The sequence below is a fragment of the Arthrobacter sp. Z1-9 genome (assembly GCF_054792695.1).
The window spans coordinates 2,620,254-2,676,865 of sequence record NZ_CP096456.1; the positions used below are offsets into that span (position 1 = coordinate 2,620,254).

At 63.1% G+C, this 56,612-nt stretch carries 55 protein-coding genes, 1 other RNA gene and 1 riboswitch (2 of these 57 cut by a window edge); of the genes, 28 read left to right on the top strand and 28 right to left on the bottom strand.

Annotation, left to right across the window (positions count from 1 at the left end):
• A protein-coding gene (locus tag M1D93_RS12135; protein ID WP_461171784.1) for a GlxA family transcriptional regulator crosses the window boundary here: on the bottom strand, positions 1-840 show its 5' portion. 129 nt of this gene lie to the left of the window's left edge; the window shows 840 of its 969 coding nt (coding positions 1-840); its start codon is at positions 838-840; its stop codon lies beyond the left edge, outside the window.
• Between the two features lie 80 nt (positions 841-920).
• Between M1D93_RS12135 and M1D93_RS12140 the strand changes: the two genes are divergently transcribed.
• Both M1D93_RS12140 and hrpA read left to right on the top strand, forming a co-directional pair.
• A complete protein-coding gene (locus M1D93_RS12140; RefSeq protein WP_461171785.1) occupies positions 921-1,088 on the top strand; it encodes a hypothetical protein in 168 nt (55 codons plus the stop codon).
• Between the two features lie 82 nt (positions 1,089-1,170).
• Positions 1,171-5,136: an ATP-dependent RNA helicase HrpA gene (gene hrpA / locus M1D93_RS12145; protein ID WP_461171786.1), complete on the top strand. Its 3,966-nt coding sequence runs from the start codon at positions 1,171-1,173 to the stop codon at positions 5,134-5,136.
• A gap of 67 nt (positions 5,137-5,203) precedes the next feature.
• Here hrpA and M1D93_RS12150 read toward each other — a convergent pair whose 3' ends face one another.
• From M1D93_RS12150 to M1D93_RS12160, 3 genes are read right to left on the bottom strand one after another with little or no spacing between them, the layout of a single operon-like run.
• A complete protein-coding gene (locus tag M1D93_RS12150; RefSeq protein ID WP_461171787.1) occupies positions 5,204-5,629 on the bottom strand; it encodes an HIT family protein in 426 nt (141 codons plus the stop codon).
• Entirely contained in the window at positions 5,626-6,804 is a 1,179-nt protein-coding gene (locus tag M1D93_RS12155) for an NAD(P)-dependent alcohol dehydrogenase (protein WP_461171788.1), read from the bottom strand. Before M1D93_RS12155 ends, M1D93_RS12150 begins: the two co-directional genes overlap by 4 nt.
• Before the next feature lie 9 nt (positions 6,805-6,813).
• Positions 6,814-7,725: a sulfurtransferase gene (locus M1D93_RS12160; RefSeq protein WP_461171789.1), complete on the bottom strand. Its 912-nt coding sequence runs from the start codon at positions 7,723-7,725 to the stop codon at positions 6,814-6,816.
• A 73-nt stretch (positions 7,726-7,798) separates the two neighbouring features.
• Between M1D93_RS12160 and M1D93_RS12165 the strand changes: the two genes are divergently transcribed.
• Positions 7,799-8,890, top strand: coding sequence for a PLP-dependent cysteine synthase family protein (locus tag M1D93_RS12165; protein ID WP_461171790.1), 1,092 nt, complete (start codon positions 7,799-7,801; stop codon positions 8,888-8,890).
• Here the strand turns inward: M1D93_RS12165 and M1D93_RS12170 are convergent.
• Positions 8,887-9,543 (bottom strand): MBL fold metallo-hydrolase, encoded by a 657-nt coding sequence (locus M1D93_RS12170; protein WP_461171791.1) that lies wholly within the window; start codon positions 9,541-9,543, stop codon positions 8,887-8,889. The genes M1D93_RS12165 and M1D93_RS12170 overlap by 4 nt on opposite strands.
• A gap of 95 nt (positions 9,544-9,638) precedes the next feature.
• Between M1D93_RS12170 and M1D93_RS12175 the strand changes: the two genes are divergently transcribed.
• A complete protein-coding gene (locus tag M1D93_RS12175) occupies positions 9,639-10,157 on the top strand; it encodes a Fur family transcriptional regulator (RefSeq protein WP_461171792.1) in 519 nt (172 codons plus the stop codon).
• Positions 10,158-10,266: 109 nt separating this feature from the next.
• Here M1D93_RS12175 and M1D93_RS12180 read toward each other — a convergent pair whose 3' ends face one another.
• From M1D93_RS12180 to M1D93_RS12200, 5 genes are all read right to left on the bottom strand, one after another.
• Positions 10,267-11,142, bottom strand: coding sequence for a metal ABC transporter permease (locus M1D93_RS12180; protein WP_461171793.1), 876 nt, complete (start codon positions 11,140-11,142; stop codon positions 10,267-10,269).
• The gene (locus M1D93_RS12185; RefSeq protein WP_461171794.1) at positions 11,142-11,957 is read right to left on the bottom strand and encodes a metal ABC transporter ATP-binding protein; all 816 of its coding nucleotides are present in this window, start codon (positions 11,955-11,957) and stop codon (positions 11,142-11,144) included. Before M1D93_RS12185 ends, M1D93_RS12180 begins: the two co-directional genes overlap by 1 nt.
• Positions 11,954-12,940, bottom strand: a complete 987-nt coding sequence (locus M1D93_RS12190; protein ID WP_461171795.1) for a metal ABC transporter solute-binding protein, Zn/Mn family — start codon at positions 12,938-12,940, stop codon at positions 11,954-11,956. Before M1D93_RS12190 ends, M1D93_RS12185 begins: the two co-directional genes overlap by 4 nt.
• 118 nt (positions 12,941-13,058) lie before the next feature.
• A complete protein-coding gene (locus M1D93_RS12195; protein ID WP_461171796.1) occupies positions 13,059-14,129 on the bottom strand; it encodes a hemolysin family protein in 1,071 nt (356 codons plus the stop codon).
• Positions 14,126-15,463: a hemolysin family protein gene (locus M1D93_RS12200; protein WP_461171797.1), complete on the bottom strand. Its 1,338-nt coding sequence runs from the start codon at positions 15,461-15,463 to the stop codon at positions 14,126-14,128. The genes M1D93_RS12195 and M1D93_RS12200 overlap by 4 nt, the downstream gene beginning before the upstream one ends.
• Before the next feature lie 538 nt (positions 15,464-16,001).
• On the opposite strand from M1D93_RS12200, the gene M1D93_RS12205 reads away from it, so the two are divergent.
• The 5 genes from M1D93_RS12205 to M1D93_RS12225 all read left to right on the top strand — a co-directional run bounded on the left by M1D93_RS12205 (position 16,002) and on the right by M1D93_RS12225 (position 22,283).
• Complete coding sequence (locus M1D93_RS12205) at positions 16,002-19,817, top strand: multifunctional oxoglutarate decarboxylase/oxoglutarate dehydrogenase thiamine pyrophosphate-binding subunit/dihydrolipoyllysine-residue succinyltransferase subunit (protein ID WP_461171798.1); 3,816 nt, start codon at positions 16,002-16,004, stop codon at positions 19,815-19,817.
• A 140-nt stretch (positions 19,818-19,957) separates the two neighbouring features.
• A complete protein-coding gene (locus M1D93_RS12210; RefSeq protein WP_461171799.1) occupies positions 19,958-20,557 on the top strand; it encodes a GDSL-type esterase/lipase family protein in 600 nt (199 codons plus the stop codon).
• Between the two features lie 83 nt (positions 20,558-20,640).
• On the top strand, positions 20,641-21,468 hold the full coding sequence (locus tag M1D93_RS12215; protein WP_461171800.1) for a DUF4097 family beta strand repeat-containing protein: 828 nt from the start codon (positions 20,641-20,643) through the stop codon (positions 21,466-21,468).
• The gene (locus M1D93_RS12220) at positions 21,468-22,085 is read left to right on the top strand and encodes a PadR family transcriptional regulator (RefSeq protein ID WP_461171801.1); all 618 of its coding nucleotides are present in this window, start codon (positions 21,468-21,470) and stop codon (positions 22,083-22,085) included. Before M1D93_RS12215 ends, M1D93_RS12220 begins: the two co-directional genes overlap by 1 nt.
• Before the next feature lie 123 nt (positions 22,086-22,208).
• On the top strand, positions 22,209-22,283 hold the full coding sequence (locus tag M1D93_RS12225) for a 50S ribosomal protein bL37 (RefSeq protein WP_369299106.1): 75 nt from the start codon (positions 22,209-22,211) through the stop codon (positions 22,281-22,283).
• 120 nt (positions 22,284-22,403) lie between these two features.
• On the opposite strand, the gene rsrA is transcribed toward M1D93_RS12225, so the two are convergent.
• Positions 22,404-22,664 (bottom strand): mycothiol system anti-sigma-R factor, encoded by a 261-nt coding sequence (gene rsrA, locus M1D93_RS12230; protein WP_163162425.1) that lies wholly within the window; start codon positions 22,662-22,664, stop codon positions 22,404-22,406.
• Positions 22,661-23,506 carry a sigma-70 family RNA polymerase sigma factor gene (locus tag M1D93_RS12235; protein WP_461175005.1) on the bottom strand — a complete coding sequence of 282 codons (846 nt, stop codon included), beginning with the start codon at positions 23,504-23,506 and terminating at the stop codon, positions 22,661-22,663. Before M1D93_RS12235 ends, rsrA begins: the two co-directional genes overlap by 4 nt.
• Positions 23,507-23,712: 206 nt before the next feature.
• On the opposite strand from M1D93_RS12235, the gene M1D93_RS12240 reads away from it, so the two are divergent.
• The 10 genes from M1D93_RS12240 to M1D93_RS12285 all read left to right on the top strand — a co-directional run bounded on the left by M1D93_RS12240 (position 23,713) and on the right by M1D93_RS12285 (position 32,261).
• Positions 23,713-24,261 carry a DoxX family protein gene (locus M1D93_RS12240; protein ID WP_461171802.1) on the top strand — a complete coding sequence of 183 codons (549 nt, stop codon included), beginning with the start codon at positions 23,713-23,715 and terminating at the stop codon, positions 24,259-24,261.
• Between the two features lie 7 nt (positions 24,262-24,268).
• Complete coding sequence (gene aroA, locus M1D93_RS12245) at positions 24,269-25,657, top strand: 3-phosphoshikimate 1-carboxyvinyltransferase (RefSeq protein ID WP_461171803.1); 1,389 nt, start codon at positions 24,269-24,271, stop codon at positions 25,655-25,657.
• On the top strand, positions 25,641-26,756 hold the full coding sequence (gene rsgA / locus M1D93_RS12250; RefSeq protein ID WP_461171804.1) for a ribosome small subunit-dependent GTPase A: 1,116 nt from the start codon (positions 25,641-25,643) through the stop codon (positions 26,754-26,756). Before aroA ends, rsgA begins: the two co-directional genes overlap by 17 nt.
• A 48-nt stretch (positions 26,757-26,804) precedes the next feature.
• Positions 26,805-27,617 (top strand): histidinol-phosphatase, encoded by an 813-nt coding sequence (gene hisN, locus M1D93_RS12255; RefSeq protein WP_461171805.1) that lies wholly within the window; start codon positions 26,805-26,807, stop codon positions 27,615-27,617.
• 157 nt (positions 27,618-27,774) lie between these two features.
• A riboswitch (SAM riboswitch) is annotated at positions 27,775-27,888 on the top strand.
• 36 nt (positions 27,889-27,924) lie between these two features.
• Entirely contained in the window at positions 27,925-29,364 is a 1,440-nt protein-coding gene (locus M1D93_RS12260) for an aminotransferase class V-fold PLP-dependent enzyme (protein ID WP_461171806.1), read from the top strand.
• Positions 29,365-29,475: 111 nt separating this feature from the next.
• Positions 29,476-30,234 (top strand): class I SAM-dependent methyltransferase, encoded by a 759-nt coding sequence (locus M1D93_RS12265; protein WP_461171807.1) that lies wholly within the window; start codon positions 29,476-29,478, stop codon positions 30,232-30,234.
• Positions 30,235-30,265: 31 nt separating this feature from the next.
• On the top strand, positions 30,266-30,979 hold the full coding sequence (locus tag M1D93_RS12270; protein WP_461171808.1) for a metal-dependent transcriptional regulator: 714 nt from the start codon (positions 30,266-30,268) through the stop codon (positions 30,977-30,979).
• Positions 30,980-31,411 carry a fluoride efflux transporter FluC gene (locus M1D93_RS12275; protein ID WP_461171809.1) on the top strand — a complete coding sequence of 144 codons (432 nt, stop codon included), beginning with the start codon at positions 30,980-30,982 and terminating at the stop codon, positions 31,409-31,411. It begins immediately after the preceding gene.
• Positions 31,411-31,848 (top strand): FluC/FEX family fluoride channel, encoded by a 438-nt coding sequence (locus M1D93_RS12280; protein WP_461175006.1) that lies wholly within the window; start codon positions 31,411-31,413, stop codon positions 31,846-31,848. The genes M1D93_RS12275 and M1D93_RS12280 overlap by 1 nt, the downstream gene beginning before the upstream one ends.
• A gap of 44 nt (positions 31,849-31,892) precedes the next feature.
• Positions 31,893-32,261 (top strand): hypothetical protein, encoded by a 369-nt coding sequence (locus tag M1D93_RS12285; protein WP_461171810.1) that lies wholly within the window; start codon positions 31,893-31,895, stop codon positions 32,259-32,261.
• 43 nt (positions 32,262-32,304) lie between these two features.
• On the opposite strand, the gene M1D93_RS12290 is transcribed toward M1D93_RS12285, so the two are convergent.
• From M1D93_RS12290 to M1D93_RS12355, 14 genes are all read right to left on the bottom strand, one after another.
• A complete protein-coding gene (locus M1D93_RS12290) occupies positions 32,305-33,288 on the bottom strand; it encodes a S1C family serine protease (RefSeq protein WP_461171811.1) in 984 nt (327 codons plus the stop codon).
• A gap of 287 nt (positions 33,289-33,575) precedes the next feature.
• Positions 33,576-33,944, bottom strand: a transfer-messenger RNA (tmRNA) gene (ssrA, locus tag M1D93_RS12295).
• A gap of 78 nt (positions 33,945-34,022) precedes the next feature.
• Positions 34,023-34,496, bottom strand: a complete 474-nt coding sequence (smpB, locus tag M1D93_RS12300; RefSeq protein ID WP_461171812.1) for an SsrA-binding protein SmpB — start codon at positions 34,494-34,496, stop codon at positions 34,023-34,025.
• Positions 34,497-34,580: 84 nt separating this feature from the next.
• Complete coding sequence (locus tag M1D93_RS12305; protein ID WP_461171813.1) at positions 34,581-36,059, bottom strand: peptidoglycan DD-metalloendopeptidase family protein; 1,479 nt, start codon at positions 36,057-36,059, stop codon at positions 34,581-34,583.
• 26 nt (positions 36,060-36,085) lie between these two features.
• On the bottom strand, positions 36,086-37,000 hold the full coding sequence (ftsX, locus tag M1D93_RS12310; protein WP_461171814.1) for a permease-like cell division protein FtsX: 915 nt from the start codon (positions 36,998-37,000) through the stop codon (positions 36,086-36,088).
• Positions 36,997-37,776, bottom strand: a complete 780-nt coding sequence (gene ftsE / locus M1D93_RS12315) for a cell division ATP-binding protein FtsE (protein ID WP_461171815.1) — start codon at positions 37,774-37,776, stop codon at positions 36,997-36,999. The genes ftsX and ftsE overlap by 4 nt, the downstream gene beginning before the upstream one ends.
• 193 nt (positions 37,777-37,969) lie before the next feature.
• Positions 37,970-39,085 (bottom strand): peptide chain release factor 2, encoded by a 1,116-nt coding sequence (gene prfB, locus M1D93_RS12320; RefSeq protein ID WP_461171816.1) that lies wholly within the window; start codon positions 39,083-39,085, stop codon positions 37,970-37,972.
• A gap of 124 nt (positions 39,086-39,209) precedes the next feature.
• Positions 39,210-39,623, bottom strand: a complete 414-nt coding sequence (locus M1D93_RS12325) for a pilus assembly protein TadG-related protein (RefSeq protein ID WP_461171817.1) — start codon at positions 39,621-39,623, stop codon at positions 39,210-39,212.
• A 29-nt stretch (positions 39,624-39,652) separates the two neighbouring features.
• Positions 39,653-40,249: a hypothetical protein gene (locus M1D93_RS12330; RefSeq protein ID WP_461171818.1), complete on the bottom strand. Its 597-nt coding sequence runs from the start codon at positions 40,247-40,249 to the stop codon at positions 39,653-39,655.
• On the bottom strand, positions 40,230-40,709 hold the full coding sequence (locus tag M1D93_RS12335; RefSeq protein WP_461171819.1) for a TadE/TadG family type IV pilus assembly protein: 480 nt from the start codon (positions 40,707-40,709) through the stop codon (positions 40,230-40,232). The genes M1D93_RS12330 and M1D93_RS12335 overlap by 20 nt, the downstream gene beginning before the upstream one ends.
• A gap of 3 nt (positions 40,710-40,712) precedes the next feature.
• Positions 40,713-40,967 (bottom strand): hypothetical protein, encoded by a 255-nt coding sequence (locus M1D93_RS12340; RefSeq protein WP_461171820.1) that lies wholly within the window; start codon positions 40,965-40,967, stop codon positions 40,713-40,715.
• A gap of 63 nt (positions 40,968-41,030) precedes the next feature.
• A complete protein-coding gene (locus M1D93_RS12345; RefSeq protein ID WP_461171821.1) occupies positions 41,031-41,969 on the bottom strand; it encodes a type II secretion system F family protein in 939 nt (312 codons plus the stop codon).
• Positions 41,969-42,826, bottom strand: coding sequence for a type II secretion system F family protein (locus M1D93_RS12350; protein ID WP_461171822.1), 858 nt, complete (start codon positions 42,824-42,826; stop codon positions 41,969-41,971). The genes M1D93_RS12345 and M1D93_RS12350 overlap by 1 nt, the downstream gene beginning before the upstream one ends.
• On the bottom strand, positions 42,823-44,046 hold the full coding sequence (locus M1D93_RS12355; RefSeq protein ID WP_461171823.1) for a CpaF family protein: 1,224 nt from the start codon (positions 44,044-44,046) through the stop codon (positions 42,823-42,825). Before M1D93_RS12355 ends, M1D93_RS12350 begins: the two co-directional genes overlap by 4 nt.
• Before the next feature lie 718 nt (positions 44,047-44,764).
• On the opposite strand from M1D93_RS12355, the gene M1D93_RS12360 reads away from it, so the two are divergent.
• Together M1D93_RS12360 and M1D93_RS12365 are read left to right on the top strand one after the other, a co-directional pair.
• The gene (locus M1D93_RS12360; RefSeq protein WP_461171824.1) at positions 44,765-47,038 is read left to right on the top strand and encodes a GH25 family lysozyme; all 2,274 of its coding nucleotides are present in this window, start codon (positions 44,765-44,767) and stop codon (positions 47,036-47,038) included.
• Between the two features lie 132 nt (positions 47,039-47,170).
• Positions 47,171-48,799: a DUF2142 domain-containing protein gene (locus M1D93_RS12365; RefSeq protein ID WP_461171825.1), complete on the top strand. Its 1,629-nt coding sequence runs from the start codon at positions 47,171-47,173 to the stop codon at positions 48,797-48,799.
• A gap of 99 nt (positions 48,800-48,898) precedes the next feature.
• On the opposite strand, the gene rfbA is transcribed toward M1D93_RS12365, so the two are convergent.
• A complete protein-coding gene (gene rfbA, locus M1D93_RS12370) occupies positions 48,899-49,768 on the bottom strand; it encodes a glucose-1-phosphate thymidylyltransferase RfbA (protein ID WP_461171826.1) in 870 nt (289 codons plus the stop codon).
• A gap of 56 nt (positions 49,769-49,824) precedes the next feature.
• Here rfbA and rfbB point away from each other — a divergent pair, with 56 nt between their 5' ends.
• The 4 genes from rfbB to M1D93_RS12390 are packed head-to-tail and all read left to right on the top strand — an operon-like array spanning position 49,825 to position 53,360.
• Positions 49,825-50,823 (top strand): dTDP-glucose 4,6-dehydratase, encoded by a 999-nt coding sequence (rfbB, locus tag M1D93_RS12375; protein WP_461171827.1) that lies wholly within the window; start codon positions 49,825-49,827, stop codon positions 50,821-50,823.
• 3 nt (positions 50,824-50,826) lie between these two features.
• Positions 50,827-52,251: a sugar nucleotide-binding protein gene (locus M1D93_RS12380; protein ID WP_461171828.1), complete on the top strand. Its 1,425-nt coding sequence runs from the start codon at positions 50,827-50,829 to the stop codon at positions 52,249-52,251.
• Positions 52,252-52,286: 35 nt separating this feature from the next.
• On the top strand, positions 52,287-52,979 hold the full coding sequence (locus tag M1D93_RS12385) for a glycosyltransferase family 2 protein (protein ID WP_461171829.1): 693 nt from the start codon (positions 52,287-52,289) through the stop codon (positions 52,977-52,979).
• Positions 52,980-52,988: 9 nt separating this feature from the next.
• The gene (locus M1D93_RS12390; protein WP_461171830.1) at positions 52,989-53,360 is read left to right on the top strand and encodes a DUF2304 domain-containing protein; all 372 of its coding nucleotides are present in this window, start codon (positions 52,989-52,991) and stop codon (positions 53,358-53,360) included.
• Between the two features lie 90 nt (positions 53,361-53,450).
• Here M1D93_RS12390 and M1D93_RS12395 read toward each other — a convergent pair whose 3' ends face one another.
• Positions 53,451-54,332, bottom strand: coding sequence for a glycosyltransferase family 2 protein (locus tag M1D93_RS12395; RefSeq protein ID WP_461171831.1), 882 nt, complete (start codon positions 54,330-54,332; stop codon positions 53,451-53,453).
• A 166-nt stretch (positions 54,333-54,498) separates the two neighbouring features.
• Here M1D93_RS12395 and M1D93_RS12400 point away from each other — a divergent pair, with 166 nt between their 5' ends.
• The 3 genes in view from M1D93_RS12400 to M1D93_RS12410 are tightly spaced (at most 58 nt apart) and all read left to right on the top strand, a layout consistent with a single transcriptional unit that may run on beyond the window.
• Positions 54,499-55,254, top strand: a complete 756-nt coding sequence (locus M1D93_RS12400) for a glycosyltransferase (protein WP_461171832.1) — start codon at positions 54,499-54,501, stop codon at positions 55,252-55,254.
• Positions 55,254-56,189 (top strand): glycosyltransferase, encoded by a 936-nt coding sequence (locus tag M1D93_RS12405; protein ID WP_461171833.1) that lies wholly within the window; start codon positions 55,254-55,256, stop codon positions 56,187-56,189. The genes M1D93_RS12400 and M1D93_RS12405 overlap by 1 nt, the downstream gene beginning before the upstream one ends.
• Positions 56,190-56,247: 58 nt before the next feature.
• On the top strand, positions 56,248-56,612 hold the 5' portion of the coding sequence (locus M1D93_RS12410) for a hypothetical protein (RefSeq protein ID WP_461171834.1). It continues 679 nt past the right edge of the window; 365 of the gene's 1,044 nt are visible here — the first part of the coding sequence; it begins with the start codon at positions 56,248-56,250; its stop codon lies off the right edge, out of view.

A 56,612-nucleotide genomic window follows, 5' to 3' on the forward strand; every position in this document is an offset into this window, starting at 1 on the left:
GATGTTCAGGTCGGTGGACTCCAGAAGTTCCTGGGCGCGAAGCACCCGTTGGGAATTGAGCCAGGCCGCCGGCGTCGCACCCGTTTCCGACCGGAACTTCCGGGCGAAGGTCCTCGCGGACATGTGCACCCGCGCCGCCAGTTCGGCCACCGTGTGCTCATGGTCCAGGTGCTCCACCATCCAGCGGAGGAGTTCCTCCATCGGAGCCGAGCCGCAAGTGGGCATGGGCCGGTCAATAAACTGTGCCTGGCCGCCGTCACGGTGCGGGGGAACCACCATGTCGCGGGCTATCGCGGCGGCCACCTGCGCTCCCAGTTCCACGCGCACCAGGTGCAGGCATGCATCGATCCCGGCGGCCGTACCGGCAGAGGAAATGATGGTGCCGTCCTGCACATACAGGACATTTTCATCCACCTGCACGCCGGGGTATTTGGCTGCCAGTTCCCCGGAATAGTGCCAGTGCGTGGTGCAGCGGCGGCCATCAAAGAGGCCGGCCCGTGCCAGGGCAAAGGCTCCTGAACAGATGGACATGACCCACGCTCCCCTTGCATCCGCCGCCCGAAGCGCGTCAAGGACGGACTCAGGCACGTCATCATCCCTGCCGTAGGGAGCCATGATCACCAGGTCGGCATCGGCGGTGGCCTCGAGTCCCAGGGCCACATTCATGGACAGGCCGGATTTGAGTGGAACCTCGCCCGGAACCGGCGTGCAGACGCGGAAGTCGAAAGCCGGAACGCCACTCCCCCGCCCGGACCGGTCGATGCCGAACACCTCGAAGGCAGTCCCAAATTCGAACATCGAGAAGTTGGAAACCACGATGACGGCTACTGATTTCAGCATGCTTCCATTGTGGCAGGAATTTTAGCTTTTGGGCATTTCTGCCACTTCTTCTTGGCCACGAAGAGGACAAGCATGGAGGCATGGAAATCCTCACAACCGCCCTGATCGTCCTGCTTCTCCTCGTATTTGCCGCCACTGTGTCGGCTCTCCTGCGTGATGGCAGGGGGCACACGCCTCCTGTCGAGTCGCACGAATCATGGTCAGCCCTTGACCTTCCCAGCACCAACTACACGCTCCGCATTTTCTAGCCCCAACCACCCAAGCAGCGGGTAGGGCTGCAACCAGTCGAAAGCGGGAAGCCCGGGCTCCCGCAGTAGACTGTCAGCAGCCATGACACTTCACATTTCCTATCCTGCCGAGCTCCCAGTCTCCGAGCGCCGCGAAGACCTGATGGCCGCCATCGCAGCGAACCAGGTGACCATCATCGCCGGCGAGACCGGCTCCGGTAAGACCACCCAAATTCCCAAGATGTGCCTTGAGCTCGGCCTGGGCGAAAACGGCCTGATCGGCCACACCCAGCCGCGCCGGCTCGCCGCCCGCACGGTCGCGGAGCGCATCGCAGAGGAACTGGGCGTTGACCTCGGCCAGGAGGTCGGCTTCCAGGTCCGATTCACCGGCGAGGTCAGCCGGAACACCAAGGTCAAGCTGATGACCGACGGCATCCTGCTGGCGGAGATCCAGCGCGACAAGCTGCTGCGCAAGTACAACGCGATCATCATCGATGAAGCCCATGAACGCAGCCTCAACATCGATTTCATCCTTGGCTACCTCAAGCGAATCCTGCCGCAGCGGCCCGATTTGAAGGTGATCATCACCTCCGCCACCATCGATCCTGAACGTTTCGCCAACCACTTCGGCACGCCGGACCTCCCAGCCCCCATCATTGAGGTCTCCGGGCGGACGTACCCGGTGGAAATACGGTACCGCCCGCTGTCGCAGCCGCCTGCCGGGGCAGATGAAGAGAACGCTTCAGACGACGAGCTCGAGGAGGACCGCGACCCGCTGGACGCCGTCTGTGACGCCGTCGACGAACTCGCGGCCGAAGCCCCGGGCGACATCCTCGTCTTCTTTTCCGGCGAACGCGAGATCCGGGATGCCGCCGACGCCCTCCAGGCCCGGATCCAGTCCAATAGAAGACTGGTCGGAACGGAAATCCTCCCCCTGTTCGCACGCCTGAGCCTGCAGGAACAGCACAAGGTATTCCATCCGGGCAACAAACGCCGGATCGTGCTCGCCACCAACGTGGCAGAGACGTCGCTGACAGTCCCGGGCATCAAATACGTGATCGACACCGGAACAGCGCGTATCTCCCGGTACTCGCACCGCACCAAGGTCCAGCGGCTCCCCATCGAACGCGTCTCGCAGGCATCCGCCAACCAGCGTTCCGGCCGGTGCGGCCGCGTGTCCGAGGGCATTGCCATCCGCCTGTACTCGGAGGAGGACTTCGAGTCCCGGCCCCGCTTCACCGATCCCGAAATCCTGCGCACGAACCTCGCCGCCGTCATCCTTCAAATGACAGCCATGGGAGTGGCGCGGGGGCCGAAGGACGTCGAAAACTTCCCCTTCGTGGAGCCTCCCGAAACGAGGGCAATCAACGACGGCGTCACGCTGCTCCGCGAGCTCGGCGCCCTGGCTGCCGCCCAGCCCCAGAACGGCACGGGCGGCGCGAAAAGCGGCGGCGGGCTCACCGCCGTCGGGCAAAAGCTGGCCCAGTTGCCCGTGGATCCCCGGCTGGGCCGGATGATCGTGGAAGCCGGAAAACGCGGCTGTGTCCGGGAGGTCATGATCCTGGCGGCAGCCCTCACCATCCAGGACCCCCGCGAGCGCCCTACAGACAAGCAACAGCTCGCCGCCGAAAAGCACAACAGGTTCAAGGACGAGAACTCGGACTTCACGGGCTTCCTGAACCTGTGGAACTATATCCAGGAGAAGCAGCAGGAGCTGTCGTCGTCGGCCTTCCGCCGCCTGTGCCGGGCCGAATTCATCAACTACCTCAGGGTGCGCGAGTGGCAGGATCTGTTTGCCCAGCTGCGCCAGCTCGCGCGGCCCCTGGGCATCAGCCTGGACAATAAACGCCTCGCCGATCCCGTTGGCAACCATGACGGCATCCACATCAGCCTCCTGTCCGGGCTCCTGAGCCACATCGGAATCCTGGATGAGCGCAAGCGTGAGTACGCCGGGGCCCGGGGCAGCCGCTTCGCGATCTTCCCCGGTTCTGCGCTGTTCAAGAAGTCGCCCACCTTCGTGATGGCGGCCGAACTGGTGGAAACAAGCCGGCTCTGGGCCAGGGTTGCAGCGAAATTCGATCCCGTCTGGGCAGAGCAGGTGGCGCCGGACCTCGTCAAGCGCAGCTACAGCGAGCCCCACTGGTCCACCCGCCAGGGCGCTGTCATGGCCTACGAAAAGGTCACTCTTTACGGCGTGCCCATCATCGCGCAGCGCAGGATCAACTACGGCAGGGTGGACCCGATTGTCGCCCGGGAACTCTTCATCAGGCATGCACTGGTGGAGGGCGACTGGAAAACGCACCACAAGTTCTTCCACCGCAACCGGGCCCTCCTGCAGGAAGTTGAGGAACTCGAAGCCCGGATGCGGCGCCGGGACCTCCTCGTGGACGACGAGACGCTGTTTGAGTTCTACGACGCGCGGGTGGGGCCGGACGTCGTGTCCGAACGGCACTTTGATAAGTGGTGGAAGGACGCCCGGCAGCAGAACCCGGACCTGCTGGACTATGACAAGTCATTCCTCCTCAGCGATGACGCCGATGACCTCGACGTATCCGCCTACCCGAAGACCTGGCTGCACAAGGGCTTTGAACTCCCGCTGACCTACGAGTTCCACCCGGTGGCCCCCGGCTCGCCGCCCAACCCGAACGACGGCGTCACCGCCGAAGTGCCGGTCCTTTTCCTGAACCAGCTGGACGACAAGGCATTCCGCTGGCTGATACCCGGCCAGCGCGTGGAACTGGTCACCGCCCTGATCAAGTCCCTGCCCAAGCAGATCCGCAAGAACTTTGTTCCTGCCCCGGACGTCGCCCGGCAGGCAGTGGCGGTGCTGGAGTCCGATTTCGACCCGGCCTCCGACGAACTGGAACCGTCCCTCGAACTTGCGCTCCGCCGCATCCGCGGCAGCATCATCCCGCCCGGTTCGTGGAACTGGGACGCGGTGCCCCCGCACCTTCGCGTGACCTTCAAGGTGGTGGACAGCAAGGGCACGGTCCTGGACGAGGGCAAGGACCTCGCGGCCCTGCAGGAACAGCTTGCGCCGGCCACCCGGCGGGCCATTGCCGAATCACTCGGTGCCACGCCCGCCTCCACAGCCCCGCGCGGCAAGGCGGCGCGTACCGGGGGCAAGGCCGACGACGGCGGGAATCCGCGGGTGCAGGCCTCCGCCCCTGCACAGGCTGGGTCCGGTCCCGCCGGCTTCCGGGAGCAGGAGGGCCTGACCGAGTGGAGCTTTGGAGCCATCCAGCGCCAGGTCAGCAATGTGGTCAAGGGCCACACAGTGACGGGTTATCCCGCGTTGGTTGACCAGGGCAAGTCGGTGGCACTCCGGGTTTTCCAGACCCCGGACGAGCAGCAGGACGCCATGCGCGGCGGCGTGATCAGGTTGCTGGCGCTGCGTGTTCCGGCTCCGGACCGGTACGTGCTGGAGCACCTGAGCAACACTGAGAAGCTGACGTTCAGCCAGAACCCGCACGGCTCAGTCGCAGCCCTGATCGCTGACTGCGCGCTGGCCGCCATCGACAAACTCACCCCGGCGGAATTGCCGTGGGACCGGCAGTCCTTCGATGCGCTCTATGAAGTGGTCCGGGCCGAGCTGATCGATACCGTGTTCAGCGTGACCGCCGTGGTGGAGCGCATTCTTGCCAGTACCCGGCGGATTGAAAAACAGCTCAAGGGCACGACGAGCCTCGCGCTCATCAGCGCGCTCAATGACATCAAGAGCCAACTGGAGCACTTGGTGTACCCGGGGTTTGTGGCACGCACCGGCTATGCCCAGCTCAGCCAGCTCCCCCGGTACCTTGCCGCCATTGAAAAGCGGCTGGAGCGCCTCCCGGGCAACGTCCAGCGCGACGCCCTCAGCATGGCGGTGGTGCAGCGGCTCGAGGATGACTACGACGACGCCGCTTCCGCCCTGCTTCCGGGACGGCGGGCCGGCGGCGAGCTGGCCCAGGTCCGCTGGATGATCGAAGAGCTCCGGGTGAGCCTCTTCGCCGTCGAACTCGGAACAGCCTATTCGGTATCCGAGAAGCGGATCCGTGCCGTGCTCAACAAGGCGCTGGCCCCGGCCTAGGCAGCATGCCTGGGCCGGGAACAGAAGCCGGCATCAATACGGGAGGGAAACGGCCAAGCGGGAACTGTCAGGCGGGGACGAACGCCCGATACCCGGCAGCCCTGAGGCCTTCCCGCAGTTTCTCGGCGTTGGCATCCAGCACCTTCGGATCCGGATTCTGGTCTGCCGAGGCGAAATTGAAGTCCGCCATGCTCCTCGACGGCCACACATGCACGTGGAGGTGGTTGATCTCGTAACCTGCCACGATCAGCCCGGCCCGCGCCGCGCCGAAGATGTCCACCTGCACGGCACCGATCCGCCGCGCCACCTCCATGACCCTCGCCAGGGTCTCCGGGGAAGCATCGGTCCAGCGGTCCACTTCCTCTGTGGGGACCACCAGGGTGTGTCCGTCGGCCAGCGGTCCAGTCGTGAGGAACGCGGCGACGTCGTCTTCCCGCCAAACAAAGCGGCCGGGAATCTCGCCGTTCAAAATCCTGGTGAAAAGGGTGCTCATGCGTCTGCCTCCTTGGCGGCTGCCTGCAGGGTACTGGTGTCCAGCACAAACCGGTATTTCACATCGCCGGCCACCATCCGGTCGTAGGCGTCATTCAGCTGGTCGGCCCGGACCACTTCAACGTCGGCAACAACGCCGTGCTCCGCGCAGAAGTCCAGCATTTCCTGGGTTTCGGCAATGCCCCCGATCAAGGAACCGGCATAGGCTATCCGGCGCCGGATCAGCGCCCGCGGGTTGACCGGCGGCATGGGTTCGGACGGAAGGCCGAGCTGGAAGAGCGCACCGTTCACGCGCAGGGTGCGGAACAGCGGGTTCAGGTCGTGCGGGGCTGCGACGGTGTCGATGATCAGGTCGATGGTGCGGTTGGCGGCGTCCATCGCTGCGTCATCGCGGGACAAAACTACCTCGTCGGCGCCAAGTTCAAGGGCGGCGGGCACCTTGGACTCGGACGTGGTGAACACCACCACCTTGGCTCCCATGGCTTTGGCGAGCTTGACGGCCATATGGCCCAGTCCGCCCAGCCCGACAACGCCCACCACATCGCCTTCTTCGACGTCGAAATGACGCAGGGGCGAGTAGGTGGTGACACCGGCACACAGCAAGGGTGCGACGGCGGCGGGGTCCAGGGACTCCGGCACGCGAAGGACGTAGCGGCGGTCCACCACCACTGAGGAGGAATAACCGCCCTGCGTCACGGACCCGCCGTTCCGCCGGTCCACGGCACCGTATGTGGCGGTCATCCCGTTTTCGCAGTACTGTTCCAGCCCGTCCAGGCAGCTTTCGCACTCGCGGCAGGAGTCCACCATGCAGCCCACCCCCACGCGGTCCCCGGGCGCGAAGTCGGTGACGGCTGACCCGATGCGGCTGACAGTACCCACGATTTCGTGGCCGGGCACGAGCGGCCAGCTTTGGCCACCCCACTCACCGCGCACCGCGTGGACATCCGAATGGCACAACCCGCAAAACTCAATGGCAATTTCGACGTCGTCCGCCCCCGGAGCGCGCCGGGCAAGGGTCAGTGGCACCAGGCCGCTGTCCGGTGACGTCGCGCCGTACGCGGCGGCCAGGACGCCGTCGTCGGAGGCAATAACGCCAGAGCCAGCCGGCTCATGAGCGGCAGGGCTGGGGGTGACAGGTTTTGCAAGGGGCGGCGGCACGGGACGTCCAGGAGTCATAGTGCGACGCTACCCTTCAGCGCCGCCATGTTTCCACTCAGCCGGCCCGCCGCCGCCGGGTTCCGGCCCCGTCACCACAGGCAGGTTGGCATTGCTGGACCACTCCGAGAATGACCCGGGATAGAGGGCAGCATGGAATCCGGCGAGTTCAAGGGCGGCCACCTGGTGCGCTGCCGTGACCCCGGACCCGCAGTAGACGCCCACCCGGACATCCTCGGTGATGCCCAGCGACTCGAAGCGCCGGCGCAGCTCGGCGGGAGGCAGGAACCGGCCCGCCGGGTCCACGTTCTCCGAGGTCGGAGCACTGACAGCACCGGGGATGTGGCCTGCCCGGGGATCAACAGGCTCAAGTTCGCCTCGGTACCGCTCTCCGGCCCGCGCGTCGAGAAGGATCCTGTCCGGAGCGGGACCGCCCGCAAGGAGTCCGCTCTCCATCCAACCGCTGACGTCGGCCGCGTCCAGCGTTGGCATCTCCCCGTCCGCCAGGGTGACGTCGCCCGGACTGGCTTTGACCTCTCCTTGTTCGATCGGCAAGCCCGCTGCACGCCAGGCTGCCAGACCGCCGTCGAGCAGGTAGACGTCCGGAACACCGGCATTCCGCAGCATCCACCAGACGCGGGCGGCGGCCATGTTGGCGCTGTCATCATAGGCCACCACAACATCTCCGCTGTTGATGCCCCAGCGCCTCGCCGCATCCTGAAAGACGGCGGGCGAAGGCAGCGGGTGCCTGCCCCGCTCCGGAGCTGCAGGGTCTGCAAGTTCGGCGGCCAGGTCGACGAAGACGGCACCCGGCAGGTGCCCCTTCAAATAGTGGTCGTGGCCGTCCGGGTCGCCCAGCGCCCAGCGCACGTCCAGCAGCACCACACGCTGGCCGGCGGCACGGCGCTGTTCCAGCCCGGCAACATCCATCAGGGGGTACATCGTGCTCCTTCCGGCGGGCAGCCAACGCTCCCACTCTAACGGCAGCTCCGGCGGCCGCGTATAGGCTGGTGCGGTGAAGATCGAGCGCACCGCGGGCCGGGACTGGGCCGACGCAGCCATCCGGAAAATCACGGCAGAAAACAACCGCTCCGCCGACACGCACCTCTACTCCGTACCCCTCCCGGAACACTGGGGCGTCCAGCTCTATTTAAAGGATGAGTCCACACACCGTACCGGGTCCCTCAAGCACCGGCTGGCGCGCTCCCTGTTCCTGTTCGGGCTGGCCAACGGCTGGATCAGGGAGGACACCACGATTGTTGAGGCCTCCAGCGGCAGCACCGCGGTGTCCGAGGCGTATTTTGCCCAGCTCCTGGGGCTGCCGTTCATCGCTGTCATGGCACGCACCACCAGCGCGGAGAAAATCGCCCTGATTGAGCAGTTCGGCGGCGCCTGCCTCCTGGTGGACCATGCCTCCGAGGTCTACGCGGCGGCAGAGGAAGTCGCTGCCACCTGCGGCGGGCACTATATGGACCAGTTCACCTACGCCGAGCGGGCAACCGACTGGCGCGGAAACAACAACATCGCGGAGTCCATCTTCGGCCAGCTCGCACTGGAGGAACATCCCGTCCCGGACTGGATTGTGGTGGGTGCAGGGACCGGCGGCACCAGCGCAACCATCGGCAGGTACCTCCGCTACCACAGCCATCCCACCCGGCTGCTGGTGGTGGATCCGGAGAACTCGGCCTTCTACCCGGGCTGGCGCGGCAACACGTCCGGCCCTGCTACCGGCCTGCCGTCCCGGATCGAGGGCATCGGCCGGGCCAGGATGGAGCCCAGCTTTGTGCCATCCGTGATCGACCACATGATCCAGGTTCCGGACGCTGCATCGGTCGCCGCCATGCGTCACCTGCAGACGCTGGCCGGACTCCACGCCGGTCCCTCAACCGGCACCAATCTCTGGGGCGTCTGGCAGCTGATCGCCGGAATGATCGCGGAAGGCCGGAAGGGCAGCATCGTCTCGCTGATCTGCGACGGCGGCGAACGCTATGCAGGGAACTACTACAACCCGGACTGGCTGACCTCACACGGCTTGGACCCCCACCCGTATGAAGCGGTGATCGGGCGGTTCTTCGACACCGGCAGCTGGAACGGCGAAGAGGTTTAGACCTCCACGGACTCCCGCGCGGCCAGGTGCTGATACTCCGTGCCGTACTTGGCTCCGAGCCTCTTGACATGGCCCTCCACAATTTTCAGGCCGGCATCATTGAGCAATCCGTCGTGGATCTGAAAGGCGCGTGGTGCGCGGACGCCGATCACGAAGTCCACCACCTCAGCGGCCTTGCTCCATGGCGCATGAAGGGGCACCAGCAGTGTTTGCACGTCAATGCCATCGGGAATAACAAATGAATCACCCGGGTGGTACACGTTCCCGTCCAGGAGGTAGCCGACGTTGGCCACCACGGGGATCTGCGGATGGATCAAGGCATGCTGTCCGCCGAAGCTGCGGACCCCGAAGCCTGCCGCCTCAAACGATGACCCCGGCTCCACGGTGTTGATGCGGGCTGCGGCTTCGGGAGCCTCCTTGCGCAGGTTCTCCGCGACGCCCGCAGGGGCGAAAACCGCCAGGTCCCCGTTGTCCTTCAAGGCAGCCACTACTGCAGGAACGTCGATGTGGTCGCCATGTTCGTGCGTGACCAGCACTGCTTCAGCGTCCGCCAGCGCCTCAGCCGTTTCCGAGAAGGTTCCGGGATCCAGGACGAGAATCCGGTTGCCCTTCTCAAGGCGGATGCAGGCATGGGTGTATTTGGTCAGCTTCATAGCGTCAGCCTAGGGTCCGGTGGGAACCCCTGTCCACGAAGCACCGGCTGGTAATCTTGATCTTTGCCACCATCCTGAGGGAAGCGAGTTCATCCATGCCGTTCGGCACGAAGGCTGATTCCACCAAGCCCGCTTCGGCCCCGGCCCCGGGCGGCAGCACACGGACCGTAGCCGGTCCTGCCGGTACCGCCGGTCCTGCTGCCGGCAAGGAACAGCGTGTCACCAAGCAGAGGCTGGCAGTGAGCGCCGCCCTTGATGAACTGGACGACTTTGTGAGCACGCAGGAGCTCTACCGCATCCTGCAGAACCAGGGCGTCTCGGTGTCCCTCGCCACCGCCTACCGGATTCTTCAGTCGCTTGCCGACGAGGGACTGGTGGACGTGCTGCGCAATGGCGACGGCGAAGCGGTATACCGCCGGTGTGCCGTCACCGGTCACCACCACCACCTTCTGTGCCGGAACTGCGGCAAAGCCGTGGAGGTGGAAGCGCCGGCCGTGGAAACGTGGGCTGCCCGTACGGCCAGCGAACATGGCTACACCGAGGTAGCGCACACGGTGGAAATCTTTGGGCTGTGCCCTGACTGCACGGCACTCAGGGCAGCCGGCAAACTCTAGGAAGGCCCGGCGTCGGGAGCTGTCCGTGCCCGGGCCGCGGTGAGCTGGCCGGGCCGCGGCGAGCTGCAGCGGGCCGATGCGAGTTGCTGCGAGGCCGTGCCGCTGCACGTTAGTGCGCCTGCAGTACCCGCCCATTGATGCCCCGGGACGACCGGACGGATCCGATGATGCGGCACACTACGTAGATCAGGAACGACAACGTGGTGACGTAGGGGCTGATGGGGATGCGGCCGCCCAGGGCCAGCAGGATTCCGCCGACGGTCGCCGTCATGGCGAAGGCGACGCTGAGCACCACCACAGCCACCGGAGAAGAAGTCACCCGGAGGGCGGCGGCAGCAGGCGTGATCAGGAGTGCGAGCACCAGGAGGGCTCCCACCACCTGGATGGACAGGGCAACACTGATTCCCAGCAGGACCATAAAAACGATGGCCAGCGTCCGGACCGGAACCCCGCGGGCCTCGGCGAGTTCGGGATCCACGCTGGCAAAGTTCAGTGGCCGCCAGATGCCGGCAAGGACCACCATCACCACCACGGCGGTCCCGGCCAGGGCCTGGAGCTGTACGGTATCGACTGACACGATCTGTCCGGTCAACAAACCGAACTTGTTCGCAGCGCGGCCCTCATACAGGGACAGGAACAGGATTCCGAGGCCCAGCCCGAACGGCATGATCACGCCGATGATCGAGTTTTTGTCCCTGGCCCGCACTCCCATCAGGCCCAGGAGAAGCGCAGCTGCTACTGAGCCGATCAGCGAACCGAAAACGATGTCGGCCCCGATCAGCAGGGCGAAGGCGGCACCGGCGAAGGACAGTTCCGAAATTCCATGGACTGCGAACGCCAGGTCGCGCTTCATAACAAAAGTGCCCACCAGCCCGCCGAGCAGGCCCAGGACCGCTCCCGCCCAAATCGAGTTCTGCACCAGGACCAGCAATTCGCCGTAATTCTCGAAGCTGAAGATGGCACCTAGGATGCTGTCCGCGTCCATCAGGCCACCTCTCCTGCAAGGGCGTGGGCCTCCGCGTGATGATGCGTGGTGGCATCCGGCAGGCCCACCACCACGATGCGCCCGTTGGCGTGAATCACTTCGACGTGGCTGCCATAGAGATCCGAGAGGACTTCGGTGGTCATTACTTCCTGCGGGGTGCCAACCTTGAAGCGTCCGCCGGCCAGGTAGAGCACCCGGTCCACGTAGTCGATCACGGGGTTGATCTCGTGGGTTACAAACACCACGGCACTGTTTTGCTCGTGGCATTGTTTATTGATCAGCGCGCTGACTGCCTGCTGGTGGTGCAGGTCGAGGGAGAGCAATGGTTCATCGCACAGCAGGACCTTGGGGTCGGTGGCGAGTGCCTGCGCCACGCGTAGCCGCTGCTGCTCGCCGCCGGAGAGCTGGCCTACCGGGACCTTGGCATACTCGGTTGCCCCCACCAGTTCAAGGAGCTCATCAATCCTGCGGTTCGCCTTGGCCGAGGACAGCCGGAGCCCCCAGCGGTGGCCGTCAACGCCCAGGCCCACCAGGTCCCGGGCCCGCATCGGCGTATCGCGGGCGAAGGACTTTTGCTGCGGGATGTAACCGATCAGGCTGCTGCCGCGCTCAACCGGGTGTCCACCGAGCGTGGCCTTGCCCCGGTGCAGATCCTGGAGACCCAGCAGGACCTTTAGAAAGCTGGTTTTGCCACTGCCGTTGGGGCCGAGCACAGCAAAAAACTCGCCGGGCCTGATGTCCAGGTCCAGATCCTCCCAAAGCGTCCGCTTACCGAATGCGAGGGACGCCCCGGTGAGGCTGACAACGGGTTTCAACTATTTTTCTCCAGAACTGTGCTGATGTTGTTCACATTGTCCGTCATCCACTGCACGTAGGTCTTGCCCTCGGGGAGCGTTTCACTGAAATCGACTACCGGCACACCTGCCGCTTCGGCGGCCTTCTTCAGCGCTTCGGTCTGAGGACCTTCTGTCTGCCCGTTGTAGGCGAGGAACCGGACAGACTTGGAGGACACCAGGTCGGTTGCGGCTTTGAGGACGGCCGGCGGAACGTCGGAGCCTTCCTCAATCGCGGCAGTGTAGTCCTCAGGCGTGGCGTTCTCCAGGCCTGCAGCTTCGAGCAGGTACACGGGCACCGGCTCGGTGACAGCCACCTGGGCGCCGTCTGCGCCGGCCTTCAGCCCTTCGAGCTTTCCAGCCAGTTCCTCCAGCCCCGACTTGAAGGCAACAGCGTTTGATTCGAAGGTTGCGGCAGAGGCAGGTTCCAGCTCACCAAGCTTGGCGGCCAGGCCATCAGCCAGGTGTTTCATAGCTGGGAGGCTGTACCAGACATGCTCGTTCAGCTCACCGTGATCGTGGGCGTCGCCATCCCCTGCCGGCGATTCCGTTGGGGTTGCCCCGCCCGAAGCCTCTTCCTCAGGGTGTGCGAGTCCGGAAAGTTCGACGGCGTTCAGCACGTTGCCTGCGTCAACGCCGCCGTCCTCCGCGAGGGTGTGGAGAAAGCCGTCGTATCCGCCGCCATTTTTGATGACGAGGTCCGCTTTGGACACTGCCAACCGGTCCTGGGCGGTGGCTTCGTAGGAGTGCGGGTCCTGGCTCGTCTTGGTGATGATGGCGGTGACGCTGACCTTGTCCCCGCCGATTGTCCTGGCTATGTCCCCGTAGACGCTGGTGGACGCCACCACATCGATGCCGACCGCATTTTCGGGCGACGCTTCCGGCTGCGGGCTGCACGCGGTGAGCAGCAGGCCCAGCCCGGCAACGGCTGCTAAAGACATTCGGGCAACGGCGAAACGGCGCACGGAAACCTCGGTTCGAAGTGGGAGCGGAAAGAACCACTCAAGCTTATACCTAGATAGGAATGATTCCTATTTAGGTAAGCAAGCCATACTGATCTGTAGGCACACTGGCACAGGCGCGTTATCCCCCGTTTGGCTGGCCCAGCCTGCGGACACCGGTGGCCTGGGTGGCGTCCCGGATCTCCCCCACGAGCTGCTCGATGACGTCTTCCAGGAACAGGACGCCCTTCGTCTTGCCGTCCGTGCCGATGACCCGTGCGAGGTGCGAGCCGCTGCGCTGCATCACCGACATCGCCTTTTCAATCTCGTCATCCAGGGCCAGGTTCGCAAGGGACCTGATCCGGCTCTCGGCGATGGGGCGCTCGTAGGCTGCCTCCGGGATGGACAGGACGTCCTTCACGTGGAGGTAGCCGTACAGCATGTCGTCATCGTCGAGCATGGGGAAGCGGGAAAATCCGGTGCGGCTCACGGCTTTCTCAAACTCCACCGGGGTGGTGGCTGCCCTGAGCATGACCAGCTTTTCCAGCGGAACCATAATGTCCGCTGCACTGTACTCCGAAAACTCGAGTGCGCCGGTGATGAGCCCGGCATCGTCGTCCACCAGGCCGTGGCGGGTGGACTCCTGCACGATCGACTGCACCTCCTCGAGGGTAAAGGAGGAGTTCACCTCATCCTTGGGCTCGATGCGGAGCAGCTTGAGGATGTGGTTCGCGGACCAGTTAAGAACGGAGATGACGGGGTGGACCAGCCGGGCAATGAACATCAGCGGCGGCGCGAGCAAGAGTGCCGCCTTGTCGGCCACGCTCACGGAGATGTTCTTCGGCACCATCTCGCCGAAGGTCACATGCAGGAACGTCACCAGCATCAGCGCCACCGCGAAGGCTGCCACATCGGCGACTTCCATCGGCAGGCCCAACGTTTCCAGCGGCACAGCCAACAGGTGGTGGATGGCCGGCTCTGCCACCAGCAGGATCAGGAGGGAACAGACCGTAATCCCAAGCTGGGCACACGCCAGCATCAGCGAAACGTTCTCCATCGCACGGAGGGTGGTTTGCGCCCGCTTTGATCCGGCGTCGGCCAGCGGCTCGATCTGGCTGCGCCGGGCAGACATCACCGCAAACTCGGCGGCAACAAAAAAGGCATTGCCGAACAGCAGGACAACCAGCCACATAATTCCGGCCCAGTCGCTCATGGTGCAGTCCCGTCGTTGTGGTTCCCGGACTCGGGTTCAGGCTCGGCCGGCCGGAAACAGATCCGGTCAATCCGCCTGCCGTCCATTCTGGTGACGCTCAGGGTTCCGCCGCCAACGGGGACGGTGTCACCCACCGTGGCGATCCGGCCGAGCTTGCTCATGACATAGCCGCCCACTGTTTCGTAGGCTGCCTCATCGGGAACGGTCAGGCCGGAAATCTGTTCAGACAGTTCATCCGGGCGGAGCAGTCCGGGAAAATACCAGTCGCCGGACGCACTCTGCAGCAGCCCCGGACGGACCCTGTCGTGCTCGTCCGACACCTCTCCCACGATTTCCTCCACGAGGTCCTCAAGGGTGGCGATGCCGGCGGTTCCGCCATACTCGTCCAGGACAACAGCCAGCTGCAGGTTCCCCTCGCGGAGTTCCGCCAGCAGGGCGTCGAGGTGGATGGTCTCCGGAACCCGCAGCACGTCGGTCATGATGGCCCCGGCTTCCAGGTTTTGCCGGCGGTCCCAGGGAACGGCCACCGCTTTTTTGACGTGAACCAGTCCCCTGATGTCATCGGCAGATTCACCGATGATCGGGAAACGCGAGTACCCGGTCCTGCGTGCGGCAGCAAGGATGTCGGAAATCGGCTGGTCCGCCTCGATGGTTTCCACCCGGATGCGCGGAGTCATGACATCGGCAGCCGTACGGGTGGAGAAGTTCAAGGTGCGTGCAACGAAGTTGGCCGTGCCCGGGTCCAGCGTTCCCATCTCCGCCGACCGCCGAACCAGCGACGACAGCTCGGCAGGGGTCCTGGCGCCGGAAATCTCTTCCTTCGCCTCCAGCCCAAAGACGTTCAGGACCTTGTTGGAAAAGCCGTTGAGCACCACGATGGCGGGTTTGAACACGGCGGTGAACATCAGCTGCGGCCGCGCCAGGGCGCGGCCCATGGGGAAGGACAGCGCAATGGCCATGTTCTTGGGGACCAGTTCGCCCAGGAGCATCGACAGCAGGGTAGCGATGACCATCGCCAGGACAAGCGAGATGGAGGCCACCGCCACGTCAGGGAGTCCGACGGCGGCCAGCGGGCCTTCCAGAAGCCGGCCCACCGATGGCTCCATCACGTAACCGGTCAGCAAGGTGGTCAGCGTGATGCCCAGCTGGCAGCTGGAGAGCTGGGTTGACAGGGACTTCAGGCACGCGAGCAAAGGAACGGCGCCGGCGTCGCCGTCGTCGATGGCTCTTTGGACGGTGGCCCGGTCAAGGGCAATAAGCGAAAATTCGACGGCGACAAAAAAGCCCGTGCCGGCGATCAGCAGCAAACCCGCTGCGAGGAGAAGCCATTCCATTCAGCATCCCGTCCCGACAGCGGAGGCCGCAGGGCAGGGCGTTGAAATGGGGAAGCGCCGACAGGAAGATCGGTCCGGCGGAGGATGGTCGGCCGATGCCGACGCAGTTTCCTTTGCAGCTGCTGCCGGCTTTGCCAGCGAATGGTGATGGGCGCGTGTTCGGGGTTTGCCGGCTCTGCGGGTGGACTGCGCGGCGCTCTTTACGCTCCGCTGACAGCCCCCAGGCCGGCACCTAGATTTACTGTCCATAAGAATTTCAGTCTACAGGAGCCCGCTTCTCCGGCCGCGACTCCCGCCACGCCGAACGGGCAGACTCTCGCCTGCCGCCAAAACCCCTATTTCCGCGCACTACATTCCGCCATATTCCGGCCTTTTCGCGTCACTTCATGATTTGGGTCACCCTTATTGGCAGTTACCACAGGATGCTTACTAGACTGGCATTGGTCTGGGTTCAGAGGACGCAGAGACCGGTTAAAACGTAGTGCTGAAGCACCGTGGGCCGGAGAGAAATCAAACTCATGGAAGAGGCGTATTTCAAGTGCCAGAGCAGCCTAGCCACCGTCTACCAGAGGAATTTGGCGGAAACGAGTGGCTCGTTGACGAACTGTACGAGCAGTACCAAAAGGACAAGAACTCAGTCGACGCCAAATGGTGGCCGCTGTTTGAATCCTTCGGCTCGGCCGGCAGTTCTTCTTCCAACGGAAACTCGGGGCATGCCGCTGCCCACCCTGCAACGAGGGAAATGCCGGTTGTGAATGCAGCTCCTGCGGCACCGGCAGCGCCGCCGGCAGCAGCGCCTCCCGTCCCGTCGGCACCGCCGGCCTCGGCGGCACCTGCCGCTCCTGCGCCGGCGCCTGTGAAGAAGGCTCCTGCCACTGTGGCCCGCGACGGTTCGAAGAAGACCGAGTCCGGCACAGGCTCGCAGCCCATCCCTGCGCAGCTGCCCAAGAACGTCAAGGCACCCACGGCTCCGGAAGAGGACGTTGTTTCCGTCCTTCGCGGACCGGCGAAGGCCATTGCAACCAACATGGTCACCAGCCTCCAGGTGCCCACCGCCACCAGCGTCCGGGCCATCCCCGCCAAGCTGCTGATCGACAACCGCGTTGTCATCAACTCCAACCTCGCCCGCGCACGCGGCGGCAAGGTCTCCTTCACGCACCTGATCGGCTACGCGGTCATCCGCGCGCTCTCCCAGTTCCCTTCCATGAACGTGTACTACGACGAAGTGGACGGCAAGCCAGTTGCCGTCCAGCCAGCACACGTCAACTTCGGTATCGCCATCGACATGCCGAAGCCCGACGGAACCCGCCTGCTGATGGTGCCGAACATCAAGAAGGCTGAGACCCTCAACTTCTCCGAGTTCTGGCACACCTACGAGGACCTCATCAAGCGCGCCCGCAACGGCAAGCTGACGGCTGAGGACCACCAGGGCACCACCGTCTCCCTGACCAACCCGGGCGGCATCGGTACCGTGCACTCCGTGCCGCGCCTTTCCAAGGGCCAGGCAGCCATCATCGGCGTTGGCGCACTGGACTATCCTGCGGAATTCCAGGGTGCCAGCGAGAAGATCATCGCCCAGAACGCCATCAGCAAGGTCCTCACCCTGACCTCCACCTACGATCACCGGGTGATTCAGGGTGCCGGCAGCGGTGAGTTCCTGAAGCTGGTCCACCAGCTCCTGCTCGGTGCGCAGAACTTCTACGACGAGATCTTCGAGTCCCTGCGCATTCCGTACGAGCCCGTACGCTGGAGCGCCGACAAGCAGGTGGACCCGGCTGACGAAATCAACAAGGTTGCCCGGATCCAGCAGCTGATCCACTCCTACCGCGTCCGCGGACACCTGATGGCGGACACTGATCCCCTCGAATACGTCCAGCGCAAGCACCCGGACCTCGATGTCCTCACCTACGGCCTGACGCTCTGGGACCTGGACCGCGAATGGCCCACCGGCGGCTTCGGCGGCAAGCCCATGCTCAAGTTCCGCGACATCCTGGGCGTCCTGCGCGACGCCTACTGCCGCACCACGGGCATCGAATACATGCACATCCAGGAGCCTGCCGAGCGCAAGTGGTTCCAGGACCAGCTGGAGCACCCCTACTCGAAGCCGAGCCGTGAAGAGCAGCTGCGCATCGTCTCGAAGCTGAACGCCGCGGAGGCGTTCGAGACCTTCCTGCAGACCAAGTTCGTTGGCCAGAAGCGCTTCTCGCTTGAAGGCGGCGAGTCCCTGATTCCGCTGCTGGACGCCATCATGTCCGATGCCGCCGATGACGGCCTGGACGAAGTAGCCATCGGCATGGCCCACCGCGGCCGCCTGAACGTGCTCACCAACATCGCCGGCAAGACCTACGCACAGGTTTTCCGCGAATTCGAGGGCACCCAGGATCCCCGCTCGGTACAGGGATCCGGCGACGTCAAGTACCACCTGGGCACCGAGGGAACCTTCACCTCGGACAACGGCAAGGAGACCAAGGTCTACCTGGCCGCCAACCCGTCCCACCTCGAAGCAGTGGACCCTGTCCTGGAGGGCATCGTCCGCGCCAAGCAGGACCGGCTGGACCAGGGCGAGTCGTTCCCGGTCCTGCCCATCATGGTCCACGGCGACGCCGCGTTCGCCGGCCAGGGCGTGGTTGCCGAAACCCTGAACCTGTCCCAGCTCCGCGGCTACCGCACCGGCGGAACCATCCACGTGGTGGTCAACAACCAGGTGGGCTTCACCACCGCCCCGTCCTCGTCCCGGTCCTCTACGTACTCCACTGATGTTGCCAAGATGATCCAGGCACCGGTGTTCCACGTGAACGGCGACGATCCCGAGGCTGTGGTCCGCATCGGCCAGCTCGCCTACGAGTTCCGCCAGCGGTTCCACAAGGACGTTGTCATCGACATGGTGTGCTACCGCCGCCGCGGGCACAACGAGGGCGATGACCCCTCGATGACCCAGCCGTTGATGTACAACCTGATCGAAGCCAAGCGTTCAGTGCGCAAGCTGTACACCGAGTCGCTGATCGGCCGTGGTGACATTACCGAGGAAGAAGCAGAGCAGCTGCTCCGCGACTACCAGGAACGCCTGGAACGGGTCTTTGCCGAGACCCATGCTGCGCAGACCTCCCCGATTCCGATCGTGACCGCGGATTCCGCAGCGGTGTCCGACATTGAGCGGCCTATCGCCCAGCAGTCCGACTCCAGCACCAACTCCCCCGTGTCCACTGCCATTTCGGCAGACACCCTGGCGCGGATCGGCAAGGCCCACCTGGAGATCCCTGACGGCTTCACCGTCCACGCCAAGCTCAAGCAGCTGCTGGAGAAGCGTGAACAGATGTCCCGCGAAGGCGGCATCGACTGGGGCTTCGGCGAGATCGCAGCCTTCGGCTCCCTCATCATGGAAGGCGTACCGGTGCGCCTGGCCGGCCAGGACTCACGCCGCGGCACGTTCGTCCAGCGCCACGCCGTCTTCCACGACCGTGCCAACGGTAAGGAATGGCTGCCGCTGGGCAACCTCTCCGACGACCAGGCCAAGCTGTGGATCTACGATTCGCTGCTGTCCGAATACGCGGCCATGGGCTTCGAATACGGCTACTCCGTGGAACGCCCCGACGCCCTCGTCCTGTGGGAAGCGCAGTTCGGCGACTTCGTCAACGGCGCCCAGATCGTCATCGACGAATTCATTTCCTCCGCGGAGCAGAAATGGGGCCAGCGCTCGTCGCTGGTGCTGATGCTTCCGCACGGCTACGAGGGCCAGGGACCGGACCACTCCTCGGCAAGGATCGAACGCTTCCTGCAGATGTGCGCCGAAGAGAACATGATCGTGGCCAACCCCACCACGGCGGCCTCGCACTTCCACCTGCTCCGCCGCCAGGCGTACAGCCGGCCGAGGAAGCCGCTGATCATCTTCACGCCGAAGCAGCTGCTGCGCCTCAAAGCCGCCGCGTCGTCCGTGGAGGACTTCACCACCGGCGGGTTCCGGCCTGTCATCGGTGAGCATGAGCAGTTGGCCGCCGACGCCGTCGAACGCGTGCTGCTGGTCTCCGGCCGCCTCTACTACGATCTCCTGTCCACCCGGCAGAAGACCGATGACAAAACGACGGCGATTGTTCGGGTGGAGCAGCTTTACCCGCTGCCGCACGCGGAGATCGCGGCCGAGCTGGCCAAGTACCCCAACGCCGAGGTTGTCTGGGCCCAGGACGAGCCCGCCAACCAGGGACCGTGGCCGTTTATCGGCCTGAACCTCCCGGATGCCCTTGACCGGAGGGTCCGCCTGGTGTCGCGTCCGGCCTCGGCCTCCACGGCCGCCGGCTCCATGAAGCGCCACGCCGCAGAGCAGGATGCCCTGCTGAAGCAGGCATTTGCGCGGAAGTAACCAGTAAGGCTGCCCGGCCGGAGTCGAAATACCAGACTCCGGCCGGGCAGTTCTGTTTAATGGGATGGACAGCGCCGGCCCGATCCCCCTATATGGTCCGAATGGCGACGGGCAGCCAGCACCGAGGTTAAGAGGAACGTGTGGAAGACAGGAAGCTGCGTATCGCAGCTGTAGGAGATGAATTGCTGGCCGGTCTGGGTGACCCCCGGGCGCTCGGCTGGCTGGGCCGCGTGTTGGCCCGGACTCCCCAGGATGGCGTGCTCCTGGAAAGCTACGCCCTCCCCTGTCCGCAGGAAGGAACGGAAGGCCTGGCCGCCCGCTGGATGGACGAGGCCGGCAGGCGGTTCAGCGACCATGCCGAGAACCGCCTGGTCATAGGCCTGTCCGGCCGGGATATCGAGTTCGGACTATCAACAGCCCGCAGCCGGCTCAACCTGGCCAACATCCTGGACTCGGCGTCCCAGAACCGCCTGGGGGTTTTTGTGGTGGGACCGCCACCCACTCTGGACCCTGCCCAAAACCGCCGGCTGGACGAGCTGAACACTGCCTTCGCTGATGTCACCACACGCCGCAAGCACCTCTATGTGGATACTTTTTCTCCCCTCCTGAACCACGAACAGTGGCGGCAGGACCTGGCTGCGAACGGCGGCACGCCCGGGCAGGCCGGATATGGGCTGATGGCCTGGCTGGTACTGCACCGTGGCTGGTTCCAGTGGCTGGGGATGGCCGTCCCCGAGTAGGCCGAGTTCGCGATATATCTTGACCGCCGCCCGCGCCGGCAGTAGGTTGGGTGCATCACGCGATATAACGTCTTGGAGGACCAATGGCTCAGCAAAACTGGGATGTCACGAGCGCGCAGACCATCGACGTCGACTCGGTGACGTCACTGAAGCTGGGCATGGTGCGTGGCCGCTTCGACGTGGTGGCGCACCACGAGCCGGTGACCCGGATAGAGATTTCCGAGGTCCAGGGCGACCCCGTGGCAGTTTCCTTGGAGGACGGCCGGCTTGAGGTCCGTCACCAGCTGCACGGGCCCCAGGGCTGGTTCAAGAACCTCATGGGAACGGTCAACCACAACAGCGAGAACTACGCGGTCATCAGCATTGCGGTTCCGGCGACGGTTGAGGTTGAGGCAGGCACCGTCAGCGGTGACGGCCTCGTGTCCGGAATGGCGGCCCGAACGCGCCTGAACACCGTCTCCGGTTCCGTGATGGCCGACGGCACGGACGGTGAACTGCACGTTAACACCGTCAGCGGCGAGGTGAGCGCCCGCCACCACACGGGCGTCCTTACTGCCAAGACCGTCTCGGGCGAGGTGACCGCGTCCGGCAACTTCAGCCACATCCGGGCCAACACGGTCAGCGGCGCCATGAGTTTCGACCTGCTGGGCTACACCGAGGATTTCGGGGCAAACTCAGTATCGGGAGACCTCACCATCCGCATACCGCACGACGTCGGCGTGGACATTGTGGCCAAATCGGCCAGCGGAACAGTGGTGATCGACCACCAGAAGTACCACGTACCCGGGGGCAAGGTGGAAACGATCGCCGGCCCGGACACGAAACTCATGCTGGTCAGGACCAATTCTGTGTCCGGCACAACATCCATCGTCCACAGCGGACTGTCCGGGAACGCGGAAGAACGGCCCTGATGCCGGCCGTCTTCGCCCACGGCGCCCTGCGGCTCTACCTTTTGTCCCTGCTGGAGTCCGGCCCGAAGCATGGCTACGAACTCATCAAGGCGCTGAAGGAACGGTTTGGCGGCACGTACTCCCCCAGCGCGGGAACCATCTACCCGCGGTTGGGGAAACTCGAGGAGGAGGGGTTGGTGGCCACGGAAACGGCCGGGCGCCGCACCAACTACCGCATTACGCCTGCCGGACTCGCGGAGCTGAACCTGCGCCGTGAAGAACTGGCGGCCGTGGAAAACGAGATTTCCGCCTCGGTGCGGCGCCTGGCAGACAACCTCCGCGAAGACATCCGCAGCAATATGCGCGGGCTGCGGGCTGACCTTGCAGCGACGGCGGAGGCGGCCCGGGCCGCCGCCGGTTCGGTCGATGCCACCGCCTCCAGCGGCAGGGCGTCACCCGGGGGCAGGCGTTCCCTGAAGGAAGCCGAGACGATGCTCCAGGCGTTCCGGGATGACCTCCGCAGCGAGCTGCGGCTGCAGGCGGGCAAGCAGCCGCTGAGTCCAGTGGTCCTGGAAACGCTGAGGACGGTGCTGGAACAGGCCCGCATCGCCGTCCGGAATTCCCTCCTCGAAAAGTAGCCTCCGCGCTAATGCCCCACATCGAGCCGCAGGTCACGAGGTGGTCGCCGGTTCGCGGGGTGCCGGATGATGTGGGAGACTTGAGGGCAGCTCTTTTGAGTACCAACAGTAAGGAGGCCAGCTATGAGCAAGCGTGCACGCAAGCGTCGTGACCGTAAGCGTGGCGGCGCGAACCACGGGAAGCGCCCCAACACCTAGGCAAAACGCCAGGTACTACGGTTCACAGCAAAGGACCCCGGAAGCTATTCGGCTTCCGGGGTCCTTTGTATGTGTTGATGAAATCGTCGCCTTGCCTGGCTGCTGGACAGCTGTCCCGGGCTAGGCGTCCACCGGGCGGATCGAATGGATCCGGTCCAGGATGGCGTTCTTGAGGTTCTCGGGAGCAGCCTCAGTGCAGGAACGCTTGACCATGTTGCGGATGACGCACTCAAGGTCGTACTGCTCCGTGCATTCGGGGCAGTCATCAAGGTGGGTCTTTATTTCCGTGATGTCCTCACGGGTCAAGGCACCGTCCAGATACTCATAGATGCGTTGCATCCGGGTGTCGTCGCAGTCGCCCAATCCCTGGCAGTCGCTCATTTCCTGTTCTCCTGTTGTGTGCTTTCCGCCGCGTCCTGCGGACCTGCGGCCGTTTTGAATCCCCGCTCGGCGGCGTACTCCCCGAGCATGTCCCGCAACATTCTCCGGCCGCGGTGGAGCCGGGACATCACAGTGCCAATGGGCGTGTTCATGATGTCTGAAATTTCCTTGTACGCGAAGCCCTCGACGTCCGCGAAGTAGACCGCCAGGCGGAACTCTTCGGGGATGTCCTGGAGCGCGCGCTTGACGTCTGAATCGGGCAGGTGATCCAGCGCCTCTGCCTCAGCGGAGCGGAGCCCGCTGGAGGTGTGTGACTCAGCCCGCGCCAACTGCCAGTCCTCGATGGTGTCCGAGTTGGACTGGAGCGGCTCGCGCTGCCGTTTGCGGTACAGATTGATATAGGTGTTCGTCAGGATCCGGTAGAGCCAGGCCTTGAGGTTGGTTCCCGGCTTGTACTGGTGAAACGCGGAGAAGGCCTTGGTGTAGGCCTCCTGGACGAGGTCCTCCGCGTCAGCAGGGTTCCGGGCCATGCGCATCGCGGCCGAATACAGCTGGTCGACATACTGCATTGCGTCACGCTCAAACCGGGCGCGGCGCTCTTCCGCAGATTCCGTGGAAAGCTCCACCACCTCTTCGGTGGTTTCCGCGTCGGGCCGCGGGGAATCTGCCGATGGCTCCGCGGCCTCGGGCTGTGCGTCAGCGCTGCTCTTGGCTTCGCTTTGGGAAGCCTCATACATGGCCGAAACGGCCGGATCCAAGGTGCTCATTGCCTTCAAGTCTACTGTCAGGCTCCGCGCACGCGGCGTGCCGTACCCGGGGGGTTCGTCCTCGAACGAGTCCATTGCCACCGGGCCTGCCGCTTCAATTCCGTCCAACACCCGCCTCAAGGGCCAACTCCGCTCTGTTGTCCGGTGCTTTGTGGTTCGGGTCCAGCTCTCGCGGACCCAGCATCCATAACCCCGGGCCTTGGGCAAATATTCCCCAAAAGTGCAAGACTAGAACCGACTTCGCCGCAGCCGACGCGGTTCGTCCAGCCAGGAGGAAACTCATGACCTTTGTCCGCACACTCGCCCGGCCCATGCTGGCTTCCAGTTTTGTTTTTGCCGGAATGGATAAGCTCAAGAACGCCGACGACACCGCCCAGCAGTTGTCACCCCTGCTGAGCAAGGCAACGGCGGCGCTGCCGTTCCGTACTGACGAGAAGACGCTGGCACGGGTTATCGGTGGCACGCAGGTGGGCGCGGGCGTCCTCTTTGGACTCGGGAAATTTTCCCGGCTTTCAGCCACTGTACTGACCGTCATTTCCCTTCTGAATACCTTTGTCGAGTGGCGCAGCGCGGACATCAGCAGCAAGGAAGGCCGCGGAAACCGCCGCAACCAGCTGCTCAAGAACCTTTCACTGAGCGGCGGAGCCCTGCTTGCTTCCGTTGACACGGCAGGCAAGCCCGGACTCGCCTGGCGCGCAGAGCACTTCGCCGCAGACGCGCGGAAGGGTGCCACCCACCTTGCCGCAGACGCCAGGAAGACCACCAACAAGAAGCTCTCCAAGGCCGATAAGGCTGTACGCCGCGCTGTTGAACAGGCCAAAGGGGCATAAGCAGGACATGACCGCCGCAGCCGCCGCCACCTTCGACAACTCCGGAGCATCCCTCCCCCACTGGCCCGCACCTTTCGCGTCCCGCCCGGTGGATGCCACCGTCACGGTGCCCGGTTCGAAGTCCCTGACCAACCGGTACCTGGTCCTTGCCGCCCTGGCTGACGGCCCGTCACGTTTGCGCGCGCCGCTGCACTCCAGGGATTCGGCTCTGATGATTGACGCGCTCCGCCAGCTTGGCGCCACCATCACCGAGGTGCCGGGGGACGGGGCCTTCGGGCCGGACCTGGAGGTCCTGCCGCTGCCGGCGGCTGCTGCGCCGACCTCCACCATGATCGACTGCGGCCTGGCCGGCACGGTGATGCGATTTGTTCCGCCACTTGCGGTGCTCCGGAACGGCGCCAGCTTGTTCGACGGCGACCCCCACGCCCGGAAGCGGCCCATGGGAACCATCATCGAGGCGCTCAAGGCGCTGGGAGTGGCCGTTTCCGCTGAAGGCGGCGGCACGCCGTCGTCACTGCCGTTTGCAGTGGAAGGCACCGGAGAAGTACGCGGCGGCCACCTGGTCATCGATGCCAGCGCCTCCTCACAGTTCGTCTCGGCACTTCTCCTGGTGGGGGCACGGTTCACTGAGGGCCTGCACCTCGAGCACGTAGGGAAACCCGTACCGAGCCTGGACCACATCAACATGACCGTCGCCGTCCTGCGGGGCGCCGGGGTTGTTGTTGACGATTCGGTTCCCAACCACTGGGTTGTTGCACCCGGTCCCATTCGGGCCTTCGACCAGCGGATTGAGCAGGACCTGTCCAACGCCGGTCCGTTCCTTGCCGCGGCCCTGGCTTCGGGCGGTACCGTACGGGTTCCCGGCTGGCCCGAACAGACGCAACAGGTAGGGGATCTTTGGCGGACCATTCTTGCCGAGATGGGCGCGGAGGTTAGCCTGCGCGACGGCGTCCTCACCGTCACGGGCGGTCCGGAGATCAAGGGCGCGGATTTCGCGGACACGAGCGAGCTGGCCCCGACCGTCGCTGCGCTGTGCGCCTTGGCAAGCGGGCCCTCGCGGCTGAGCGGCATTGCCCATCTGCGCGGGCACGAAACCGACAGGCTTGCCGCACTGGTGACCGAGATCAACCGCCTTGGCGGTGATGCCGAGGAGACCATCGACGGCCTGGTGATCCGGCCTGCCAAGCTGCACGCCGGCGTCGTCCGCAGTTATGCCGACCACCGCATGGCCACCGCCGGCGCAATCCTTGGCCTGGCAGTGGAGGGTGTGCAGGTGGAGGACATCGCCACTACCGCCAAAACCATGCCGGACTTTCCCCGGCTGTGGGCGGACATGCTTGGCCAGGCAGGCCCCGCTACGGGCGCGGAAGGTTCAACCGGTGGCGCGGAGCACTGATTCCTGGGACGAATCGGATGTCCGCATCCGGCCCAGCAAGAAGGGTTCGCGCCCCCGCACCAAGGACCGGCCCAGCCACGACGACGCCGTGACGGGACGGATCATCACCGTTGACCGCGGCAGGTACACGGCCGTGGTGGGCGAGGACTCCGGCAACGAACGAGTGGTCATCGCAGCGAGGGCGCGGGAGCTGCGCCGCAACCCGGTCGTGGCGGGCGATTTCGTCTCCCTCGTGGGCGACGTTTCCGGCGAACCGGACACCCTGGCCCGGTTGGTCAAGATCCAGGACCGCAGGACGCTGCTGCGCCGCAGCGCGGACGACACCGATCCCGTGGAACGCGCCGTGGTGGCCAACGCGGACCAACTGGTGGTTGTGGTGGCTGCCGCCAACCCCGAGCCGCGCACCGGCTTCATCGACCGCGCCCTGGTGGCGGCGTACGACGCCGGGATCGAGCCAATCCTGTTGGTCACCAAGGCTGACGTCAAGGATCCGGCCGAGCTGCTGTCCAACTACACGCACCTCGACCTCCCCGTGATCATCAGCCGGACGGCCGACTCCAGCGCTTCGGGGATCGATGCCCGCTCGGACGACGGCCTGTCCGCGCGCCTGGACAGCAGGGCCGTCGCGGAGCTCCGCGCTTACCTGGACGGAAAAGTGACAGTCATGCTGGGGCACTCCGGCGTGGGCAAGTCAACCATGGTCAACGCGCTGACCGGGGCCGAACGTGCCACCGGCGGGGTCAATGCGGTGACGGGCCGGGGCCGCCACACGTCGTCGTCCGCGCTGGCGTTGAGGCTTGCAGACGCACCCGCCGGCAGCTGGATCATCGACACCCCTGGCATCCGCTCCTTCGGCCTGGCGCACGTGGACCCGGACCGGATCCTGCGCTCCTTCCCGGACCTCTCCCCCGGCATCGAGGACTGCGAACGCGGCTGCAAACACACCGCCACGGCCGTGAACTGCGGGCTGGACGCTTGGGTGGGCGGTGGGCATGCCGGAGCCACCGGAGAAGCCCGGCTGGCATCCCTGCGGCGCCTCCTGGGCACCGACCCGCGGCAGGAGGCGCAGGAGGCCAAGGAGCTCGGCAGCGTCAACTGACAAAGCCGATCTCCCAGCAGAACCGCGCGCAGACGGTAGTTTGGAACCATGATCCAACCCGCTTCAAGCTACAACGATGACCTGCGCCTGGCGCACGTCCTGGCAGACTCTGTGGATGACCAGACCATGAGCCGCTTCAAGGCCCAGGACCTCCAGGTGGAGACCAAGCCCGACCTGACGCCGGTCACCGACGCGGACAAAGCTGCGGAAGAAGCCATCCGCGGCCAGTTGTCCCGCTCCCGTCCGCGCGACGCCGTGCTCGGTGAAGAGTTCGGCAGTACCGGCCACGGATCCCGCCGCTGGATCATCGATCCCATCGACGGCACCAAGAACTTCGTCCGCGGGGTCCCGGTGTGGGCGACCCTGATCGCCCTGGTTGATGAGGGCGAGCCTGTTGTTGGTGTGGTCAGCGCCCCGGCCCTGGGCAAGCGCTGGTGGGCGGCCAAGGGCATGGGCGCCTACATGGGACGGTCCCTGGCTGCTGCCACCCGCCTCCGCGTCTCCAACGTCGCCAACCTCTCCGACGCATCCCTGTCCTACTCCAGCCTGGGCGGCTGGAAGGAACGCGGGAGCTTGGACAACTTCCTGGGCCTCACCGAGGACGTGTGGCGGACCCGGGCATTTGGCGATTTCTGGTCCTACTGCATGGTGGCGGAAGGCTCTGTGGACATCGCCTGCGAACCCGAACTGAACCTGTACGACATGGCGGCGCTCGTGCCGATCGTGGTCGAAGCGGGCGGCCGCTTCACCTCCCTGGAAGGAGAGGACGGGCCATTCGGCGGCAACGCTCTGGCCACAAACTCCATCCTGCACTCCGAGGTACTCCGCAGGCTGAACCCTGACCTGGACGATCTTCTCTAGGGAACTACTCCGAAGAATCAGCGGCGGGCGCCTCCAAAAGGAGGCGCCCGCCGTCGTTTCTTCGGTCAAAGCAGCACTTTCAGCGTCCGCGTAACAAAGCGCTTAACATTCGAGCCGGCTTCAAACCTTCCTGCCGCATGTCCTACGCTCTTAACCAGGTCACGAGTGCCAGCGCGAAACCCCGGTTTGCTGGCCGGCAACCCTCCAACCGCGGTGGGGTGCCCCGGGTGACGACCAGGCCGGTCCGGAACGGATGCGGCAAGCGCGGATTCCCGGAGCAGGGAGTCCTTTCCGAAGTGAGGTCTCTGTGACAACTGCCACCGTCTCCCCCAACGCCCCCGCCCAGCCTGACAGCATCGAGGCTGAAGCCGCTGCCCTTTTTGATGCCCGCCGCGATGTTGCCGGCCGTCCCCTTGCCGCCGTCACCGGCGCGGAAATCCAGGCACCCCTGATTTCCGGCGGGCATGTCCGGTACGCCAACCTCGACTATGGCGCCTCCGCTCCCGCCCTCTCGGTGGTCTCGGCGTACCTCAACGAGATCCTGCCCTTCTACGCCAGCGTCCACCGCGGCGCCGGCTACGCCTCCCAGATCAGCACGTCCGTCTACGAGAACGCACGCAGCATCGTCCGGGACTTCGTGGGCGGCCGCCCTGATGACTCAGTAATTTTCACCCGCAACACCACAGACTCCCTCAACCTGCTGGCAGGCTGCCTCCCCGCCACCGATGGACATCCGGACGGCGACGTCCTGTACCTGGACATCGAACACCACGCGAACCTGCTGCCGTGGCAGGGCGTCCCCCACCGGAGCATCGTTGCCGCTGACACCATCGCAGGGACTATCGAGTCCGTCCGCGCTGAGCTGGAACAGGGCGGCGTGAGCCTGCTCGCCGTCACCGGCGCCTCCAACGTCACCGGTGAAATTCTTCCCGTCCGGGCCCTCGCCGCACTTGCCCACGAACACGGCGCAAGGATCGTGGTGGACGCGGCCCAGCTCGCACCGCACCGCCGCGTGAACATTGCCGCGGACGGCGTCGACTATCTGGCCTTCTCCGGCCACAAGCTCTACGCGCCGTTTGGTACCGGCGTGCTGGTGGGCCGGCCGGACTGGCTCGACGCCGGAACGCCCCATCTGGCCGGCGGCGGCGCCGTGAAGGAAGCAAGGCTCGACGGCGTCAGCTGGGCCACGGGCCCGGCCCGCCATGAGGGCGGCTCGCCGAACGTCCTTGGCGCAGCAACCCTGGCCCGCGCCACCCAGGTGATCGCCGGGCTGGACCAGGCACAGTGGCACGCCCACGAATCGGCCATCCGCTCCTTCCTGGTGGAAGGCCTGCAGACGATCGACGGCGTGACCGTGCACCAGATCTTCAAGGACACCAACCCGGACACGGACACGATCGGCGTGGTCAACTTCTCCGTGGAAGGCTATGACGCCGGCCTTGTGGCCGCCTACCTTTCCGCTGAGCACGGCGTAGGCCTGCGGGACGGCCGCTTCTGCGCGCACCCGCTGCTGAAGCGGCTCGGGCTTCCCTCCGGTTCCCTTCGTGCAAGTTTCGGCGTCGGCTCACGTCTTGAGGATGCCGAACGCCTCCTGGCCGGCATCGAGTCGCTGCGCCGCAACGGCCTCGGGTGGGACTACGTGGTGGATGCGGGGCGCTGGGTTCCTGCCAACGACACGCGGACCTACCCGCACTGGGCACCCAACACGCCGGGAACCGCCGGCGCTGCCCCCTGCATCGACGACTGAACCCTCGTGCCTGCTACGGGTTCGCGCTGACTCTGCTTCCTGATCTTGCCTCTACGGCGATTGCGGTACATTCGAAGGATACCCAAGGGCATCGGACGAAGGAGGCCACGCGTGGTACGGGGTGGCCCCAGGCTTGATCACGGACGGCGGCGGGAGCTTGGCCAGAGCTTCCAGGACGGCGGCCGGCACTACCAGCAGGTCCGTCCGGGCTACCCGGAAGAATCAGCCCGCTGGCTGGTGCCCCCGGGCGCCCGCGAGGCGCTCGATGCCGGTGCCGGCACCGGCAAGTTCACCGAACTGCTGCTGGACATGGGCCTGGCCGTCACGGCCGTGGACCCCTCTGCTGACATGCTCGAGCAGTTACGGGCGCACTATCCCGCTGCCACGGCAGTCCAAGCCACCGCGGAGGCGACGGGCCTGCCTGCCGCAGCCTTCGACGTCGTCAGTGTTGCCCAGGCATGGCACTGGTGCGACGCCCTGGCCGCCAGCTCCGAACTGGCCCGCGTCCTCCGCCCGCACGGGACGCTGGGCCTGGTCTGGAACCAGCTGGACACATCCGTGCCCTGGGTCCACCGGCTCTCCCGGATCATGCACGCCGGCGATGTGTACAAACCGGACTTCCGGCCTAACGTGGGGCCCGAGTTCAAGGGGCTCGAGGGTCACGTGACCCACTGGCAGGACCGGGTCAGCACCTCGGACCTGGTTGAGCTGACGAAGTCCAGAAGCTACTACCTGCGCGCCGGCGAAACCACCCGCGCCAAGGTGCTGGCCAACCTGGACTGGTACCTCCACGAGCACCTTGGCCACAGCCTGGATGACGAGCTTGAACTGCCGTATCTGACGCTCGCCTGGCGGGCCTTCAAGGCATGACGGCCAACCGGCAACGGGTAGGCTTGGAGCTGTGAAGACCAGCGCGCCCTCCTCCTCCATCGAGGATTACGTCAAGGTCATCTACTCGTTCACGGAATGGCAGGACAAGGCCATCACGTCCTCCCAGCTGGCCCAGCGCCTCGGCGTCGCGAATTCCTCGGTGTCCGAGATGGTCCGCAAGCTGAAGGACCAGGGCCTTGTTGACCACAAGCCCTATAGCGCCATCACCCTGACGGACGCCGGCGTCCGGCTGGCCCTTTCCATGGTGCGCCGCCACCGCCTGATCGAAACCTACCTTGTCCAGCAGCTGGGCTACAGCTGGGACGAGGTCCACGACGAAGCCGAGCTGCTGGAACACGCCGTCTCTGACACCTTCATTGAGCGGGTTTCAGCGAAACTCGGGAACCCCCAGCGGGATCCGCACGGTGACCCCATTCCCACCCCCGACGGGAAAGTGCTGATGCCGCGCGCCCACCTGATGGGTGAGCTGGACCAGGGGCACACCGGCAGGATCACCCGGATCAGCGATGAGAACCCGGACCTTCTCCGCTATCTTGCCGCCGAGGAAATAGACCTCGACGCCGAAGTGGAGGTTCTGGGCCGCAAACCGTTCGGCGGCGCCCTCGTGGTGCGGATCAGGAACTCGGGCAGGACCCGGGACTATGACCTGGCCGATGAAATCACGTCAGCCCTGTGGGTCCACAGCGATCATCCCCACACGGGCTGCCTGCTGGGAGACAGCTGAATGGAGCCGGCCGGCAAACCGGCGGGCCGCGCCTGGCTCGCCGTCGCCGCCGGTGGCCTCATCGGCACTGAACTGCGCTATGGACTGGGGCTGGCGTTTCCCGATCTTCCCGGTGCGGTTCCCTGGACCACGTTGTTGATCAACGTCGGCGGCAGCTTCATCCTGGCTGCATTGACCACTGCCTGGATGGCCCGCCCGCAGACCGCGTTCTGGTTACGGGCCGGGTTGGGGCCGGGCTTGCTGGGGTCCTTCACCACCTTCTCGGCCGTAGTCTTTTCCGTGGACCAGCTGGTCCGCGCCGGCGATCACCCGGTATGGGCCGCCTACCTGGCCCTGTCAGTGCTTCTGGGACTGGCGGCGGCGGGCCTCGGCTGGCGGTTTGGCGCGTTGCTGGCCGGGCGCTTTAACGCCGGCGCGGGCCGCCCGGCGTGATGACTGCTGCCCTGGTGGGCCTGTTCGGCGTCGCCGGGACGCTTCTGCGTTTCGGCGTTGACAGCTGGTTCGCGCAGCATGCGTCCATCCGTACCGCCCGTCCCGCCCGTTCCGCCCGTTCCGCCGGGCATTCCCCGCATGGTTGGGGGCACCAGGCGCGGCTGCACTGGCCCTGGGCCACACTGCTGGTGAATGTGACGGGATGTTTCATCATTGGGGTCTCGCACGCCATGACCATGAAGCTGGGGCTGGCCCCGGAATGGGAGGCCGCACTGGCCACAGGGCTGGCAGGCGGACTCACCACGTTCAGTTCATGGACCACGGCAACGGTGCGGTTGTTGACTGAAATGCGGTTCGGCTCCGCCGTACTGAATGTGGCGGCTAACCTTGGCCTGGGCTTTGCGGCTGCTGCGGCCGGGATTGCCCTCGCTTCCTAGCGCTGCTGCAGGCGATTTGGCCGGCTCGCGTATCGTGGATGGTGATGATTAGCAGACGCGACGCGGCCATTGCCCTTGATGTACCGATGGAAATGGCCCAGCGCCACGGCCTACCAAAGTGGATGTCCGAAGCTGAACTGGGTGAGATCCTGGACAACCCGCCACCCTGGCTGGTCCAGTCCCGCGCCAACCGCACCGGAAAACGGCCCGTCTGGGTCCACCTCGAGTGCGCCGTCTGCGGCTACGAGGAAGCAGCGCGCCCCAAAAAGTGGTGGCCCGACTTTACCTACGTGGTGTGCGGCCATCACAGCCCCGAGGACGTTCCGCGCGTCCGCGCAGGGTACGTCCGCAGCGAGTTCGACGGCGTCGGCACGCGTTTCGTAGGCATCGCAGACGTGCCGGGGCAGGACTAAGCCCGCAGCTTTTTGCGGCTGGGACGGCAGTGCTGCCTCCTGCTTACTTACCGTTGCTGACCATCTCTTCGGGGACTGCCGTCAAGTGGATTTCCGTACCGTCCCGCAGTACCGCCAGCGGGAGCGGTTCGCCGATGGCGTCTGCGAAGAGCAGTCGCTGGAGGCTTTCGGCGTCGCTGACGGGGCGGCCGCCAGCGGCGAGGAGGATGTCCCCCGCTGCCAGGCTGGCTTTGTCTGCGGGAGAGCCGGGGAGTACTTCCACCACGCGCAGGGCATCCCGCTGGCCGGTTCGAATGACGGCGCTGGGACTGAGGCGGGTCGGCGTGCTGACCAGGCCAAGGTAGGCCCGCCGCACCCGTCCGTCCGCCAGCAGCGCGGAGATGATCCGCTGCGTGGTGGCATTGATGGGGATGGCCAGGCCGAGTCCGGCGCCAGCCACGGCGGTGTTGATTCCGACGATCCGGCTGTGCGTATCGGCCAGCGCTCCGCCCGAATTGCCAGGATTGAGGGCCGCGTCCGTCTGGATGACGTCCTCGATGACGCGGCGGTTGCCTCCGGACCAGACCGGGATGGCGCGTCCCAGGCCGCTGACAACGCCCGCCGTGACTGAGCCCGCGAGACCCAGCGGGTTCCCGACGGCGACCACCAGCTGGCCCACCCGCAAAGACTCCGCAGCACCGAACTGCGCCGGCGCCACCCGCGGCGGCCTGCCGTGGACCACGGCAAGGTCGGACAGCGGGTCCGCGCCCACAAGTTCCAACTCCATCCGGTTGCCGTCAGCGAACACTGCGTGCCCCCGTTGGGTGCCAGCCACGACGTGGGCGTTCGTCAGGAGGTAGCCGTCCTCGGTGAAGAGCACCGCGGAACCGGCACCGACACGGACGCGTCCGTTGCGGCGGGCCGCGGACATTTCCAAGGCAGCAACGTGCGGCGTGACTGTGGCAGCCACGCGCATCACTGTCTGTGAATACGAGTCCAGGGCGTCGACGTCGGACACCTGTGAAGCTGGCTCGCTCCCCTGGTTCATGGGGCACCTCCTGGCGTAGAAGGATCCCGATGTCCACTGCGGTGCGGGGTCCTACCCGAGTCAACCACCAGGGGCCTGCCGCTAGTCCCGGCAGCGCTACGCCTTGGGTGAACGAAGCCACGGAGGGGCCTGGGTCAGTTTTGGGGGCGGCTCGCCGGTGGCACGCGGCTGGTGCCCCCGGGGAAGGGGGCACGGGAAGGGGGCAAAGAAAAACACCCCGGTCGGAGGACCGGGGTGTTATCCCGATGAGCCAACCCTTCCATCAAGGAAGGGTTGGCTCATCATAAATGTGGAGATGGGGGGAATTGAACCCCCGTCCGATGTCGTGTTGTCAGGGCTTCTCCGGGCGCAGTTTGCGTCGGATTTTCTCGGCCCCAGCCATGCTGCAAACAGCTGGCTGATCCGGGCCCAGTCATCTAAGAGTCCCGTCCACCCCGATGACGGAGGTGAACAGCAGTGGCTATCTAAATTACGCCAGGATCCGGGGCGATAGCAACCTCGGGCTGACGGACTGTCTTACTGGTTAAGCAGCAAGAGCGAAGTCAGTGCGCTTAGATTCGGCACTTATTGGTTTGCAGAAAGCGTTTACGAGATAATTCTGCATCCTCGGCCCGCTTCACCTGTCGCGACTAACATCGTCGAAACCGATCATCCCCATATTCTTTTATCAAACCGGCGGATCAAGCCCACCGGACTACCCATCATAACGCATCAGTCAGGGAATTCATTCCAGCCTAGCGGCGGCGGTTTCGTTCCCGCATTTCCCGCTGGGCTTCGCGGTTGTCCTGCTGTTCGCGGAGGGTCTGGCGCTTGTCGTACTCGCGCTTGCCGCGGGCAACCCCGATTTCGACCTTGGCCCGCCCGTCTACGAAGTACAGCTGCAGCGGAACGATGGTGAAGCCCGATTCACGCACCTTGTGCGAAATCTTGACCAGTTCCTCGCGGTGCAGCAGCAGCTTGCGGCGGCGCCTGGCGGCGTGGTTGGTCCAGCTGCCCTGGTTGTACTCCGGGATATGGATGGCTTCCATCCACAGCTCGTCGTTGTAGAAGGTGCAGAATCCGTCCACCATGGAGGCGTGGCCCTCACGCAGGGACTTTACTTCGGTTCCCATGAGCGCGATTCCAGCCTCGTAGGTATCCAGCACATGGTAATCGTGCCGGGCCTTCCGGTTGGTGGCCACCACTTTACGGCCACTTTCTTTAGGCAAGGGAAAGCTCCTCAGTTCAAGAATCGGATGTCCTCCGAGCCAGCCAGCGCGGAGTCATACCAGTGTACGGCAGGGTTATGCGCCCTACAGCAGCCCCATCGGGTCCACCGGGTTGCCGTTGAGCCAGGTTTCGAAGTGGGCATGGCAGCCGGTGGAGTTGCCGGTGTTGCCGGAGTAGGCGATCAGCTGGCCTTGCGAGACGCGCTGGCCGTTCGACACCACGATGCTCGCGTTGTGGTAGTAGATGGTATTCAGCGTGTTGCCTTGCATCAGGCCGTGCGAGATCTTGACCCGCCAGCCGCCTCCGTCCGCAGAGCTCCAACCGGAGCCGAAGACCTCCCCTGCCGCTGAAGCGTAGACAGGTGTGCCGCAGGCTGCTCCGAAGTCCAGCCCCGTGTGCATGTAGCCGCCCTGCCCGTAGAAGTCGATGGTGCCTGGCGGGGTGGCCCGCCACCCGAACCCGGACGTGATCGGCACGCTTCCGCCAAAGGGATGCCGCAGGCCAAAGGCCGACGGCGACCCGACTGAGGGCGCGGGCCGCGCGGGCGGCACATATGGTTGCACGGGCGGTGGCGGCTGGTTGCGTGCTGCTGCCGCCGCCGCAGCAGCAGCGGCTGCGGCCTCCGCCTGCCTGCGGTGCTCAGCTGCGGCGGCTTCCGCCAGCCTCCGCTGCTCGGCTTCCCAGGCTTCCCGCAGCTTCCGGTCGCGTTCCTGAATTTCAGCTGCTACGGCGTTCTGGCTGGCCTGGACACCGGCCAACTGCGTCTGGATGCCGGGCTTTGCCGCCTGCAGTTCAGCGTCGAGGCGGTTAGTGTCAGCGATCAGCTGATCGACCTGTTCCTTCTTCGCTGCGGCCTCATCGCGGGCAGCCTTTTCGCGCTCCAGGGCGGCGTCGGCTTTGGCCTTTAAATCTTTGATCTCCGCCTCGACTGCCTGAAGCCGGGCCTGGGAGTTCACGTTCGTGGCGTTCTGCTGCGAAAGCTTGTCCATGGCTGCGTTCTGACTGCGCATCGCCTGGTCTGCCAGATCCATGGTCTCGGTCAGGCTTCCGCCGTTGTTGGAGCCGAAGAACAGGGACAGGTTGGATGGCACACCCCCGGACTTGTACGCCTGGGTGGCGATCTGGCCGATCAGCTTCTTGGTGTCGGCAATCTTCTGTTTGTCCGTTTCCATCTGCTGCGTGATTTTGGCCTTGTTTTGCTGGGCCATGTCCACGCGGGCGGAGAGTGCTTCGACTTCCTTGACGGCCCCGGCCACGCGGCCCTGGGCTTCCAAGAGGGCTTGCTGGGCGCCGGGCAGCTGGCCCTGGTAGATGACCAGGTCACTGGCCGCTTTGGCGATGCGGGAATCGACGAATTCCAGGGACTGCTGGACCCTGGCTGCCTCTGCTTCAAGCGCTTTTTGCTTGTCTTCAAGCTCGCCGGCGAAAGCCACCGGCGTGGAGGAAGCCAGCCCTGCGGCGAGGACGACTGCGAGCACAGCGCTGATGACGCCGGTGCGCTGGGGCGCCCTGGCCCGGCTGTTCTGCCGGTGCCGCGGGGAATTTTGGTCCGTTAAGTTCATGAGCATTCCTTGTTCGGTTTGCATACCTAGACGCGAAGGTATCGGCGCAAGGTCAAGAGAGACGAAATTCCCGCCAAGGATCCGCCAAGGATTATCAGCGCGGGTGCGAGGATCAGCGTTTGGCCGGACGATATGAAGGCGGTATCCGGGTACTGCTGGGACATGAACTCGCCGAGGAAGAAGTGCGCAACCGCCCACAGGGTGGCGGAGGCCAGTGCAGCGCCGACGACCGCGGCGATGACGCCTTCGAGGATGAAGGGCAGCTGGATCACTGTCTTGGAAGCACCCACCAAGCGCATGATGCCCGTCTCGCGGCGGCGGCTGAAGGCCGAAAGCCTGATGGTGGTTGCGATCAGCAGGATGGCGCACACGATCATGACACCGGCGATGCTGACCGCCACGAGGGAGGCTCCGTTCATTACCGAGAAGAGTCGCTCAAGCAGCTGGCGCTGATCGATGACCGTTTCCACGCCGGGCTGGGAGGAAAACGTCTCGCTGATGATCTGGTACTTTTCCGGATCCTTCATGTTGATCCGGAAGGAGGCCGGCAGCTGGTCCGGGGTAACGGAGTCCACGATGGGCGAATTGGAGAACTGGTCCTTGAAGTGCTTGTACGCCTCTTCCTTGGACTCAAACTGGAAGTCGTTAATGTATTGGGCAACCGCAGGAGATTCCAGCAGTGCGTTGAGGCTTTCCTGTTGCTCAGAGGTGACCGACCCGCCGGCGCAACCAGCCGCCGTCGACCCTTCACTGCACAGGAAGATGGCCACCTGGACTTTGTCGTACCAGTAGCCCTTCATCTGGTTGATCTGCATCTGCAGCATTCCTGCAGCGCCAACGAAGGTGAGTGAGACGAAGGTGACCAGGATGACGGAGACCACCATGGAAAGGTTGCGGCGGAGGCCGCTGCCGATCTCGCTGAGGATGAACGCAAGCCTCATCGCTGCCCCTCATCTTCCCGCGGCTGTCCCGTCTCCGGGTCTTCCCTGCCGCTGGCGTCCTTCAGCCTGCGTGACTGTCCCACGACCGGAATCATGGACGTGTACAGTGCCTTTGCCTCGTCGCGGATAACAACGCCGTTTTTGAGTTCGACTACGCGCTTGCGCATCTCGTTGACGATGTCGTCGTCGTGGGTGGCCATCACCACGGTGGTTCCGTTTTGGTTGATTTTGTCGAGGATGCCCATGATGCCCATCGAAGTGGTGGGATCCAGGTTTCCGGTGGGCTCGTCCGCGAGGAGGATACCGGGCCGGTTCACGACGGCGCGGGCGATGGCGACGCGTTGCTGCTCACCGCCGGAGAGTTCATGCGGCATGCGGTGCTCTTTGCCCTCCAGGCCCACGGTCTTGAGGACCTCGGGAACGGTGTCCCGGATAACGCTGCGGCTCTTGCCGATGACCTGCATGGCGAACGCTACGTTTGCGAAGACGTTTTTTTGAGGCAGGAGCCGGAAGTCCTGGAAGACGACGCCGATGCCGCGGCGAAGCCGCGGGACGCGCCAACTGGAGATCTTGGCGACGTTTTGGCCGGCAACGTAGACAGCGCCGGACGTTGCCCGGTCTTCTTTGAGGACCAAGCGGAGGAAGGTTGATTTGCCGGAGCCGGACGCGCCGACCAGGAAGGCGAATTCGCCGCGGTCAATCTCAAGGTTGACCGAGTCCAGCGCAGGCCGGGCTTTCTGGTCGTAGACCTTGGTGACATTTTCGAATCGGATCATGGCCCTAAGTACCCTGCAGGCATGGCTGATTCTGATGCAGCCCAGTTCTGCAGCCGGCGCACGGGTTTCGTTTGGGGAAAGTAGGGCCCCGGCCCCTTGACTATACTCAGGAACTCCGGCGCGTCACGCAGGTTTCAGGTGGCGTGTCGCCGGATCCTGGTTTGCCCCGTGGCGCGGGCGGTGGTGTTGTGCCCTACTTCTCGGCGTTGCGGTTGTCCGTGCGCCACCGGATGCCGGCGTCGATGAAGTCGTCGATTTCACCGTCGAACACAGCCGAGGTGTTTCCGACTTCGTGCTCGGTCCTCAGGTCTTTGACCATTTGGTAAGGGTTGAGGACGTAGGAGCGCATCTGGTCGCCCCAGGACGCCTTGACATCGCCGGCGAAAGCCTTCTTTTCGGCATCCTCCTGCTCTTTTTTCAGGAGCAGAAGCCTGGATTGCAGGACGCGCATGGCTGCCGCGCGGTTTTGCAGCTGCGACTTTTCGTTCTGCATGGAAACCACGGTTCCGGTGGGGATGTGGGTCAGGCGGACCGCGGAGTCCGTGGTGTTAACAGACTGCCCGCCCGGGCCTGAGGAGCGGAAAACGTCGACACGGATCTCGTTGTCCGGGATGTCGATGGAGTCGGTTTGCTCGATCAGCGGGATGACCTCGACGGCGGCGAAGGAAGTCTGGCGCCGGCCCTGGTTGTCAAAGGGGCTGATCCTCACGAGCCGATGGGTGCCGGCTTCAACACTGAGTGTCCCGAAGGCGTAAGGAGCCTTCACCTCAAAGGTTGCAGACTTCAGCCCCGCTTCTTCAGCGTACGAGGTGTCCATAACAGTGGTGGGGTAGCCATGCCGTTCGGCCCAGCGGAGGTACATGCGCATCAGCATCTCGGCAAAGTCGGCAGCATCCACGCCGCCGGCGCCTGCCCGGATGGAGACGACAGCCTCGCGCTCGTCATACTCACCTGAGAGCAGGGTGACGACTTCAAGTTCCTTCAAGGCTTTCTTGATGGACTCCAGTTCAGCGGCAGCCTCGCCCATGGAAGCGGCGTCGTCCTCGTCCTGCCCGAGCTCCACCAGGACCTCAAGGTCATCGATTCTTGAGGCCAGATTGTTGAGGCGTTCCAGCTCCGACTGGCGGTGGGAAAGCCGCGACGTGATTTTCTGCGCCGCTGCGGGGTCGTCCCACAAGTCCGGTTCTCCGGCCCGCTCACTGAGTTCGGCGATGTCTTCCTTCAGCGCTTCTACATCCGAGACCCGCTCAATCGACTCGTAGGTGGCGCGAAGGGCGCGGATTTCAGCGGAAAAATCAATATTGGCCATGGTTGTTTAAGCCTACGCCATCCCTGCTGGGGCCCCGGACCTTGCGACGTATGGTTGCAGGCGGGGAGCCTCTGGGCTGTTGGCGCGCGAAACCCGGGCGGCTAGTCCGGCACACCTGACGGCATCAGCGGGTAAGCCGCGAGCGGGCTGTTGACGTCGCCTCGATCCTGATGCCATCAGGCATCAGGAAGTTCACCACTGGCGGGTGTACAGCAGCCGTCAATACAACGACGGCGGTAGAACCGTCGGGACTCCCCGTTGCCCCCGCAACGGCGAGCCCATCGAAGCGCTGTGACGCGGGGCTCCGGGAGACAAAGTCCGCTGCCACGTTCCGAACTCTCGCGGGATTCAGAACCGCGGAGGGGCTGCCGCCCTGTGTCGCCACCTCCCCGAGGGTGTAGCTGTCGGCGGCAGCAAGGGAGGCGCCGTCGGCCAAGGAGAGCAGGCGCTTATGTTCGAGGTAGACGGACGAAATGCCGATGACCACCGTTGTGACAAGCAGGGCTATAACGACGTAACCAAGGATCATCACCATCATTTGCCCGTTTTCATCCCGGGCCACTTCTCTCACCGGAACCTGCCGACGAGTTGGGTGGATGACGCTTCCACCTCGCTGGCGCTGAGCCGGAAGTCATCGTTGAACGGCACGAAGGGCAGCGGCACCGTCAGGCTCACTGTCACCGTGACGGTGCTTCCGGCGGCCTGGCAATCTTCCGGATTGCAGGATGTTGCTACCCGTGCCCCTTCGGGCTGGTGTCCGAAGTCGGCGAGCGCGATTGCCACCGCCTGTTCGGCTGCTGCCCGGGCAGTGGCTGGGTCAGGCTGCGCTACGTATACCTTGGCGGCCTGATCAGCCGCCCCCACAACAGCGAAGGAACCGCCCTGGATCTGGCTTACGGTGATGATGAAGTACACGAGCGGCACCATCAGCAGCAGCGCCAGGAACGTGAACTCGACGACCGCGCTCCCCCGTTCATGCTGGTTGGCGGGCGATAGCAGCGGTGAATGGTCCCGCCAGTGAACACCGGCCCGCCCGCTTCGCCGGCGGCGCAGGGACTCGGGCACGGCCAAGTGCTCCTGCCCTGCAGTGTTCGGTGCGATGCAGAGGGCTGCCATCAGCCGGCGAAGAGATGCAAGGTTCGGGTCACGGCTGAATAGCGGCATGGCCTTTCACCTCCAACAGGTCCCGGGGCCCGATGAGACCCACCACAGGCATGGGAGCCCGTACGGTCACTTCCAGGGTCCGCAAGCCTTGATACGTCACCTCACTGGTGCTTACTTGCTGAGCAAAGCCGGCATTCAGGGCGGACTGGATGAGGCTCCGCGTCCTTTCCTCCGCGTCGGCTGCACCCCGGTCAGCGAGGGTTCCGTACCTGGCACCCGATGCCGCTGCGTCGATCAAAGTGTTCCTTACGTGCAGAACCAGTGCCAGCTGAATGATCGCAAGGAAGAACAATGTGAGGAGGATGCCGACCAGGACGAAATCGACCACTGCAGAGCCGCGCTCCCGGGATCCGGCTTCCCGTGCAGCTGGGTGATGGGAGACAGATTTGCCCGGGCGTCCCGCTTTGCGGCCCATGTCCAGAGCGCGGTCCGGGTTTTGACCGCGGGTGGACGTTGTCATGTGTTAGCTTCCGACCTTGTCCATCGCCTGGTTGAACATGGATTCGAGTGCCGGGCCGGCGAGTGCCAGCAGCGCAGCCACGAGGACGGCCGACATAAGGGTAATCATCACCCAGCCGGGGACGTCACCGCGTTCAGGGTGATCCGTCGCTGAGCCTCTTTGCGAGCGTGTGTTCCCGTTTCCGACGACCACGACTGCCAGCAGTGCTGCGGCAAGGGACAGGAACAGCACCATCGAGCGGATCCCCAAATTTTTCATTCTTTCCGTCCTATTCGTTCTTTTCCAGCTATGAGTGGTCGTTACGTACTTCTCTTTTGACATTCAGAATCCGAGATTGATTGCGGCAATGCCTGGGAAGACCGCAAAAACAACAGTCAGGGGCAGCACACCAAATACGAGCGGCACCATCATGGCGATTTCCTTCTTGCCCGCGGCTTCCATCAGGTCGCGCTTTGCAGTGTCACGTACGTCCTGTGCCTGGGCACGGAGTACATCGGCCAAGGGAGTGCCCCTCTCGACTGCGACGACGATCCCGTCTACGAAGCGGACGAGGGGTGCCAGGTCGGTCCGCGCCGAGAACTCCTGGAGTGCCTGGATCAGGGGCTTGCCTGCTCTCGTCTCAGTAAGAACTTTCGAGAACTCCTTTGTGAGCTCACCCCTGGCGCTGCGGCATACCCTGTCCAGGGCACCTGTAGCGCTCTCCCCCGCGCTGACCGCCAACGCCATCAGTTCTGCAAGGCTGGGGAACTCCGCCATCATCTTCGACTCCCTGCGGCGGATCTGCTCACCCAGCCAGTAGTCGCGGAACATGAACCCTCCTATGGCACTCCCCACGACAGCAACAGCAGCCAGTAAGGGATTGAACCTCCCCGAAGCCGCACCGAGGACAATGAAGACGATCGACGCCGCGAAGCCAGCGGCCGCCCACAGCAGTTGTTCCGCCCGGAAGTCGACCGGGGACTTGTCGATTCCGGCCTGGGCCAGTCGTCGGGCCGTAGCTTTCGACGCGGGGTTGAGCCGTGCGAGGGCTGCCAGGCCGTCCTGCAGTAGGGGTCGGAGAATCCTTGCCAACGGCCCGAAGGGTGTTGGGTTGTGTTGGCCCGCGCGCAGCAGCCTGGACTCAAGATTTTGTGATTTCAGCTGCGGCTCGATGCGCTGCGACAGGGTGACCTCGCGCATGAAAGGAGACCGGAAAATAACGAGCCACAGGCCGATGCCCATAAGCATTCCGCAGACAACAGCAGCAGGTGAAATGTCCATTACCTGAGCACCCGCTCGTCCTGCGGAAGTGCTCCAATCCGGAGCATGATGGAGTAGCAGACCAGGGAAACGACCAGGCCGCCAAGCAGGACCGCGGCGCCCATTGGTGTGTTGTAGGCCTGTACCGCCTCCGGCCTCGTCGCAAGGAGCATCATGACGATCCAGGGTGCGGCAACGGCAAGCCGTGCCGCATTGATGGTCCAGGACTGCCGCGCCTCCAGCTCACTGCGTGTACGGGCGTTTTCCCGCAGAAACTCAGCCAGCGTTCCGAGGAGCTTGCCTAAGTCGGAGCCCCCGACTTCTCTCGTCAGGCGCAGCGCCTCGACGATCCGATCTGCAACAGGATCGGCAAGCCGGTGCTTGAGCTGGTTGAGTGAGGCTTCAAAATGCCCACCAGCCCGGTAGTCTGCCCCGAAATCCCGGAAGACGTGCCGCAGTTCTTCGGGTCCTTTGTCGCCGAGCTGGATGAGGGCCTCCGGCAGAGGCAGCCCGGCCCGGATGGCGGAACGTAAGTGGTCGACGACGTCAGGCCAAAGCGTGCGCAGCAAAGCGCTCCTCTTCTTTGCCTTCCAGCGGAGGATGGTTATCGGCAGCCAAACTCCGAAGAGGCCGAAGCAAGTGGAAATCGGCCAGGAGCGGGTTACGGCGAAAAAGACCAAGGCCACGAAAAGTCCGAGTCCAATACAAGTTCCCACCAGTCCAGAAGCAGACACTTTCTCGACTCCCGCCCCCGCCAGGAGGTCCGCCAGACGGCTTGTCCGTTCCTTGCGGGGCGCTGGTTTCGGCGACTCCCAAAAGGACCACCAGATCAGGAAGAACCCGGCTCCTGCCGTTACTCCCAAAAGTGCCGAAATCATCGCGGGTCCAGCAGCATGGCGACGTCATATCCGGCCCTGGCGAATTTCTCCTTTGCCGGCATGGAGTTGGGCCGTGGTTGCAGAACGCCTTCCACGATGGAGAACACCGGCGATGATTCGATGATGCCGTTTTCAACCCGGCGGCCGAGAGCCAGGATTTCGGTCACTTCCCGTCGGCCGTCGACGCGGCGGCTGCAGTGCACCACCAGGTCGATGCAGGACGCAACGGTGGGCACGACGAACGCACTGGAAATATTCTCACCGGCCAGCAAAGGGAGCGTGCAGATTTTGGTGACGGCATCATGCGCGGAATTGGCATGGACCGTGCACATCCCCGGCAGCCCTGAATTTAATGCGATCAGCATGTCCAGGCTCTCCGCCTCCCGCACTTCACCAACGACGAGCCGGTCAGGACGCATCCGGAGCGCTTCCTTCACCAGCCGGCGCAGCGGAATCTCCCCCTCGCCTTCAAGGTTCGGCTGACGGCACTGCAACCCGACAACGTCCCGCAGGGGGAATTGCAGCTCGAAGATTTCCTCGACGGTTATGACGCGTTCGCGGCTCCCGATACTGGCTGCAAGGCAGTTGAGCATCGTGGTTTTGCCTGCCTGCGTCGCTCCCGAAACGAGGATGTTAAGCCCGCTGGAAACGGCGGCTCCGAGGAAGCGGGCTGATTGTGGGGTCAGCGTACCCAGCTCGACTAAGTGCTCAAGCCGGCTCGCCTTGACGACGAACTTCCTGATGTTGACGGCCCAATGCCTCCGTGTGACGTCGGGGATCACGACGTGGAGCCTGGACCCATCCGGGAGTGCTGCATCCACGAAGGGCGAAGACATATCCAGGCGGCGGCCGGAACTTTTGAGCATCCGCTCCACCAGGTCCCGCACCTGCTGCTCCGTCAGGCTGAGGGAGGTCAGCTCGGACTCACCATTCCTGGCGACGTAGATTTCGTTGGGAGCGTTGATCCAAACCTCTTCGATGGTCGGATCGTCCAGGAGTGGCTGAAGTACACCAAATCCTGCGACAGCATCAAAAAGGAACTTGCGTGCCGCATCCAAAGGGCCAAGGGGAGGGAGCGGACCCATAAGTGCCCGCTCGTCGTAGTCGCTGACTGCTGCCTCTACAAGGCGTCGGACTTCTCCCACTTGCTGAAGCGGATCAAGCCCTCGACGACGGATCAGCTCGCGGACTTCGTCCTCGACAATTCCCAGCGCGTCCATATGTTCCCCAATACAACTGCCGCCCCCGGCCGAGGCAGTGCAACTGGGTACAGCCTAAAGAGCGGTCCGCACGCCAACAAGAGGTAAAGGATGCCTGTGGAAAAGCGCAAGATAGTCACAGGATCCCCAAAGGCACCAGCAGCACCTCTGTTTCCACCAGCAACACGGTGCTATGGTGAGCGCGTTAATTGTCAGAATCTTCTGTCCGGCTTTTTCCTGGGGAATCAGCCGGAGCAGCAAACCAGATGAGGGCTCCTGGGAGCGCCTCATTGTCTCCGGAGCCAATATGAAACGGAACCTGTCTCAGTCCCGTCGCCCCGCCATGAAATCACTGGCTGTAATCCTGCTGGCTACCTCGCTGGTGGCCGGCCCAAGCCTGGTGGGCGTTGCCTCCGCCGTCGAACCCCTTCCGACGCCGACGACAAGCTCGCCAACCGGTTCCGCCGAAAGTAAAACGGCAAGCGCCACGGAAACTGCATCGCCCGGAGGGGGGCCGGCACCTGCTACGGAGCCTGCTGGGACGACAAAGGCAGTCGAACCGGCGCCAGCGGAGGTGCCTACTCCCTCGCCCTCTGCAACGACCGCCAGATCCATGGCCGAGGCGATTGGTCCCGGAGGCGCTGAGATGGGTCAGCGTTCAGCCCGGGTCACTGCGTCCGCTTCATCTGAATCCATGAGGCGGCTCAGCACGGAGTCACTGTCTTCCGAAGGAACGTGGATGCCAACTTTTGGCATCCAGGGGCTCGACGTCAGCGGTCACCAACCAAATGTGGACTGGCAGCAGCAGTGGAACATGGGCTCAAGATTCGCCTATGTAAAGGCCACGGAAGGAAATTACTACACCAACCCGTCGTACAGCTCGCAATACCAGGGGTCCCGGAACGTCGGGATGATCCGCGGTGCCTACCACTTCGCTATTCCGAACTGGTCCTCCGGAGCGGATCAGGCCCGTTATTTTGTACAAAACGGCGGGGGCTGGTCTGCTGACGGATATACCATGCCGCCTGTCCTGGACTTCGAGTTCAACCCCTATGAAGGCCGGACCATCAACGGTTTCTACTTTGGCAACACGTGCTACAACATGTCGCCGGCCCAGCTCCAGTCGTGGGTGAGGGATTTCGGCAACACGATGCGGTCGCTCACCGGCCGGCTTCCGGTCATCTACACGAACACGAGTTGGTGGAATCAATGCCTCGGTAATCCTGCCGGTTTTGGCGACTACCCCCTCTGGGTTGCTGCCTACCCAAGCTCCCCTACCAACAATGCAGGACCGGTTCCCACGGCCAGCTGGAGCAGCTACAGCATCTGGCAGTACAGCAGCACCGGTCCTTTCGCGGGCGACTCGAACGTCTGGAACGGCGACTACTCGCAGCTGAAGACATTTGCCACCGGGATGGCGCCGCCGCCGCCGACTGACAAAACACGGAAGGTCGTATCCCCCGGAGACTTCGACGGAGACGGGAAGGCGGACCTTATCAAACGAGAACGTGATGGCACCCTATGGTTCTACGCCGGCGACGGAACAGGAAAGTTTGGTGCTGGTCGCAAGATCGGCGATTTCGGCTGGGACCTCTATGATCGCGTTGTCGGAGTCGGTGATTTCAACGGGGACGGAAAAAACGACCTCTTGGCCCGAAAGATTGAAGGATCACTTTGGTTCTACGCGGGTACGGGGACTGTCTCAGGCACCTCTATGGGATACATAGGCGGAGTCAAAGTGGGAGACTTCGGATGGCAAGCCTTTGACAGCATCCTCGGGGTTGGTGATTTTGACGGCGATCGCAAGCCCGACCTCTTGGCGAGGGTCGCTAACGGGGACCTCTACCTTTATGCAGGTACCGCTACGGGAAAGCCCGGTGCATCTCGAAAAATTGACTTTGGCTGGCAAATCTTCGATCAGTTGTTCCCGCTTAAAGATTTTGACGGGGACGGCACGAATGATCTGGCCGGCCGGAAGCCGGATGGCACGTTGTGGCTATACTCCAACTCCGGGACCGCTGTCCTGAAGAATGGTCGCCAGATTGGTACGGGCTGGGAAATCTACGATTCCGTGATCGGCACAGGAGACGCCAACGGGGACGGCATGGCAGACTTTGTCGCCCATGATCCTGCGGGAGCGGTGTACTTCTATGCAGGAACAGCCATGAAAGATTTGGGCTACGAGAGTCCAAAGAAGATTGGCGATTTTGGGTGGGAAGTTTTCGACACCTTGGTCGGCACTCCGGATTTCAATGGCGATGGCAAGGCTGACCTTCTAGGGCGGAAACCAGACGGAACGCTATGGTTCTACCCTGGAACTGGCGCCGGAACTTACGGCCCGGCAAAACGCATAGGGGAGTTCGGTTGGCAGATTTATAACCTCTTGATCGGCGTCGGGGACTTCAGTGGTGACGGAAAAGCCGATCTGTTAGCCCGCGGCAAGGATGGAACCTTGTGGATCTACCCCGGCACAGGAATCGTTGGCCCGACCAGCAATGGTTACGCCGCCCCTGTACGTATTGGCGATTTCGGCTGGAATGTCTTTACCGCTCTAACGGGCGTCGGTGATTACAACGGTGACGGCAGGAACGACATCGTGGGGAGAATGGGCGATGGATCCCTGTGGTTCTATGCGGGTACCGGACGAGTGGACGCCAGCAACAACGGCTACCGAGGTGCCGTCAGGATTGGCGAGTTCGGCTGGGACATATATGACCAAATAGTTGGTCCTCGTGACGTCAACGGAGATGGCAGAGCGGATATCCTCGCGTGGAAACCCGACGGTACGACGTGGCTCTACCTCGGGACCGGCAGCGGCTACCCAGGGGGTTCACGGAGAATCAGCACAGAGTGGAACGCCTTTGATGCCATCACTGGAGCTTCCGACCTCACCTCGGATAACATTCCCGACCTTGTCGCCAGGCGAAACGATGGATCACTGTGGAGTTTCCGCGGAACCGGAATGCGCCCCACGGAAGGCTACCTGGGTCGCAGCTTTGCAGCCAGCTTCTAATTGACAGCAAAAGGTAAGGGCGGGCTGCGCGCATAACATTTGCGCGCAGCCCGCCCTTTCCAGTTCCTGCGTGGCGGAGTACCGCCTTCTTCCGTCCGGCAGGAACAGTAGTTGATGGTAAATTCAAGAGTTATGCCCACTTTGCTAGGCGGCGTGCGGTGGACCTCTGTCCGCTCACTGCCGTTTTTCCTGCCTGTCTCAATTTTCCTTATACTCGGGGCGCTGACGAGTCTTTGGGCACTCGCATCGCCCCTGATGACTGTTCCGGACGAGCCCGCACACGCCATCAAAGCCGCCGCTGTTGTGCGCGGGCAGGTGCAACCCCAGACCGAAGGACCGCAAGGTGAGCCGGCAACTGTCTGGGTCCCCGCCTATTTTGCGGAATTGGGCCCGCAGACCTGCACCGCCTTTAAGCCCGATCTAACTGCCGCGTGTGCCCCGCCAATCGATCCCGAGAGCACCGCACCCACAAAGGCTAAAACGACGGCGGGCAACTACAATCCGCTCTACTACGTGTTGGCTGGACTGCCGTCCCGGTTTATGACTGGAGCCCCTGCCCTCTACGGCATGCGAATAGTCAGCGGGTTGGTTTCCGCGGCCTTTCTGGCTATGGCGTTTGTAGCGGCCACTCGCCTCCGTCACAGTCTGTGGCCGGTAACAGCGTCGGCCGTTGCCCTTACACCGATGGTTCTGTACCTCAGCGGCTCGATCAATCCCAATTCCCTGGAGATCGTGACGACACAAGCGTTTTTTCTTAATCTTTGCCTGGTCTTGGATAAGTCCAAATCCCTCTCCACAGTGCGCGGTCCCATGGTCGCCGTAGGACTCTCCGGGGTGGCGCTGGCAAACACACGTTCCCTGTCTTTGATCTGGCTTGCAGCGGCCTCCTTCGCAGCATTGATCATTTTCGGGTGGCGTCCGTTTGTTGCTGTATTGCGAAACAGGTTGGGCTTGTGTATGAGCGTGCTCGTCGCTGCTGGGTGTGCGGCAGGCTTAGGGTGGCTGGTAATCGCGGACAGTTTGAAAAGTTTGGGTGGTGCACCCAGCACGACGACACCTGACCAAGCTTTCGCACACATGCTTGATTCGACGTTCAATTACGCCAACGGCTACATCGGGATAATGGGATGGCTGGACACCCCCGCGCCCTCAGGGGTCCAGATCTTCTGGCACCTGACATTTGGGGCGCTTCTACTTGCGGCACTCAGCGGCGCCTCCTTCCGCAGCCTGGCTGCGATACTGCCCATTGCCGTATCGGCGGTATTGCTGCCGCCCATTTTGCAGTCACAGGTTATTGGAGAGCTGGGTTACATCTGGCAGGGCCGCTACCTCCTCGCGTTGGTGGTTCTCCTCCTGGTAGTTTGCGGGGTAACCCAGCGCAACCAGTCGGTTCGCAACTCGACCAGGGCGCGGTCGTTGGCGGTCTGGGTTCTTGGCGGGGCCGTCGTGGCGCACCTGTATGTCTTCCTGTATGCCCTCCGGCGCTTCACCGTAGGGCTAATGCCACTGCACACGAACTGGACTGAGATGGCGGAGCCGCTTTGGCAGCCTCCGCTCACTTGGCAGGGACTATCCGCCCTTTACCTGATAGCGCTGCTCATTGGCGCAGTACTCATCTACCGGCACCTCTTTCCGGCACGGGACGTCCCAGTCTCGAGCGTGGCAATTTCGCACTCCAGGGCAGGAGCAGCTGAGCGCGGGAAAGCGGCCACTGGACGAAGATCAGCAACTTCTATTCCTGCAGAAGACGCCATGGTCTAGCAGCGATAGTTCAGGGTATGCAGGAAAGGCAGGGGCGCATCAGCTGATGCGCCCCTGCCTTTCCTACTATCCAGAGCTGTTGACCTTTGCCGCTGCAGGCTAGTGGCCAAACTCCAAAAGCTGCAGCAGGTAAGAACCGTAGCCGCTCTTCACAAGGCCTTCAGCCCTTACGCGAAGTTCATCGTCGCTCAGGAAACCCTGGCGCCATGCGATTTCTTCGGGAGCACCAATCTTGAGCCCCTGGCGGTTTTCTGTCGTTCGTACAAAGTTGGATGCATCGTTGAGGTCGTCAAAGGTGCCCGTATCGAGCCAAGCGGTACCCCTCGGAAGAATCTCGACTTTCAGTTTCCCGCGATCCAGGTAGGTACGGTTTACATCTGTTATTTCGAGCTCTCCCCTGGCTGAGGGCTTGAGGTTGCGGGCGATGTCTATCACCTCGTTGTCATAGAAGTACAAACCAGGCACGGCGTAGTGGCTCTTTGGTTCAGCAGGCTTCTCTTCAAGGGAGATTACCTTGCCGGCTGAATCGAACTGTACAACTCCGTAGGCTTTCGGGTCCGCCACCCAGTAGCCGAATACAGCACCGCCGTCGATGTCCTCAAAGCGGCGAAGCTGAGTGCCCATCCCCTGCCCGTAAAAGATGTTGTCGCCCAGAACGAGCGCAACAGTGTCGTCACCAATGTGGTCCGCTCCAAGCACGAAAGCCTGGGCGAGGCCGTCAGGCGAGGGCTGCTGCCTGTAAGTGATGGAAACTCCGAAACGCGAACCGTCCCCCAGCAACCGCTCGAACTGTTCGCTGTCGTGAGGCGTCGTGATGATAAGGATGTCCCGGATACCTGCAAGGATCAGCGTGGAAAGCGGGTAGTAGATCATCGGCTTGTCGTAGACGGGAACCAACTGCTTGCTGACGCCCAGCGTGATGGGGTGGAGTCTGGAGCCGGTACCGCCGGCAAGTATTATTCCGCGCATGCCCCCATCTTTCCCTTCGCCAAGTGAAGCGGGCAAATCCGGTACCCTTGGAAATTATGCAGCGACTTCTTGTTACCGGCGGTGCCGGCTTCATTGGCTCCAACTTTGTCCACTACGCCCTGGAAAATACGGACTCCCACGTGACCGTGCTGGACAAGCTGACCTACGCCGGCAACCTCGAATCGCTGCGCGGGCTGCCCGAAGACCGCTTCTCATTCGTTCAAGGCGACATCGCTGATGCGGAGCTGGTGACGCGTCTGGTGGCGGACACCGACGTCGTGGTCCATTATGCCGCCGAGTCGCACAACGACAATTCCCTGCATGACCCCCGCCCGTTCCTGGACACGAACATCATCGGCACCTACACGTTGATCGAGGCCGCCAGGCAGCACAACAAGCGCTTCCACCACATCTCCACAGATGAGGTGTACGGCGACCTGGAACTCGATGACCCGGAGCGGTTCACCGAGCAGACACCGTACAACCCCTCCAGCCCGTACTCCTCCACCAAAGCCGGCTCGGATTTGCTGGTCCGCGCCTGGGTGCGTTCCTTTGGGCTGCAGGCAACCATCAGCAACTGCTCGAACAACTACGGCCCGTACCAGCACGTGGAGAAATTCATCCCCCGGCAGATCACCAACGTCATCGACGGAATCCGCCCCAAGCTTTACGGCAAGGGCGAAAACGTCCGGGACTGGATCCACGCCAACGACCACTCCTCGGCGGTCCTGGCCATCATCGCCAAGGGCAAGATCGGCGAGACCTACCTGATCGGCGCCGACGGGGAAAAGAACAACAAGGACGTCGTTGAACTGATCCTCAAGCACATGGGCCAGGCGCCCGACGCGTATGACCATGTGGTGGACCGGCCCGGCCACGACCTCCGCTACGCCATCGACTCCACCAAGCTCCGCGATGAGCTGGGTTGGGAGCCCCAGTTCTCCAATTTCGACGCCGGCATCGAAGACACAATTGCCTGGTACCGGGACAACGAGGACTGGTGGCGGCCGCAGAAAGCTCAGACGGAAGCCAAGTACAAGGAACAGGGCCAGTAGTCCATGTCTCTGGAGTTTTCAAAAAAGCTTGCTGCCCACCAAACACCGATCCCCGGCGTCGTTGTCTACGACCTGCCGGTTCACGGAGACAACCGTGGCTGGTTCAAAGAGAACTGGCAGCGGGAGAAAATGGTCGCCCTGGGGCTGCCCGACTTCCACCCGGTCCAGAACAACATTTCGTTCAACGAGAAGGCAGGAACAACCCGCGGCATCCACGCTGAGCCTTGGGACAAGTTCATTTCTGTTGCCACCGGCAAGATTTTTGGTGCCTGGGTTGATCTCCGCGAGGGTCCTTCCTTCGGTGCTGTCTTCACTGCGGAACTTGACGCGAGCCAGGCGATTTTCATCCCCCGCGGGGTCGGGAACGCCTTCCAGACGCTGGAGGACAACACCGCTTACACGTACCTTGTGAACGACCACTGGAGCGCGGACGCCCAGGGCCAGTACACCTTCCTGAACCTCGCGGATGAGAGCGCGGCCATTCAATGGCCTATTCCCTTGAGTCAGGCCGAACTGTCCGAAAAAGACAAGGCGCATCCCCGCTTGGCCGATGTGGTGCCCATGCCGGCCAAGAAGATACTCATCCTTGGTGCTGACGGGCAGTTGGGCAAAGCTTTGCGTAAAGTGTTCGACGGCGATTCTTCCGTTGAATTCGCCAGTCGCCGTGACTTCGATCTCACGTCAAGCGACGCGTTCGCACGCGTCAACTGGAAGAACTATTCCACTGTTATCAATGCGGCCGCCTTCACCGCTGTCGATGACGCGGAATCAGCCGAAGGCCGGGCGGCAGCCTGGAAAATCAACGTTACAGCAGTGGCACGTCTGGCTAAGTGCGCCGTCGAGCAGGACCTTACGCTGGTCCATGTGTCTTCGGACTATGTCTTTGATGGCGTCCAGGAGGTGCACGGAGAAGACGAAGATCTGACCCCCCTTGGCGTGTACGGCCAGACGAAGGCTGCCGGTGATGCAGTCGTGAGCATAGTGCCGCGCCACTACATTGTGCGCACCAGCTGGGTTATCGGCGAAGGAAACAACTTCGTGAAGACCATGGCGTCGCTTGCTGAACGCGGAATCTCGCCCTCTGTGGTCAATGACCAGATCGGACGGCTGAGCTTCACTCAGGACATCGCCGCCGGCATAAAGCACTTGCTGGACACTAAAGCCGAATACGGTCTGTATAACCTCAGCAACGAGGGAAAACCACAATCATGGGCCGACATTGCGGCCGATGTCTTCGAGCTGGCGGGCAACAAGCGCGAAGCCGTCACGGGTGTGTCGACGGAAGAATACTTCAGCGGAAAGTCGGCTGCCCCCCGCCCGCTTTCAAGCACCTTGAAGCTGGCCAAGATAAAGTCGACCGGTTTCGAGCCTGCAGGCTCCAGTAACCGGCTGGCGGAATATTTGAAGAATGAGTTGATCAAGCCGTGACAGCGCCCAATCGCCGGCCTCAAACCCTCGTTATCATGCCCGCCTGGAACGAGTCGGAATCCATTGGTAACACCATCAGGGAAGTTTACGAATTTGGTCCGGTCTGCGACGTACTGGTAGTCGATGACGGATCCCGTGACAACACAGCCCAGGTAGCACGCGAAGCGGGCGCCACAGTGATACAACTCCCCTTCAATATGGGAGTTGGTGGCGCCATGCGTACCGGCTTCAAGTACGCCAAGAACTACGGCTACAGCCAAGTGATCCAAGTGGATGCTGACGGGCAGCACGATCCGCGGGATATCAAAGCAGTGCTCGATGGCCTACAGCATGCAGACATCGCCATCGGTGCGAGGTTCGCCGACAAGGGCAATTACACAGTGCGAGGACCCAGGAAATGGGCCATGAAAGTACTCGCCTGGACCATTTCCCGCGTGGCCGGAACTAACCTGACCGATGTCACCTCCGGGTTCCGCGCGGCCAATATGAAGGCTATCCGCCAGTACGTTGACCATTATCCGGCCGAGTATCTGGGCGACACCATCGACTCGCTTGTCGTCGCGATACGATCCGGGTGCACCGTAAGACAAGTCGGCGTGTCAATGCGCGAACGTCAGGGTGGCACTCCAAGCCATGACCCGATCAAGGCTGCAATCTATCTCGGACGCTCAGGAATGGCTTTGCTGTTTGCGCTGACGCGGAAAAAAACCGAGCCGTCCACCAACTAGGAATTCAATATGTCACTCCTTATGGGTTCCATCGTCGTCGTGGCGATCCTTTTCTTTGTGTTCGAAATGCTCCGTAGGCAGAAGCTGCGCGAAAAGTACGCCGTGCTATGGATTGTCATCGGCATCGGCACCCTCCTTCTTTCGGCTTTCCCCTCAGTCCTTGAAAAAGCCAGCGGACTCCTTGGCATCCAGGTTCCAGCAAACCTCCTCTTTATCATGACGTTGGTCCTCCTTGTGGGAGTCTGCCTGCATCTCTCGCGGGAGCAGTCGCAGGCCGAAGACGAGGTCAGGATTCTCTGTGAAGAAGTAGCGCTGCTGAAGGCAGATCTCGCCGCACTGCGGGAGCAGCTCCAGGTCGGCCCGACAGGGAACGATTCCTAACCCAACCGCTGACAGGTATTCGGCGAGCACCGGCATTGGCATAGAATAGAAAAGGACGCCCACGGGGCGTCCTTTCTCGTTCCAGCCTGGCTAGCTAACGACGTGCTTCGCAAGCCGGGGCAGTGAATCGAATTTTCCTTTGCCTACCGACTTGAAAATCAGGGATGCAGCATTGAGCCGCGAGGTCGTGTGGAAGCTTGCCGCACGGGCTGCGCTCTTCCAACCCAGGCTTCTGAAGCGTTTCGACTGCTGCTGGAAAAAGCGCCGCTCCTCGTCGAAGCGCCGGCCGTCCAACGCGCGTACAGAAGAATCAGACGCGGAATGCCGGCGGTAGAGAAATGCCAAAACCGGGTCAACGATCATGGAGCCGTGTTCGGCTGCTATGTCCAGCAGAAGAGCGAGATCCTGGACCACATCCAAGCCTTCAGTGAAGCCGATGCGCTTGACCGTCTCAGACCGCCAGGCAAGCGACGGAAAGTACGCCCAGTCCGCCCGTACGAGGCTTGTAGCCATCGCTTCGCCCTTTAGTTCAATACGCCCGGTGGTCTTGGGGGCGTAGACCTTCTTCACGGCATCCACCAGCGGAGTGCAAGCAATCCCCTGCTCGTCGATGACCTGGACGCCGGGCTGCACGACATCGGCTGCGGGGTATTCCTCAAAGGCGCTCACTACGACGTCAAGGTAGTTGGGGAGCATGATGTCATCGGCGCCCATAATGACAACGTAGGGTGATTCCACCAGGGTCATGGCCTTGCGGTAGTTACCGTTGGCACCAAGGTTTTTCTCGTTTTTCAGGTACGTAACGCGCGGGTCGGTAATGCTCGAAAACCACCGCTCGGGCTCGGGATCCGGGTACCCGTCGTCAATGACAACAAGCCGCCAGTCCTGGTTTTCCTGATTCATCACGCTGCGAGCGGCGAGCTTCATTTGATGGACATCGCCGTAGTACGGCAACATTACGTCAACGGTCATGGACCTGAGGTTCCTTCCGTGGTTTCCGCGCGAAGAGCTCGGCGGCTGCATCCTCTCGATTATAGTTGACGGGTGCAGCGTCCAATTCGACAGGGACGCCTTGCTAGACTGCTGGGGACCTACCCGCCCCGCTGGCACAGCCCGGAGGCCTGAGGAGAAAAAACTGATGGACCCCGCACCGGCTGCCATGCCACGCGTCAGCGTATGCATGGCGGCGTACAATGGCGCCCGCCACATCAAAGAACAAATCGTCTCCATTTTGAGGGAAATCGGCCCGGACGACGAGCTCATAGTGGTAGACGACTGCTCCACCGATGGCACCCCGGGCATAGTCGCGGGGTTAAATGAACCCCGCATCCGGCTGATCCAAGCGGAGCAGAACCGTGGCTACGTTCGCACGTTTGAAAGGGCGCTGGGCGAGGCCCGTGGTGATTTCGTATTCCTCTCGGACCAGGACGATATCTGGCTGCCTGGCCGGGTGGCAGTCATGATCTCCGCGATGGGCAAGGTGGACATGGTGGTCAGCAATTGCAAACACTTCGACGGGCCCCTCGGTTCTTTCCATAAAGTCCGCCTGCGCAAAAAGGATTCTGCGCATGCTGTCCGGAACATCCTGGGCATCTTGGTCGGATATCGACTGCACTGGGGATGTGCCATGGCGCTGCGTAAAGAACTTCTGAAGCAGGTTCTGCCTTTCCCTTCCTATATGAATGAATCCCACGATCAGTGGATAGCAACCGTAGGCAACGTCAACCGCTCCATCGTCTATCTGGAGGAAGACACCATTCTTCATCGACTGCACGGGGAGAACCTGACACCGCACGGCATCCGTTCTGCCTCCAAGATCGTGCGGGCCCGTATTGCCTTCCTCCGAAATGTTCTTGAAGCTTACTTGCGGTTCCGGCGGGCGAAGGCAGCGTGATGGAGCAGGCAGAGTTCGAAGCAGTGGAACCCTACCAGGACGTTTGCGGTGTTGTGTCGGCTTTTAACCCCGGGCCCGAAAATGTGTCCAACGTCAGGTGGCTGCTGCGCTTCGTGGCCCATGTAATTGTTGTTGATGACGGCTCACCCGGTGACGTGTCCGGGGCATTGGAAGAGATGGAGGCTGCCGGCGCGGTCGTCGTCAAGCTCGGCACGAACTCAGGGATAGCCCACGCACTCAACATCGGAATCAAAAAAGCGATCACCAGCTGGGACCCCAAGTGGATCGTTACAATGGACCAGGACTCCCGGTTCACCGGCAACTACGTAGCAGCTGCACTCGCCACAGCGATTTCATCCCACGACCCCCAGAGTGTAGGAATGGTGTGCGCTGAATCGCACAACAATATTCCCCTGCCTACTTGGGGCGGACAGGAAGAGCCTCAAATTTTCGATCCCATGACCAGCGGCACGCTGGTACGGACGGAAACGTTCCAATCCGTGGGGTATTTCGATGAAGGCTTCTTCATTGACTGCGTTGACTCGGAATTTAATGCCCGCCTGCGCGAGCACGGGCTGCGTGCACTGGCAGGACGGGGCTGCAACCTGGAACACAGCCTTGGCAATGCGCGTCCAATGACGATTTTGGGGTGGCACGCAAGAGTGGGCGCAAAGAAGCTCTACGTGTACTACCACGCCCCTTTCCGCGTTTACTACATCACTCGGAACTCGTTGGTTCTGGCCCGTCGATACGCAGTAAAGCAGCCCGCGTGGGTGCTTCGCAGGATTTATATGGAAATTCAAAGCCATGTTGTCCGGTTCGGGTTCGGCCCCAACAGGCGGAAGCACTTCCTTGCCGCTACCGCCGGCGTTCGTGATGCCCTGCGACAAAAGATGGGCAAGATAGACGACTCTCTCGCCGCGCGGCTGCGCTAAGCAGGAACTCCATTATCAGCGGCAGAGCCGTTGGCCCGCCGAAATCGAAAGATCTCACATGACCAACAACTCAGGAACCATATTCGTCCTCTACCACAAGGGATTAAGGACCGGTGGCCCGGAAGCCCTTCACCAGCTCGTCGATATGCTGCGGGAGCTCGGGCAAGATGCTTATCTCGTACCGCATCCCCACACTGTTCAGAACCAAAGGGTGGAACAGTACAACGTGTACGACGCCCCGGAAGCCCCTGAAATCGTTGACGCGCCCGAAAACGTAGTGGTGTATCCCGAAACCTACGTCTACGAAATGTCCCATGTAAAGCGTGCCCAACGTATGTGCTGGTGGCTCAGCATCGACAATTCGCTCACCTTCATGGCCGAAAGAATGTGGCAGCGCAGTGGGGCGGGTCTATTTCAAAAGAC

Bases quoted from the DNA above. Each gene is read 5' to 3' on its own strand.
- rfbB (WP_461171827.1), top strand. From the start codon at position 49,825: ATGCAGCGACTTCTTGTTACCGGCGGTGCCGGCTTCATTGGCTCCAAC.
- M1D93_RS12140 (WP_461171785.1), top strand. From the start codon at position 921: ATGGAAATCCTCACAACCGCCCTGATCGTCCTGCTTCTCCTCGTATTT.
- M1D93_RS12160 (WP_461171789.1), bottom strand. From the start codon at position 7,725: ATGTACCCCCTGATGGATGTTGCCGGGCTGGAACAGCGCCGTGCCGCC.
- M1D93_RS12180 (WP_461171793.1), bottom strand. From the start codon at position 11,142: ATGGACGCGGACAGCATCCTAGGTGCCATCTTCAGCTTCGAGAATTAC.
- M1D93_RS12170 (WP_461171791.1), bottom strand. From the start codon at position 9,543: ATGAAGCTGACCAAATACACCCATGCCTGCATCCGCCTTGAGAAGGGC.
- M1D93_RS12350 (WP_461171822.1), bottom strand. From the start codon at position 42,826: ATGATTTCGGCACTTTTGGGAGTAACGGCAGGAGCCGGGTTCTTCCTG.
- M1D93_RS12305 (WP_461171813.1), bottom strand. From the start codon at position 36,059: ATGAACTTAACGGACCAAAATTCCCCGCGGCACCGGCAGAACAGCCGG.
- ftsX (WP_461171814.1), bottom strand. From the start codon at position 37,000: ATGAGGCTTGCGTTCATCCTCAGCGAGATCGGCAGCGGCCTCCGCCGC.
- M1D93_RS12150 (WP_461171787.1), bottom strand. From the start codon at position 5,629: ATGAGCACCCTTTTCACCAGGATTTTGAACGGCGAGATTCCCGGCCGC.
- hisN (WP_461171805.1), top strand. From the start codon at position 26,805: ATGATCCAACCCGCTTCAAGCTACAACGATGACCTGCGCCTGGCGCAC.
- M1D93_RS12235 (WP_461175005.1), bottom strand. From the start codon at position 23,506: ATGGACTCGTTCGAGGACGAACCCCCCGGGTACGGCACGCCGCGTGCG.
- M1D93_RS12365 (WP_461171825.1), top strand. From the start codon at position 47,171: ATGCCCACTTTGCTAGGCGGCGTGCGGTGGACCTCTGTCCGCTCACTG.
- M1D93_RS12220 (WP_461171801.1), top strand. From the start codon at position 21,468: ATGCCGGCCGTCTTCGCCCACGGCGCCCTGCGGCTCTACCTTTTGTCC.
- aroA (WP_461171803.1), top strand. From the start codon at position 24,269: ATGACCGCCGCAGCCGCCGCCACCTTCGACAACTCCGGAGCATCCCTC.
- M1D93_RS12195 (WP_461171796.1), bottom strand. From the start codon at position 14,129: ATGAGCGACTGGGCCGGAATTATGTGGCTGGTTGTCCTGCTGTTCGGC.
- M1D93_RS12355 (WP_461171823.1), bottom strand. From the start codon at position 44,046: ATGGACGCGCTGGGAATTGTCGAGGACGAAGTCCGCGAGCTGATCCGT.
- M1D93_RS12345 (WP_461171821.1), bottom strand. From the start codon at position 41,969: ATGGACATTTCACCTGCTGCTGTTGTCTGCGGAATGCTTATGGGCATC.
- M1D93_RS12290 (WP_461171811.1), bottom strand. From the start codon at position 33,288: ATGAACCAGGGGAGCGAGCCAGCTTCACAGGTGTCCGACGTCGACGCC.
- M1D93_RS12335 (WP_461171819.1), bottom strand. From the start codon at position 40,709: ATGACAACGTCCACCCGCGGTCAAAACCCGGACCGCGCTCTGGACATG.
- M1D93_RS12395 (WP_461171831.1), bottom strand. From the start codon at position 54,332: ATGACCGTTGACGTAATGTTGCCGTACTACGGCGATGTCCATCAAATG.
- M1D93_RS12385 (WP_461171829.1), top strand. From the start codon at position 52,287: ATGCCCGCCTGGAACGAGTCGGAATCCATTGGTAACACCATCAGGGAA.
- M1D93_RS12215 (WP_461171800.1), top strand. From the start codon at position 20,641: ATGGCTCAGCAAAACTGGGATGTCACGAGCGCGCAGACCATCGACGTC.
- M1D93_RS12330 (WP_461171818.1), bottom strand. From the start codon at position 40,249: ATGCCGCTATTCAGCCGTGACCCGAACCTTGCATCTCTTCGCCGGCTG.
- prfB (WP_461171816.1), bottom strand. From the start codon at position 39,085: ATGGCCAATATTGATTTTTCCGCTGAAATCCGCGCCCTTCGCGCCACC.
- hrpA (WP_461171786.1), top strand. From the start codon at position 1,171: ATGACACTTCACATTTCCTATCCTGCCGAGCTCCCAGTCTCCGAGCGC.
- M1D93_RS12405 (WP_461171833.1), top strand. From the start codon at position 55,254: ATGGAGCAGGCAGAGTTCGAAGCAGTGGAACCCTACCAGGACGTTTGC.
- M1D93_RS12280 (WP_461175006.1), top strand. From the start codon at position 31,411: ATGACTGCTGCCCTGGTGGGCCTGTTCGGCGTCGCCGGGACGCTTCTG.
- rfbA (WP_461171826.1), bottom strand. From the start codon at position 49,768: ATGCGCGGAATAATACTTGCCGGCGGTACCGGCTCCAGACTCCACCCC.
- M1D93_RS12380 (WP_461171828.1), top strand. From the start codon at position 50,827: ATGTCTCTGGAGTTTTCAAAAAAGCTTGCTGCCCACCAAACACCGATC.
- M1D93_RS12360 (WP_461171824.1), top strand. From the start codon at position 44,765: ATGCCAACTTTTGGCATCCAGGGGCTCGACGTCAGCGGTCACCAACCA.
- M1D93_RS12400 (WP_461171832.1), top strand. From the start codon at position 54,499: ATGGACCCCGCACCGGCTGCCATGCCACGCGTCAGCGTATGCATGGCG.
- M1D93_RS12275 (WP_461171809.1), top strand. From the start codon at position 30,980: ATGGAGCCGGCCGGCAAACCGGCGGGCCGCGCCTGGCTCGCCGTCGCC.
- M1D93_RS12240 (WP_461171802.1), top strand. From the start codon at position 23,713: ATGACCTTTGTCCGCACACTCGCCCGGCCCATGCTGGCTTCCAGTTTT.
- M1D93_RS12285 (WP_461171810.1), top strand. From the start codon at position 31,893: ATGATTAGCAGACGCGACGCGGCCATTGCCCTTGATGTACCGATGGAA.
- M1D93_RS12200 (WP_461171797.1), bottom strand. From the start codon at position 15,463: ATGGAATGGCTTCTCCTCGCAGCGGGTTTGCTGCTGATCGCCGGCACG.
- M1D93_RS12325 (WP_461171817.1), bottom strand. From the start codon at position 39,623: ATGATGGTGATGATCCTTGGTTACGTCGTTATAGCCCTGCTTGTCACA.
- M1D93_RS12155 (WP_461171788.1), bottom strand. From the start codon at position 6,804: ATGACTCCTGGACGTCCCGTGCCGCCGCCCCTTGCAAAACCTGTCACC.
- ftsE (WP_461171815.1), bottom strand. From the start codon at position 37,776: ATGATCCGATTCGAAAATGTCACCAAGGTCTACGACCAGAAAGCCCGG.
- M1D93_RS12390 (WP_461171830.1), top strand. From the start codon at position 52,989: ATGTCACTCCTTATGGGTTCCATCGTCGTCGTGGCGATCCTTTTCTTT.
- rsrA (WP_163162425.1), bottom strand. From the start codon at position 22,664: ATGAGCGACTGCCAGGGATTGGGCGACTGCGACGACACCCGGATGCAA.
- M1D93_RS12175 (WP_461171792.1), top strand. From the start codon at position 9,639: ATGCCGTTCGGCACGAAGGCTGATTCCACCAAGCCCGCTTCGGCCCCG.
- M1D93_RS12340 (WP_461171820.1), bottom strand. From the start codon at position 40,967: ATGAAAAATTTGGGGATCCGCTCGATGGTGCTGTTCCTGTCCCTTGCC.